Raw genomic sequence first — 57,671 nt, 5'->3', positions numbered from 1 at the left:
TTTTTCTGTGTCTAGGGCTTAAGCATGGGGCGCTTATTCCCGGTTTCTAGGCAAATTTTGCCTGTAAAAACGAGAAATCTTCGTAGAAACCTGGTTTCTGAGGTCAGCGCGCGTCGCGAACTATGTGTATAGAGTGTGTAGGGCTCACCAGTTTTTTTTAATTTATTGAATTATTTTTGTATTGATCGCCCTGTGGAAACTGTGGAAAAAAAAGCTAACTGCTTGCTGGGCCTCACTTATAGGTAATAAATACCTGTGGAAAACTTGTGGAAAAGCTGGTGCGGTCGATCGCCCGCTCATTTTTTTGCAAAAGCTGTTTCCGGCGATCGAGTAAAGTTTTCCACAAACAAAGGGCAACTTTTCCACAGGTTTTTCCACAGGCTAGCTGCTACGCATAGAGATTGTCTGTTATCGGAGAGTTACCCCTTCGATGATTCGGATCTTGAAATCGCTGCATAGAGTCATTGATGTGACAACTAACTGACAACTAACTGACAACTAACTGACAACTAACTGACACCTGACAACTCACTTCTTCTCAAGTTTTGCGGCTGATAACATTAATTCGATCGCTCAACTGACGCAAAGTTTGAGCCAAATTTGGGTCAGTGTTCCGCAACTGAGCAATTTTGTCACAACTGTAAAGCACAGTCGTGTGATCTTTGCCACCGAACACTTCACCAACTTTCGGCAAACTCAAACCAGTATGCTGCCGAATTAAATACATCCCTATTTGACGTGCCAGACTAATTTCTCGTCGGCGGGAAATTCCTTTCAAATCTTCAACAGAAACATCAAAAGCCTCGGCCACAACTGCAATTACTGCATCGGGAGTCGCCTCTACGCTTTCAGTTTGCGGGTTCAAAACCGGGGTGATATTCTCCACGGTCATCGGCAAACCGGTAATTGAAAGATATGCCACCGCCCGAATCAAAGCTCCTTCTAATTCCCGAACGTTGGAAGTGTAACTAGAAGCAATGTATTCAATGACATCTCGCGGCAGCCGCATATTTTCATACTCAGCTTTTTTCTGCAAAATTGCCATCCGAGTTTCCAAGTCTGGCAATTGAATGTCGGCAATTAATCCCATGGAAAATCGGGAACACAAACGCTCTTGCAGGCGGGGGATTTGCTGCGGCGGGCGATCGGAAGCTAAAACTACTTGGTTTCCGGATTCGTGCAAAGTATTAAAAGTGTGAAAAAATTCTTCTTGAGTGTATTCTTTGCCTTCAAGAAATTGGATATCATCTATTAATAAAACATCGGCTGCGCGATAATGATCGCGGAAAGTTTGCATACTGTCTTTGCGAATTGCGGCGATTAAATCGTTAGTAAATTTCTCAGTAGAAACGTAAAAAATCTTGGCGTTGGGGTCAATTTCCAAGCGATAATGACCGATCGCCTGCATCAAATGAGTTTTGCCCAAACCGACGCCACCGCACAAAAATAGGGGATTGAATTCTCGGCCCGGAGACTCGGCTACCGCGAGGGAAGCCGCGTGAGCCATGCGGTTGTTAGAACCGACGACAAAGCGGGAAAATAGGTATTTGGGGTTTAAATTGGCTGGTTTGGGGGGGTGAAGCGAGTGGCTTTCCGGGACATCGGCGATGGGGGAGGGCCAAATCATGGCGGAGTCGTTGCTGCCGCCTGTTTCGTTTCCCCCGGCAATTGTCAAGTAAATGTCTACGGGATAGCCGAGAATTTCTTCGACTGCATCGGCAAGGATTTCTCTGTAATATTTTTGCAACCAATTGCGAGCAAAGGGGTTGGGGGCGCTGACGATCAAACAGTTATTTTCGAGTTGTTCGGCCCTGGCAGTTTTGATCCACGTCTCAAAGCTAGGTCTGCTAAGTTGTACCTGGAGACGTTCAAGTATCTGATTCCACAGACTTTCGAGGGGAATGTCCACTGCTCACCTCTGCCGATCGGCATTCAAGATATTAATTCTACAGTCTAGAGAGTTTAGTCCTCAGATGCTAAAGTTTAAGGGAGTCTGCCGTAGCTTGCGGGGCGGGACGCCATCGCCAAAATTTTTGCGGCTCTGCAGCCCAAACCAGGTATCGCGAAGCTGCTCAGCACATATTTAGATTTGGCAGGAAAGCCTTAAAACATGGCAATGAAGAGTTCTACTGGCAAATTTTGGAAGCAACCGGCAATTTACATATTGCTGCTGGTAACGGGAGCCGGGGCCGCCATGTTGGGCGATCGTCTGACGGTTTCTCAATTTCGTGCAAATTCGGGCGACTCGGGACAAAAAGCGCTGGAACCGAAATTGCAACTGCCTCCTAATACTAAGCAGCAAGCTAGCAAAGTCTTGCCGCCTGTTTCCTTGTCGGGCGATGCGGCTAATGTGAATTTTATTGTGGCTGCGGTGGCAAAAGTTGGCCCGGCTGTGGTTCGGATCGATGCTTCGCGCCGGGTGAAACCGGGAAATAGAGGGCTGTCGCCGGAAGATTTTTTTGGCGCCGATCCGAATTCGGGCGGCCGGGGCGGGATCGAACGGGGTACTGGTTCAGGTTTTGTGATCGGGGCCGACGGCGTGATTCTCACTAACGCTCACGTTGTAGAGGGAGCCGATACGGTAAGTGTAACTCTCAGGGACGGCCGCAGCTATCAGGGGCGGGTGTTGGGGGCGGATAAGGTGACGGATGTGGCTGTGGTGAAGATTGAGGCGAATAATTTGCCTGTGGTGGCGATCGGCAATTCGGATAAGCTATTGTCTGGGGAATGGGCGATCGCGATCGGTAATCCTTTGGGTTTGGACAATTCCGTAACTGCGGGGATTATTAGCGCTACGGGGCGATCGAGCTCTGAAGTGGGCGTACCTGACAAGCGGATCGGTTTTATTCAAACAGACGCTGCAATTAATCCGGGGAATTCCGGCGGCCCGCTGCTGAATGCTTCGGGCCAAGTTATTGGCATGAATACGGCGATTATTCAAGGTGCTCAAGGTTTGGGGTTTGCGATTCCCATTCAGGCGGCCCAACAGGTGGCGAAGGAACTGATTTCGACGGGCAAAGTCGAACACGCTTATTTAGGCATTGAAATGGCGACGCTGACTCCCGATGTTAAGCAGCAAATTAACAGCAATGCTAACAGCAGCCTGCGAGTTGCAGTCGATCGGGGTGTGGCTATTGTTAGTGTAGTTCCTAATTCTCCTGCTGCTGCTGCAGGTTTGCGGGCTGGAGATGTGATTCAAAAAATTAATAATCAGCCGATTATTCAGTCGGAAGCTGTTCAGGAGTTCGTGCAAAATGCTAAGGTTGGCGGTCTGTTGCAAATGGAAATCAACCGCAACGGGCAAATAGTTAGTTTGAGTGTTAAACCGGGGAGTTTACCAGTTCAAAAAGTTCGATAAGTTAAGAAGGAAGAAGGAACAAGCAAGAAGGAATAAGGAAAATTCATTCCCCATTACCCATTGATGTCAACTTAACATCAAACGCAGTCAAAGAATGCGGTTAGACAATTAGGCTCTGATCCCCCCTAACCCTTAAGAAAGGGGAGGACAAGATTCTTCTCAAAGTCCCCCTTCTTAAGGGGGATTTAGGGGGATCAGACCTCAGAGGAAAACGAGATTTTTCAATGCTTTCAGGCTTAACTTAACACCAATTACCAATTAGCAATTACCAATGACTAATTAATATGGCAGAAATCTTGCAAATTTCTCAATTAGGAAATCCTGTACTGCGCCGCCCGTCCCAAGTGGTCGAGAACATTAAGGACGATCGCATTCAACAGTTGATTGACAGCTTAATCTGTACAGTACAGCAGGCAAATGGAGTGGGGATTGCCGCCCCTCAAGCGGCTCAGTCCGATCGCCTGTTCATCGTCGCATCCCGCCCCAACCTGCGGTATCCCCAAGCACCCCACATGGAACCCACAGAGATGATTAATCCCCGGATTGTGGCTGCATCAACAGAGACAGTCAAAGACTGGGAAGGCTGTTTGAGCATTCCGGGGATTCGGGGATTGGTGCCGAGAAGTAGGGCTATTGAGATAGAATACACCAGTAGAGACGGCAAACTCCACCGACAAGAATTGACAGACTTTGTGGCCAGAATTTTTCAACACGAACACGACCATTTAGATGGAATCGTGTTTTTAGACAGAGTGGAAAATACCCACGAACTAATCACAGAGGACGAGTACCAAAAGCAAATTGTCAACTTACTATAACACTTGATATAATTGCTAGTAGTAACACCAGTGATGTTGTGAATAGGAGGGCGAATGTCTATCAATTTGGAAAAAGGCGGGAGAATCAATCTCTCTAAAGAAGCACCGGGGCTAAAAAATGCCGGGATTGGTTTGGGATGGGATACCAATGCTACAGACACAGGCGCAGCATTTGATTTAGATGCTTCCGTGTTTATGTTGGGGGCTAATGCAAAAATTCCCAGCGAAAAATACTTTGTTTTTTACAACAGCAAAGAGTCGCCGGACGGTTCTGTAATACATCTGGGAGATAGCCGAACCGGAGAAGGAGTTGGCGATGATGAAACCGTTACAGTCGATTTAACCAAAGTCGATCCGGCGGTGCAAGAAATTGTGTTTGTGGTAACAATTGACCAAGCAGAATCGAGAAGGCAAAACTTCGGTCAAGTGCGGAATGCTTTTATCAGGATTTACGATACCACTACTAACACAGAAGTCATGAAGTACGACTTGGATGAGGATTTTTCTCGGGAAACTGCGATCGAATTTGGCCGACTTTATAAGAAAGACGGCGAGTGGAGGTTCCAAGCCGTAGGACAAGGGTACAATTCAGGCTTGCAGAGCTTTGTAGATAAGTATGCCTGATCCGAGGGCGATCGCACCTAGCTAAATAAATCGAGGGGAAATTCGGCAGCAGGAATATTTCCCTCGATTTTAAGCAATCAGACTCATGAGGTGAGAAACCAGATGGGAATTCAATTAAAGAAGGGGGAAAGATTAAATCTTTCTAAAACATCTCCAAGTTTAACAAAAGTTGCGATCGCGCTGGGTTGGGAAATAGCAACTAAACTAAATTTATCAGACTCAAACCAGCAAAGCTGCGATATTGATGCCTCGGTTTTTGCATTAGGTTCCGACTGCAAAATTCCCGATGAAAGATACTTTGTATTTTACAATAACTCGCAGTCGCCGGACGGAGCGATCGTCCATTCGGGAGATAATCAAACTGGTCAAACTCAAGGGGATGACGAGACAATTTATGTAGACTTGGAAAAAGTAACGGCTGCTGTTGAGGAAATGGTTTTTGTGGTCACGATTCACGACGCACAAGCTAAATATCAAAATTTCAGCCAAATCAGAAATGCTTTTATCCGATTGTACGATCGCCAAACCGATAGCGAACTAGCGCGGTATGATTTAACAGAAGCTTTTTCTGAAGAAACAGCAGTCGAGTTTGGACGGTTGTATAAAAAAGATGCAGCTTGGAGATTTCAGGCCGTAGGACAAGGATATAAAGCAGGGTTGCAGAGTTTTGTTGACAAATATCATTCTGAGATTCAACAGCCAGAAAAACCAGCAAAACGTACAGTAGAACTGCCTAAATTACCAGTTATTGAAGATAGCAACAAAAGTCAGAAAGCTATAGCATTAGACAAAAAGCTTGAGGAGAAAGCGCCGCACATTTTTAATCTCGCGAAGAAAGCCGATATCTCGCTCAAGAAAGCAAATCTAACAAATCACAATGCTCAAGTAGCGCTTTGCCTCGATATTTCTGCCTCTATGTCTTCCCTATACAGTTCAGGAAAAATTCAGCGTTTGGCAGAGAAGATTTTGGCTTTGGGATGTCGGTTGGATGACAACGGAGCGATCGACATATTTCTGTTTGGAGTCAACTCCCACAATCCCGGTGAAATGTCGATCGACAATTTCTCAAACTTCATCCACCACATACTGCAACAGTATCCTTTAGAAGGAGGTACTTACTACGGTAAAGTGATGAAGGAAATTAGAAAGTTCTATTTTCCTGACGCTCGCGGTAGCAGGCGCTACGCAGCTATGAAAGCCGATCGACCTGTCTACGTGATGTTTGTCACGGATGGACAAACTGCTGACGAATCGGAAAGCAAGCAGCAGCTACAATGGTCCTCCTATGAGCCGATATTTTGGCAGTTTATGGCGATCGGCAAGTCGCAGAAAGATGTCAAAAGTAAGGGAGCTCGCGGGTGGTTAGCAAGAGCCGTAGCGAGCAATTTTAGCTTTTTAGAACAGCTTGACGAAATGGGCGATCGCTACCTAGACAACGCCGATTTCTTCAGTTTAGAAGACCCGGAACATATTGCCGATGAGGAGTTATATGATTTGTTAACCGCCGAATATCCGCATTGGGTAAAATCAGCACGAATCAAAAATCTCTTACCCTAGAAACAGCTTTTGCCAGCCAACAAAATGTTAGCTTAGGGCAATCATTCAACTTCACAATAAACCTTACACAATCACAAAAATATGGCTATCAACTTGACAAAAGGACAATCCATCGTTCTCAGCAAAAGCGAATACGACTTGTCCAGATTGACAATGGCTTTGGGCTGGGATGTTGCACAAGCTAAAAAAAGTATTTTCGGCCGCAGCAGCGGTGCCAATTTTGACTTAGATTCCTACGCTCTTTTATTGGGGGAAAATGGAAAATTAAAGAACTACGAAGAGGATGTAATTTATTACTCTCATTTGGAGTCAAAGGACAAAACAGTTGTTCACTCAGGCGACAATCTCACGGGGGCTGGAGACGGAGACGACGAACAAATATTGGTGAAATTGAACTCTTTGCCAGCACAATATCACAAAATTATTTTGGGCGTAAATATTTACGATGGGAAAAAGAGAAAACAGCATTTTGGCTTGGTAGAAAATGCTTTCGTAAGAGCTGTAGATGCCGCCGGGAAAGAAATAGCTCGCTATCGCTTGTCAAATGACCCATCTTATGAAGGAAAATTAAATATGTTGATGGGAGAAGTTTATCGAGAAGGCGGCGAGTGGAAGTTTAAGGCTTTGGGAAATCCTTTGGCTGAGGATATGAACGGTGTTGTCGGTTCATTTATGCGGTGATATGAAAGATGTTTTTTAACCGCAGATAAACGCCGATGAAATTACATCGGCGTTTATCTGCGTTGCTGATATCTGCGGTAACAAAATCCACTGGAATCAATCTTTAATCGGTCGCATTGTCGGGAACATCACCGCATCTCGGATGCTTTGAGTATTAGTTAAAAGCATCACCAATCTGTCTACACCGATACCCATTCCCGCACAATTAGGCATTCCCAAAGATAGCGCTTGAATAAAGTCTTCATCCATTGGATGCGCTTCGTCATCGCCGGCATTTTTCTGCGCCAACTGTTCCTCAAACCGCTTTCTTTGCTCTTTCGGATCGTTCAATTCTGAGAAGCCGTTCGAGTATTCTGTACCGTTGATAAATAGCTCGAAACGTTCTACAAATCCCGGCTTGCTGCGATGTCCTTTTGCTAAGGGACTGACTTCGACAGGGTAGTCGATGATGAATGTAGGTTGAATTAGTTTGGGAACAACTAACTTGTCAAAAACTGCATACAGCACGTAGCCTAAACTCTGTTGTTCTAACTTAGACAGGTGCAATTCTAGTTTGGTTGCAGAGGCGATCGCACTTTCCAAGTCCAAACTGTCAAAATCCAGCCCAAACTCGTCTCTGACAGCTTCTACCATCGTTTTTACTTGCCAGTGTTTGCCGCTGAAACCGGGATATTTTTCGCTATAGTCGAACTTACGTTCTAAACTAATCGTTTCACCCTGATTTTCAATTTCCTTGACATCCCCAAATACTGCCGCCGCTGCGAAACACATCACGTCTTCGACAACTGTTAAAATGTCGAAAACATCAGCATAAGCTTGGTAAACTTCCAAAGAGGTAAACTCGGGATTGTGGGTGCTGTCAATGCCCTCATTTCTAAATGCTTTTCCTAGTTCAAAAACGCGCTCAAAACCGCCGCAAATAGCTCTTTTTAAGAATAATTCTGGAGCCACTCGCAAATACAAATCCACATCCAAAGCATTGTGGTGAGTGATGAAGGGCTTAGCAGCAGCACCGCCGTAAATAGCTTGCAGTGTTGGCGTTTCTATTTCGTAAAAATTGGCTTTCCAGAGATAGGAACGGATGCTTTGAACGATGCGGCTGCGAAGCATAAAACGGTTGAGCGCATCTTGGTTGCTTGCCAAATCCATTTCGCGGTGACGGCGGCAAACTTCGGGGTCGTTAATTCCGTAATAAGAATCGGGAAATTGAATAGTAGCTTTTGATAAAAGCTTTAATTCCCTCACTAAAATAGAAAGTTCTCCCCTGGGGGTGCGACAGCCGATACCTTCCACGCCGACAAAATCGCCGACATCGAGCAATTTTTTAATTTGTTCAAAGCTCAAACCGACTTCGCCGGTGACGATTGCTTTCTCGATTTTGAGTTGAATTTTGTCTGTGGCGTCTTTTAAATCGATGAAACCAATTTTGCCGCTGTCTCGCTTGGAAATAATGCGGCCTGCTAATCGCAGGGAAATTTCTTCGGGATCGCTTTCTCCGTTGGCGAGTTCTTTTCCCGGCTGACTAAATATTTCGCGAACTTGCTTGGCTGTGTGCGATCGCGCGTAGGATTCACTAGGATACGGTTCTATGCCTTGCGATCGCAGTTCGTCTACTTTTTGACTGCGGACTTCGGCTTCACTGAGAGTCATTAGTTATTGCCTGATTAAAATTACAAATATCTGACATCTTGCCCTATTCTGGCGCTCGTGCGATCGGGCCCGACCGCGTACCCACCCCACAAGAAAATTCACTTTTTGTGGAACAGGCATCTTGGCTGTTCGTGACAAAGCTGCAAGATGTCAGAAACACCAAACTCTATCATAACTGGTCAACATACACCAATTTGTCAGATAATCTAGACACACTGGCGATCAACAGATGCGGAAGGTCAGTAAGGTTTTAATCCTGACGGAAGTCTTCTATCCTCTCCATCCCTCCTACTCCCTCTCCCCAACAGTCAACAGTCAACAGTCAGCAGACAACAATTGTTATCGACTGCACAAAGCGACCGAAACATTAAAAAATTAAGTTGTCTGTCGATCGCAACAGGTGAGATGATATGTAGTGCAGCCTCACGGCAGTTCCACAGAAACTGAACAGCAGAAATGCGAGCGATCGAACTCGACTCATCGCACCTCTGTCAGAATCGACCACACACACTCTCTCTTAACATATAAAAACCAGAATTATGGCTGTTGCAACCCAATCACTCGAAGAACTCTGCATCAACTCTATCCGCTTTTTGGCCATCGATGCGGTAGAAAAAGCAAAATCAGGACACCCGGGACTGCCGATGGGCGCTGCCCCTATGGCCTTCGTGCTGTGGGATCGGTTCATGCGGTTCAACCCCAAAAACCCCAAGTGGTTTAATCGCGATCGCTTCGTCCTCTCCGCCGGACACGGCTGTATGCTACAGTACGCCCTCATGTATTTGACCGGCTACGATAGCGTCACCCTCGACGACATCAAGCAATTTCGCCAGTGGGAGTCCAAAACCCCCGGACACCCCGAAAACTTCATGACCGAAGGCGTAGAAGTTACCACCGGCCCCCTCGGACAAGGAATTGCTAATGCCGTCGGTTTGGCAATGGCAGAAGCTCACCTCGCTGCTAAGTTTAACAAGCCCGACCACACCATTGTTGACCACTACACCTATGTCATCATGGGTGACGGCTGCCACATGGAAGGCGTTTCTGGCGAAGCTTGTTCTTTGGCCGGACACCTCGGACTCGGCAAATTAATTGCCTTGTACGATGACAATCACATTTCTATTGAAGGCGACACCAGCTTGGCCTTTACTGAAGATGTCGGCAAGCGTTTTGAAGCTTACAACTGGCACGTTATTACAGTAGACAATACCGCTCTAGACGACGATACTAACCTAGAAGCAGTTCACAAAGCTATTGAAGAAGCCAAAAAAGTCACGGACAAACCGTCCATGATAAAAGTCCGTACTATCATTGGTTACGGTTCTCCAAACAAGCGCAATTCCTACAGCGCTCACGGTGCTGCTTTGGGTAGCGATGAAGTGCAAGCAACTCGCGATTTCTTGAAGTGGGAACACGCACCGTTTGAGATTCCTGATGATGCTTTGTCACACTTCCGCAAAGCAGTAGATAAAGGCGCTTCTTCCGAGCAAGAATGGCAGAAAGCTTTTGATGCTTATAAAGCAGCATATCCTGCAGAAGCAGCAGAATATGAGCGCACAGTTGCCGGCAAACTTCCTCAAGGTTGGGATAAAGTTTTACCGACATACAAGCCGGAAGATAAGGCAGATTCCACTCGGAATCATTCTGGAAAATGTTTGAATGCTTTGGCAGGTGTCCTACCTGAATTGATCGGCGGTTCGGCTGACTTGGCATCTTCTAACATGACTTTGCTCAAGGGTGAAAAAGACTTCCAAAAAGGTCAGTACGAAGGACGTAACCTGCGCTTTGGTGTGCGGGAACACGGCATGGGTGCGATCGCCAACGGTATGGTTCTGCACGGCGGTTTAATTCCTTACTGCGCCACTTTCTTGGTATTTGCTGACTATATGCGGGGAGCAATTCGCCTCTCTGCACTCTCGGAAGCTGGAGTTATTTATGTAATGACTCACGACTCCGTAGCCTTGGGCGAAGATGGCCCGACTCACCAACCCGTGGAAACCATCGCTTCTCTGCGCGTAATTCCCGACTTGTTGGTAATGCGCCCTGCGGATGGTAACGAAACATCCGGTGCTTACAAAGTGGCAATTGAAAGCCGCACTCGCCCAACTTTAATGGCTCTGTCCCGTCAAAACTTGCCCAATTTGGCCGGAAGCTCGATCGAAGGAACGGCCAAAGGCGCTTACATTTTGTCTGACGACGGCGGCACTCCCGACATCATTTTAATCGGCACCGGCGGCGAAACATACCTCTGCGTGGATGCCGCTGAAAAATTGCGCGCCGCAGGTAATAAAGTGCGCGTAGTTTCGATGCCTTGCTGGGAATTGTTCGACTTACAAGATGCCGCTTACCGTGAATCTGTACTGCCGAAAGCTGTTACTAAGCGGTTGGCCGTTGAAGCAGCTTGTAGCTTCGGCTGGGGACGTTATTTGGGTTCCGAAGGCGACAGCATCAGCATCGACAGATTCGGCGCTTCTGCACCGGGCCCCGTTGCTTTAGAAAAGTTTGGCTACACCGTTGATAATGTGGTAGCTAAGGCTCAGGCGCTGTTGGGTTAATAGCAGCAGCATAATTTTTGGTGGGGCGGGCTTCTGGCTCGCCCCATTTTTTATAGAAGAAGGAAGTTCGGCAACGGATTCTGTAACGGATGTAACAGATATAACGGATGGATGGAAAAAGGCTTTAGTTATTTAGAAGATAAGGAAGAAGGAAGGAAAAGCTAAAATCCTAAAATCTTAAATCGGCATATAGCCATCCTTGCAGGAGTCGTAAATTTTTTACCCCACCCCAACCCTCCCCGAAGCCGCGGGGAGGGAGTAAGAAATTCACAAATCCTTTAGGATTGGTATATAGGGTTTCACTTCGTTGTACCTCACATCTTGCACCATTGTCAGCAACAGGCTTTCCGGCCCGTTCCACAAGAAAATTCTTATCTTGTGGAACAGGCCGGAAAGCCTGTTCATAAAAGGATTATTGAGAATGGTGCAAGATGTGAGTTCTACCCAACCTAGAGCTCGCTACAGCTCGAATCATTGAGAATTGCTATATTAAGACTTACGGAAGAAAAACCAGTTTCTACAAAAATATTGGGTTTGGCAATGAGGCATTTATGAAGAAACCGGGTTTTTAGCCTTCCGTGCCTCCAGAACTTTATATTTCAGAGAGTTAAGATAAGTTATAAGTTATTGCGTTAAATTACTCCTTCCCCATTTCCCATTCCGTTTATGATTTGGAACTTTTTAAATCACCTGTTATTCACGGGAAATTATATTCCTCACGGCTACTGTTACCTTTGGCAGCGAGAGCTAGTAGCACTCCACATAGTGTCAGACTCTATCCTTGCCCTGGCTTACTATTCAATACCCCTCTCGTTAATTTATTATTTTCTCTTTCAGCGAAAAGAGTTGCCCTTTCGCAATATCTTTTGGCTGTTTGCAGCCTTTATTATCTCCTGTGGCACTACTCATATAATGGAAGTTTGGACGCTTTGGCATCCTGTTTATTGGGTTTCTGGCAGTCTGAAAATTATTACCGCTGCGATTTCTGCTTACACCGCTTTTGCATTAATTCCTTTGGTTCCCCAAGCATTAACTCTGCTGAGTCCAACTCAATTAGGGATGATCGATCTAATACTGCAAAAAGAAATAATTGAACGCCGAGAAACGGAAGCTCGCTATCAAACTTTAACTGAAGCTTCGCCGGTAGGAATATTTTATGCAGATGCTGGAGGAGACTGCTTGTATGTCAACGAGCGCTGGTGTCAAATTTCGGGAATAACCTGTGATGAAGCTTTGGGCAAAGGGTGGTTGCAAGGCATTCATCCAGACGACCGCGCTCGGGTTTTTGCTGAATGGTATAGCGCGGCACAGGAGAAATTGCCGTTTAAATCTGAGTACCGCTTTCAAGGCATTAATCACACTCAAATCAGTTGGGTATTCGGTCAATCTGTAGGTCAAATCGGAGAAAATGGGGAGGTTAAAAGTTATGTGTGTAGTATTACTGATATTACAGAACGCAAGCAGGTAGAAGATGAAAATCGACGGCTAAATGAAACTCTGGAGCATCGAGTTGGTGAGCGCACTGCTCAAATCGAAATTTCTAACCATAAATTGCAAAAAGAAATAGCTTATCGCGAAAAAATTGCGCTCACCTTGTTGGAATTGACGCAACTGCAAAATGCAATTCTTAATAGCGCTAACTACACAATTATTTCTACAGATCCCGACGGTACCATTAAAACATTTAATCGGGCTGCAGAGCAACTTTTAGGTTATTCGCTAGAAGAAGTGGTGGGGCAAGTCACGCTAGCAAGAATTCATGATCCTCTGGAGGTCGCTCAAAGAGCTGAAGTTCTTTCTCAAGAATTGGGAGTGAAAATAGAGCCGGGAGTTCAAGTATTTTTTTCCTTGCCGTGCCGGGAAATCGCTGACGAAAATGAATGGACTTACATTCGCAAAGATGGTTCGCGGTTTCCGGTACTGCTGTCGGTGACTGCCTTATTTGATAGTAACGGAAATATTAACGGTTTTTTGGCTATCGGTCAGGATATTAGCGATCGCAAACAAGCTGAAAAAGAGCTGCGTGACGTAACCAGTGCCATGCAAAATGCGGTCGAAGGCATTTCACGGCTGGATATTGAGGGGCGCTACGTGAAGGTTAACCGAGCTTACGCTCATAAATGCGGTTACGAACCGGAACAAATGCTTGGCATGGAATGGCAGCTCACCGTACATCCGGGCGATGTTGAGATGATGCTCTCAGCTTATCAGGAAATGCTAATTTCTGGCAAAGTAGAAGTCGAAGCTAGAGGTGTCCGGAAAAATGGCTCGTTTTTTTACAAGCAATTAACGATGGTAAAAGCTTGCGACGCACAAGGGATATTTAACGGTCACCACTGTTTTATGAAAGATATCACCGAGCGGAAACTAACTGAAAGAGCGTTGCAGGAAAGTGAATTCAAGTACAGGCAAATAGTTGAATTAGCAGAAGAAGGTATTTGGGTAATTGATAGCAATGCCCTCACGACTTACGTGAACCACGCAATGGCACGAATGCTCGGCTATAGTGAATTAGAAATGTTCGGGCGGCCGCTTTGGGATTTCATGGAGGAACACGAAAAACCACAAGCTCTCGATAATGTCGAGCGGCGCAAGCAAGGTATTGGTGAACAACACGAATTTAAATTCAAAACCAAGGACGGCAAAGATATTTGGACTGATATGTCTACCAGTCCAGTCATGGACTCCCAGGGTAATCTGCTGTCTTGTTGCGCCTTGGTTTACAACATTACAAGCCGCAAAGAAGCAGAGCAGCAACTGCTGCAACTGACAGAAGAATTGAAGCGTTCCAACGAGGAATTAGAACAATTTGCTTATGTGGCTTCCCACGATTTACAAGAACCGCTCCGAGCCGTTACCAGTTACACTCAATTGCTGGCCCAGCGCTATCAAGGAAATTTGGACGATCGCGCAGATAAGTATATTAATTATATTGTCGATGGCGCCACCAGAATGCAGCAGTTAATTAACGATTTGTTAGCCTATTCGCGCCTGGGAACGAGGGGTCACGAGTTTGAGCCGGCGGACTGCAAGGCTGCTGTGCAACAAAGTTTGTGTAATTTGCAAATTGCGATCGCGGAAAAGAAAGCTGTCATCAGTTGGGATCAGATGCCAACCGTGATGGCGGATGAATTTCAACTCGTGCAATTATTCCAAAATTTGATCGCCAACAGCATCAAATTTTGCCGCCAAGATATCCCGTTAATTCATATCGCTGCCTGCAGGCAAGAGAGCGAATGGGTGTTCAGCGTCCGCGATAACGGCATTGGCATCGCTCCGGAGTATGCCGATCGCATTTTCATCATTTTTCAACGCCTGCACTCGCGCCGCCAATATTGCGGCACAGGCATAGGTTTGGCAATGTGCAAGCGAATTGTGGAACGCCACGGCGGGCGCATCTGGGTGGAATCTCAGGAGGGAAAAGGAGCGACTTTTTACTTCACTATTCCTATAATTAGTACCTGAAGCCTCAAAATTCAATTTTTTTTATAATCAATAAGGATACCCCGGTTATGAGCCATCGAAGCAGTGTTAGACCCATAGAGATTCTGCTGATTGAAGATTCTCCCAGCGATGCCGATTTGGCAATAGAAGCTCTTGGCCAGGGTAAAATATTGAATAACTTGCATTTTGTAGAAGATGGAGTCGAAGCAATAAAGTTTTTGCGAAGAAAAGAACCCTATCTCAGGGTACCTCGTCCAGACTTAATTTTGCTTGATTTGAATTTGCCCAAAAAAAGTGGAGTAGAAGTGCTAACAGAAATTAAGACAGACCAAAGTTTAAAACTAATTCCAGTAGTGATTCTCAGCACTTCAGCCGCCCAAGAGGACATTATCAAGTCCTACTCGCTGCACGCCAACTGTTACATTACCAAGCCAGTAGATTTCGTACAATTTACTAAAGTAATCAGGTTAATTGAGGAATTCTGGCTGGCAGTCGTCCAACTTCCTTTAAATTAAACGAACAGATACTTTGCTGATTAGCGATATAAAATTTTTTAAACGTCTTGACATTCTGCGGGTGGAAAATTCGCCCAGCGATGCTGATACCATTTAAGAAAAAAATCAACTGTAGCCCTGCCATCTAAACCCCCATAGTCATCACTCATTTCCCTATCTAAAATCCTTCGACGCTCGCGATCGCGCCCCGTCTAAAATCTCAACTCTCAAATGGTATGACTGAATACGGTTCACTTAAGACATATCCCCCCTAACCCCTCTTAAAAAGGGAGGGACAAGAATGCCCTCAAAATCCCCCTTCTTAAGGGGGATTTAGGGGGATATCCGGGGTATAAATAGTGTTAACTGAACCGTATTGTGGTATGACTTGGCTTGAGAAAGTCTGGCGTCAAGCAAATTTTTTAACAAGTTGCACAATACGGGAAGATGGGGTATCAGGAATGAATTTTTTGAAGCAAAAATGTTTGTATGTGGACGTACCCCCTCCCGATTTAATTCTGCTGGACTTGAATTTGCCTAAAATAAGTGGTTTAGAATTGTTGGCAGAAATTAACTCAGCACCCAAGTTAAAAATGATTCCGGTGGTAATTATGACAACCTCAGCAGCCGATGAAGAGATTCTCAACTCTTATGCCCTGTCGGCCCGGTGCTACATCACTAAGCTTATCAATTTTAGTCAAGTCGCTAAGCTGGTGAAATGGATTGAGGATTGGTGGCTGGTGCTGGTGACAGTTCCCAAATAATAATTTTCAAGTTGAAAATGGCAAGGGAAAGCAAAAAAGTTTAACCTGAGATGGGTAGAGAGAAAATTTTACAGTCAAAAACGTCTAAGCTATGTGGATTAAGATTCTGTTAGTAGAAGACAATCCTGCTGATGCTGATTTGCTTGCAGAACTGTTAGAAGTATCTGTGGGCGTCCAGTGGGAACTGGTGTCTGTTGAGTTCCTGCATGAGGCGATCGCACAACTGTGTAAACAACCCTTTGATGTAGTTTTGCTCGACCTTTCTTTGCCGGACAGCCGCGGTTTGGAAACCCTAACTCGCCTGCGAGAAGTTGCCCCGGATACGGCAATGGTGGTAATGACAGGCTTGGACGATGAGGCGATCGCCCTTGAATCAGTTCGCTTGGGAGCTCAAGACTATATTGTTAAAGGTCAAATTACTACTCAATTATTAGTGCGGACGATCCGCTACGCGATCGAACGATCTCAAACATTTCAAATGCTGCGAGAAAGCGAGCGGCGTTTTCGGGCGATTTTTGACTCTTCGTTTCAGCTAACCAAGCTGCTGACTCCCGAAGGAATCGTGCTGGAAGTGAACGAGACAGCCCTGGATTTTGCCGGATTGCGATCGGAGGATATTGTGGGTCGGCCGATTTGGGAAATGGCGATTTGGGCCCAGTCGCCACAGGTTTCCGAACAGTTGCAATGCGCGATCGGCTCATCAAGTCGCGGCGAGTTTTTCCGCAGCGAAATCGACTTGTTAGGCAAAAGTGGCCAAATTGTGACAGTTGATTTCTCACTGAAACCTGTTAAAAATGAGACTGGACAAGTTTTGCTACTGATTGCTGAAGCCCGTGACATTAGCGATCGTAAACGAGCAGAAGCGGAAATTCTCAAATCCCTCGCACGAGAAAAGGAACTTTCAGAACTGCGAGCTAAATTTGTCACAATGGTTTCCCACGAGTTCCGCACCCCATTGACAACCATCCAATTTTCCGCTGGATTGCTGCAAGATTACAGTTCTCAGTGGCCCCAAGATAAAAAATCTACTCATTTTGTGCGGATTCAATTAGCAATTAAACGCATGACAGAGTTATTAGAAGATATCCTCGTAATTGGCAAAATCGAAGCCAATACCTTGCAGTTTCAACCGGTTTCCTTAAACCTCGAAAAATTTTGCCGTCAACTGGTAGAAGAGCAGCAGCTCAACGACAGCAACCAACACCCGATCGCCTTTCAATATGAAGGCGGCAACTGCGAGGCTCAAATGGATGAAAAACTGCTGCAGCAAATCTTGGGAAATGTCCTCTCAAATGCCATCAAATATTCCCCCGCCGGCAGTAAAGTTTCCTTGCACCTCAACTGTCAAAACAAAGAAGCTGTTTTCCAAGTTCAAGACCAGGGCATCGGCATTCCCCAAGCCGATCGAGAGCGGATATTAGAAACTTTTTACCGAGCTACAAATGTCGGCACTATTTCGGGAACAGGTCTAGGTCTAGCAATTGTGAAGAGGGCGGTGGAACTTCACGGTGGGCAACTCGCGATCGACAGTCAAGAAGGAAAAGGCACAACTTTCACTATTACCTTGCCTCTAATTTGCCCTCCCAGTCAATAACAACTGAATTATCAACTATACATCTCCGCTACTTAACGATTAATTAAGCGCCTAAGAAACAAACTTATCAAGTGTCTGAACCCAGAATTTTTCAACAAACTACTAACTAAAAGGAGCAATAATCGTGGTCAAGATTTTGGTAATGGAAGACGAAGAAGCGATTAGAGAGAATATTTTAGAGTTGCTGGAAGCCGAGAATTTTGAAGGAATTGGAGCGATTAACGGCAAAGTCGGTATCAAATTGGCGATCGAACAAATCCCGGATTTAATTTTGTGCGACATGATGATGCCGGAAGTGGACGGTCACGGCGTCCTCACAGCTTTACGCTCCGAACCCTTGACTGCCACAATTCCGTTTATTTTTCTCACAGCCAAAGCCGATAAAAGTGACATTCGCACGGGCATGGAACTGGGAGCAGACGATTACATTACTAAGCCGTGTACGCCGCAAGAACTGCTAAAAGCCATTGCTATTAGACTTGAAAAACAAAAAACAATTAGCCGACAATCTCAAAAGACGCTAGACGAATTACGCACTAATATTAGTATGTCGCTGCCCCACGAATTGCGAACTCCTTTGAATGCAATTCTGGGTTTTTCGGAGCTGATTCTGTCAGAATATAATGTCTTAGAGGAATCAGATATTTTAGAGATGATCGGTCAAATTCAAACTTCCGGTCATCGCTTGTATCGACTGATTCAGAACTTTTTGCTGTATGCAGAACTGGAGATAGCAGCCACAAATCCCGAACTGCTAAAGGAGATGCGAAACAGCGAATTTAGCTGTGTAAAATCTTTGCTGAGTCAAAAAGCGCGGCAGCAAGCAAAACACGCGAATAGAACCGACGATTTACAATTAAACTTGCACGATTCGTCGGTAGCTATTGATTCTGTGAGACTCGCAAAAATTGTTGAGGAACTATTGGATAATGCCTTCAAATTTTCTTTAGAAGGAACGCCAGTTTTTTTAAGCACTTTGGTCGAAAATCAGACTTTTATTCTGTCTGTCAAAGACCAAGGCCGTGGCATGACTGCCGATCAGATTGCACAGCTAGAAGCTTACAGGCAGTTCGATCGCAAACTTTACCAACAACCAGGTTTGGGATTGGGCTTGGCTATCGTTCAACGCCTTGCAGAATTGCACGGAGGAGAATTTAAAATACAAAGTTGGCCGCAGCAAGAAACAATAGTTTGCGTTTTCCTGCCTGTCTAAACAATGATTATACCAGTTTCAAAAAAGAAGACAACTGTAGGCAAATTCTAAATCCTTATGGAATAAGTCATTCCCAATTCTCAAATCTAAACTCTAAAATTGTATTATGCAGGAGCGATCGCTCCTTTTAGACACCGCTGCATATAAATCTGAGCTACCTTATCATTAGGGTTGATTTCCAAGCAGGCCGAAAACAATCTTATAGCTTCGCCACACTTGTCACTATTGTAGAGTACCAAAGCTTGCTCAAAGATTGTCTTTGTCTCTAACTTTTTCTGTCGTAACTCTGGCGGGTCGGCCGCAAATACTTCATAAAGTGTTACCATTCGCGATTTGCCTTTAACTGTTACGCGATCGATCAACCTCAAATCATAAATATCGTTCAACTGTATAAAAGTATTGTGAGTAATTAACATCGAAACTTCATACTCTTTCGTCAACGTTTCCACGCGGGAGGCTAAGTTTACCGCGTCGCTAATCACCGTGCTGTCCATCCGACTTTGACCACCCACCGTGCCTAACATCAAAGAACCCGTATTGATTCCAATGCCAATTTGTAGCGGCGGGCCATCGGGTCGATTGTGACTACTATTATACTCATTAAGCTCTTCTAGCATTGCAATCCCAGCTTTCACAGCATCGTCCGCACTGCCATCAAACAGCGCCATAATCGCATCACCAATGTATTTATCAATAAAACCTAAATTGTCAGTAATTGCTGGTTCCATGCGCGACAAATAACCATTAAGAAATTGAAAATTTTCTGCGGGATTCATCCTTTCAGAAAGAGATGTGAAATCGCGGATATCTGAAAACAGCACCGACATTTTTTTTTGTACCTGATCGCCTAATTTGACTTCCAGAATACTTTCATATCCGAGAAAGTGGAGAAACTCGTGCGGCACAAACCGTCCGTAAGCATCTGTTAATTTTTCTTCCGCTGCTAAAGCTTTTTGTAACTCGTCTGTGAACTTGCGGCGATCTGTTTCTACCTCTTGACGTTCCGTGATGTCTTGAAAAGCTGCGATCGCGTAAACTATGTTTTTCCGTTCGTCGTAGATTGGAGTCGCCCAAAGCTCGATCGGCACAATCCGATCCGACCCATGAACTTCTAGATCGTCCATACGGACAAATTCTCCCCGCAACGCCCGAACAATGGGTTGGTTATCCCTGGGATACAATTGATTAGTTCCAGCATCGTAAAAATTATAAGCTTCAGGAAATTGGTCAGTACCCCCATCAAAAATTAAACCTTGGGCTAGTATCCTTTCGCCCCAAGAATTCATGTAAAAAGGTTTACCTTTACCATCGACAACAAATATTCCCACTGGCATCGCTTCCAGGAATTGAGTCAATCGACTTTCGTTTTCTGACAGTGCCTCATTTAACTTTTCTTCGGCTGCCAAAGCTTTTTCTAAATCATTAGTAAACCTGATTCGTTCTACTTCCACCTGTCTTTGTAAACTAATATCCTTAGCAAAACCCTGATAGTAAAGCACTTCACCGTTAGCATCATAAACTGTGCGCGCATACTCAGAAATCCAGATAATGCTGCCATCTCGACAGTAAACCTGAGACTCAAACTCACACAGAGTACCGTGCTGTTTCATCAGCGCCAGAAACTCTTGACGGCGGTTCGCTTCCACGTACAATTGCTGCTGAATATCATTAATACTTTCTATCAATTCTGACGCGGAATCGTAGCCGTAAATTTCCGCCAGAGCAGGATTCGCACTAATAAAATGTCCGTCCGGCGTCGTCTGAAAAATACCTTCTAGAGCATTTTCAAATATCCCGCGATACTTCTCTTCAGCTTGAATTAGCGCCGCTTCAGCTTCCTTGCGTTCACTTATGTCACTAAAAGCAATAATCGCATAGGAAATATCGCCTGTAGAATCATAAATTGGAGTTGCCCAACTCTCTACAGGAATAATCTTACTAGCTGTACGAATTTCTACACCCTCAGTTCGCACATTTTCGCCCCGAAGCGCCCGCATAATTGGCAATTCTTCCACGGGGCATCTCTGATTAGTCCCGGTTTTATAGAATTGATAAATTGCTGCTTTTTGCTCTGAATTAATATGCGGCACAGTGCCTTTGCCAAATACATTTCGCGCCTTCTGGTTAGCGTAGAAAGATTGCCCGTTTGCATCAAGTACACACACGCCCAATGGCATAGCTTCTAGATATTGCGTCAAGCGACTTTCGTTTTCATGGAGTTTGGCAATCAGCATTGCCTGCTTGCGGTTTAATTTTACCAACTCCTGATTCATTTCCTGAAGTTCTCTTTGTTTTTCAGCTAATTGTTTATCTTGAAAATATCTATATATTGCCTCAGTGACAGTTAATTTTAAGTCATCACATTGCCAAGGTTTAGGTATGTATCGGTACAATTTAGCATAGTTAATAGCATTGGCTACCGCCTCCAAATCTGCCTGCCCCGTCAGCATGATCTTGAGACTGTTTGGCGAGATAGCATGAACGCTCCTTAATAGTTCGTCTCCTTTCATATTAGGCATGATATGATCCGAAATAACTAAAGGAACTTCATACTGTTCTGCTAAAAGTTCGGACAGCAACTCTAAAGCTTCTTCGCCACTTTGGGCCGTTTCAATTAAATATTTATCTTCAAAGGCTTTTAGCAGGTCTATTTCCAGACTATCGAGTATAGTCTGCTCATCATCGACACAAATAATGACTGGTTTTTTCATAAATTTGCTAGACCCGACTTAATCGCTTCAATTAATTCTTGATTTCGCCAAGGTTTTTCTATAAAAGCATGAAGATTTGCTTGAGTTTTTGTGCGTTCGATTGCTTCTTTGTCTGCCTGACCAGTAAGCATCACTGTCACAATTTGCGGATATTTTTGATGAATTTTAATTAGCAATTCATCTCCTTTCATTCCGGGCATCAACCAATCAGAGACAATTACTAAAATGTTAACCTCAGCTTCACATAGCTCTTCAATAATTTCCAGGGCTTCGGCAGCGCTTTCAGCAAACTCGCAAAGATATTTACCGTTAAATGCCTGTTGCAGTTCTATTTCCAGACTTTCCAGCACTCCTACTTCATCGTCAACACACAAAATTGCTGGTTTAGACATCGCTAGTTTCCTTCTTTAGTTTGGGAGGGTGAACCCCGATGGGTAAGCACACCGTTTTTCAAATTCTACATTCTGCGCCGGTAGACTGCAAATTTTAGCCCCCGACTTCAGTCTGCGACGCTTTACCTACTCAGTTAAATTAATCGGCAAATAAACTGTAAATGCTGTATTACCGGGTGCCGACTCGACATCAATTTTACCCTGATGTTTTTCAATTATTTTTTTGACAATATCCAATCCCAACCCGCTGCCTTCTCCCGCAGGTTTAGTAGTAAAAAAAGGCTCAAAAATTTTCGGAATAATCTCCGGTTGCATCCCCTTACCGCTGTCAGTAATTTTTACCAAGACGCTGGTATCTTGTTGTACCGCGTCAATTGTTAAAGTTCCTTGATTGTCCATCGCTTGTAAGGCATTGTGAATTAAATTTGTCCAAACTTGATTGAGTTCGTCGGGATAACACAGTACCACAGGCAATTGATCTTGATAATTTCTGACGACTTCCACACCCTGCTTGATTTGGTTTTGATAAAGAGTTAATACAGTTTCAATTCCCTCCGTAATCTTCACCTGTATTTTTCCCCCATTTACATCGTAACGCGCATAATTTTTCAGGGCAAAGACGACTTTTGCAGCGCGTTCAGTAGCGGTAGCGATGGTTCGGGCGCTTCTGTGAATGCTAGCAAAGTCGTAGGCTGTTTTTATAATATTTTCGCTGTCCGCGTCTTTGAGCAACGGCAAGAATTCTTGCAGATTTCCATGGAATCCAATGTTGACGAAAATGCTAGCAAGGCTATCAGCATTGTCAATCCCTTCCGACTCTAACTGCTGCTTCACGTCTTTTTTCAATCCCCGTTTTTCTCGCGTAGATAAAGAGTAAGTTTGTTGGCTAGAAATGTACATCAAACTTACGAAATCCTGCTGGCGTTCGGTTGACAGTTCTTTGAAAAAAACTGGCAAACTTTTGAGATTGTTATCCAAAAAGCTGGTAATATTTCCGATAGATGATCGAATCGCCCCCAGCGGGGTATTAATTTCGTGAGCAATGCCCGCAATCAATTGCCCTAATGCGGCCATTTTTTCCGATTGCACTAATTGATTCTGAGTTGCTTGCAGTTGCTCTAAAGTTACTGTCAGTTCATCGTTTTTATGTTGCAGCTTTTTTCGCAAGTGGCACATTGCTAAATGGGTTTCTACCCTCACTAGAACCTCTTCCATCTGAAAGGGTTTGGTAATATAATCTACCCCGCCCACAGCAAAGGCTTTGACCTTATCAAGTACGTCATTAATCGCGCTAATAAAAATCACCGGGATGTCGCAAGTTCGTTCATCAGCTTTGATTCTTTCGCAAACTTCATATCCATTCATTTCGGGCATCATAATATCCAGCAAAATCAAATCTGGAGGCATACCTTTTGCCGCAGAAAGCGCTAACTCACCGCTAGGTACGGGGCGGACTTTATAGCCCTTGCCATTCAAAATTCCGGCTAGCAGCCGCAAATTAGCTGGGGTGTCATCAACTACTAAAATGTTACCGCGCTCTGTGCTAAGAATGTCGTTATTCATGTGATATTGCTTGAGATATTAACTTTAAAACTTTGTCGTACTCAAAATTTTCTATACAAGTTGCGATCGCACCTGCAGTTACTGCATCCTTTAATCGAATTTGCTCTATCAAGGTATCAATTAAATCCATATCTGCATTCAGTATCGCTAGCTTTAAATCAGCTACCAGCGATTCAGGCAATTTCACGAAATCAGTCGCAGTCATTGCGCGATCGCCCTCTTTGATTGCCAATAAATTAGCTTGCCCCCGATCTTCATAAATATAGCGCACTCCGATATGTTTGTGCATAGCATCAAAAATATCGGCTTCCCGGAAAGGCTTCCTCATAAAAGCATCGCAGCCCGCCGATAAAATAACTGCCCGTTCTTCCTCCAAAACGCTCGCTGTCAGCGCAATAATCGCAGTAGCTTGACCTTTAATAGTACCTTTAATGTATTGCGTAGCTTCGTAGCCGTCCATCACAGGCATTCTCATGTCCATCCAAATTAGATGCGGTTCCCAACTATCCCACATCTCAATAGCTTCTTGACCGTTAGTAGCTTCTTTTAGTTCAAAACCCAGAGGACAAAGGATTTTAATTAACAGTTGGCGGTTGAGCGGTTTATCGTCTACTATCAAAATTCGATAGGTGTGTTGGTTGGGTTCCAGCGCAATAACATTCCGGCTCGGTTTTTGGATTTCAATATCAGCCGCATCGACCGCAATAACTTGAATGTCAAACTTAAAATTAGTTCCCTTGCCAACAGCAGAACAGACGCTCATTTCGCCGCCCATTAATTCCACAAATTTGCGACTGATTGGCAATCCCAAGCCGGTACCTTCTTGCGAATCTTTGCCTGTCTTGGTTTGCATGAAAGGTTCAAAAAGATCGTCTAATTCATTGGTAGCAATACCGGGGCCAGTATCCTCGACTTCAAAATGAAGGAAGAAGGAAGAGGTAGAAGCTGAATCGTCATTTTGCGTTACAATAATCTGGTTGTTCGACTGACTGACTTGAGATATTTTAAAACCATTAATTGCTGGATTTTCTGTATTGGGTGATACTTCGGAGTGCTCAAAATTTCCCCCTTCGGTTTGCTGATTTCTACCTAATGACTGCTTGCTAGCTCTGACCGCTACACTGCCATTATCGGTAAACTTAAGAGAGTTATTGAGCAGATTAATTAAGATTTGTCGCAACTTTAACTCGTCAGTTTCTATGTATTGTGGCACATCGGGACTGCGTTCAAAAACCAACTGCAAGTGCTTGTCATCGGCTTTGAGTTGAAACATATCTTCCAAGTCATTGAGCAGGCGATAGAGATCTATTTTATGGGGATTGAGGGTGGTGCGCCCCGATTCAATTTTAGATAAATCCAGCACGTTATTAATCAGGGTAAGGAGGTGTTCTCCGCTGCTCCTAATTATGCTAATATTTTCTTGATGTTCGGGCGATAGAGTTTGGCTGCGAGTCATCAGTTGGGAAAAGCCGAGAATTGCATTGAGAGGCGATCGCAATTCGTGGCTCATATTAGCAAGAAAAGTGCTTTTAGCTTGATTCGCTACTTCAGCTTTGTCTTTAGCTACAGCCAATTCTGCCGTCCGCTCTTGCACTCGCTGTTCTAAAGTTTCAAAAGATTGTTGCAGTTGTTGAGCCATGCTGTTAAATGACTTGGCTAATTCCCCCAATTCGTCAGAACGTTCGCTTTGTACTGTTTTCTCCCATTCACCTTTAGCAATATTTTTTGCTGCTGTATTTAAGCTTAAAATAGGGTTTGTTACCCACCGAGAAGTCAGAATGCCGATCGCCACAGCTAGTCCTAAAGCTGCGAAACAAAGCAAAACCGCTGTGCGGGTATTGGCATCGATTTCTTTGGTGAAATCTGCTTCTGGAACAACTACGACAATCAGCCAGTCTAAACCTTTGCCGTCTTGAAACGGCAGGACTTTTAAAAATTGTCGCTTGTCATTTATTTCAAAGCTCAATAACTCGGATTTTTTAATTTGGTCTAATTTTTTAAAGTTTGCCGTCAAATATTTAGCTGTCGAGCGAGTAAAAGGGTTGCTGCTTTCTTCTACTTTAAATAATTGTCTTTCATTACCTTTAGTGCGAAACGGTTTTTCTGTTGTGGAAGTTGCTAATAAAGTACCCTGGCGATCTATAATAAATGTTTGACCGGATTTGCCAACTTTGAGACTGTTAAGAAATCTCCCAAGATGGTCGAGACGCAAGGCAGTAAATAAGACTCCTTCTAGCTGATTTTTGTCGCTGTATACGGGTTGGAGAGCGCTGATAATTAAGGTCGGCTCTAGTAAGGAAACAAAAACCGAACTCCAAGTAGGTTTGCCGACTTTTACGGCTTTTTGGTACGCAGGATGTTGCCGATTATCATAGTTTTTGGCAATGGTAGTAACTGTAGTGAGATCGCCTCGCTCGTTCGTATTATAAGAATTAAAATTTAACCCAGTAGATGTTTCTATCACATTAATCAGTCGGGAGCCGTTAGACAGTTGTTCACCGGCTCTATAATCTCCCTTATTGTTGCCAACGGAGGTAAAATTGATATATGGATATAATTGTACTTGCCGCCAAAGATATTTCTCCCAAGCTGATAAATTTCCCATCTTTAACAAGCCGAGCTTGACAGCATCCTGCTTGGTTTGATTGATTTGATGGGGAGTTGTCAGGTAAACTTGCAGGTTTTGCTCGACACGCAAACTCACCTCGCTCATTAACTGACTGGCAAGGTTATTAACTGCTTTTTGTCCGTTTCTAAAAGACAGATATCCTACAAGTCCCACGGCTCCCACGATTTGCAGTACAAATGGAACTATGAGAACAGTTCGCAGCGGGAATTTGTCTAACATTTTAGAAACCATAAGATTGAGAGGTTTGGTGAACTTAGTCTAGAACCGTATTTGTACCACCGGTCTTAATAGCAGCACCTTTATTTACTGCCGCTTAGCTAGGGGCAATTGATGCGGGCTATTTTAGCTGTGGTAGATGCTCGACCCCGATCTAATGTGAACCTAATGTTTACTCGATTAAAGTCTCTTATTTTACCCATTGTCGTATTATTGTTACCATTTAGGTAAAAGTTGCAGTTTCTGGCTTTGAGAACAACCTGATATTTGCTCGCGCGGCCGAGTGAAACCCGCACATATCAAGGACTTTGGAGACTGATCGAGAAATTTGCGATCGGCACTCGCCATTTTCTGCAAGACGTGTTATACTCAAAAAAGTCGAGGGCACGTAGCTCAGTGGATAGAGCATCAGGTTCCGGTCCTGAGGGTCGGGGGTTCAAATCCCTCCGTGCTCATTTAAATTTATAGAATGACTGACTTTGAGAAACCGGGGACAAATTTTTGTCCTCGGTTTCAATTATTGTGATTTAAGCGCCAGTGTCAAAAATCGACTCGCCACTGTAGCAGGTCGCGGACTGATTGCGCCCCTGTTCCTTGGCACGGTATAGTGAACGATCGGCGATCGCAATCAAGTCAGCCGATGATAGTTCCGAAATCGGAATCAAGTTAGCGATACCCATACTAATAGTAACTACATCGCTCACATCAGAGGTTTTGTGAGGAATATGTAAAGCTTTAATAGCAGCGTGAATCCGTTGTGCCACCGAACTCGCTCCTTCAAGATCAGTATTAGGCAAAATAATGGCAAATTCTTCTCCGCCGTAACGCGCCACCAAATCCGCCGGACGGTACACAACCTCTTGCACAGTCTGAGCAAGTTTGAACAGACAATCATCCCCCATTTGATGACCGTAGCAATCATTATAACGTTTGAAATAATCCACATCAAACAACAAAAGAGAAATAGGTTTTTGTTCCCGGTATAGCCGCTGCCATTCATGCTCTAAGCGGTCATTAAAACAGCGGCGATTAGCAATTTGAGTCAACCCATCAATATTTACCACTTGTTCTAAGAGGTGAGTAGCGCGGGCTAGTTCTTCGTTAGAGAGTGCCAGTTGTTGATTAATTTCTCTCATGCGCGCTTGGGCCTGCTGCCTTTCTGCCAATTCCTTCTGCAACTTCTGAAAAATATCCGCTTGTTTAATGGCGATCGCTAACTGATTAGCAATCTGTTTAACAAGGTCAATCTCAAATTCTTCCCATTGCCGAGGAGCAGAACATTGATGAATAAATAACAACCCCCACAGCTCTTGTCCATTGAGCAACGGCGCAACTAAATTAGCCCGAACCGGAAATTGTTTCCAAAGAGCGCGGTAACAGTGTTGAAGGTCAATCTTATTGATCTCTTCTACTACCTGCATTCTCCCTTCTTGATATGAATCTGGATCTTGTTCACTACCACACGGGTCGTTAAATTGATTTCTGCTTACCAATTTACATCCTTCGCCTACGGATTCTGAAACAAACTCACCATATCCAAAATTACTGTCAGGATAGAACTTAAATATGCCGACGCGCTCGGCATCAAGAAACAGGCGAATCTCCTGGGAAGCAATCTCAAAAATTGTGGACAAATCAAGAGATTGACGGATGTGTTGAGTAATTTCTTGAAGTAATATTGCCTTGTCGTACTGTTGCCGCAGGGCGATTTCCGCTTGCTTTTGGGCGAGAATCGCTGCCTCTGCAGCTTTTTTTGCTTTAATAATTTCACCTTCGTACAGGATACGCTGGCGGATACAGAGCAAGATGCAATCGTTGACGAAGCTTCCTCCCTTATCCCGACGCACAGCGTTGATCAGCATAGGTATATCATTACCCTGCTTTGACCTTAATGAGAAGTAAATTTCCTCTACTTTACCGTCAAGTTTCAACAGGGGGAAGAAATGGGTTTGAAAAAAAATCCGGCTGGCCATTGGCAGAATAAAGTCCATTTTCCGTTCCCGCAGTTCATCGGTTTCGTATCCGAGTAATTGCAGTAATGTGGCGTTGACCATTAGGATCGTACCATTGTCAGCAAACGAGAGGAATCCACAGGGTGACGTGTTGAGTAGCTCGTCTATCTGGTAGGTCATGTTTGCCATACAAATCAGGTAGTATGAGGTACACTCAAATACTCCTTAATCATCTCGATCGTCTCTTGTGGATGACTCAGGTGCGGGCAATGTCCCGTAGCTTTCATCAGCCCTAGCGTACTTTTAGGCAGGTGGCGGTGGAGATAATGCCCTACCTCGGTGGGAGCTACCATGTCCTCACTACATTGCAATATCAGTGCAGGTACTGAGGCATTCGGTAAATCACTGCGATTGTCAGAGTAAAAAGTCACCTCGGCAAAGCGACTTGCAACCACCGGATCGGTGGAACAAAAACTTGCCTCAAGTTCCTGACTTAACTCAGGACTCTCGTGATTCTGCATCACCATTGGCGCCATAAAGCTTGCCCAACCAATGTAATTTTTCTCCATGATATCGAGGAGATCCTCAATATCTTTGCGCTCAAACCCTCCGTAATAATTTGGTAAATCATTTATGTAGCAGGGTGAAGGCGCTACGAAAATCAGGCGATTAAAGTAATGAGGAGCTTGAATTGAGGACAGAAGACCTATCATACTGCTGACAGAATGACCGACAAAAATCACATCAGTCAAGGCCAATTCTTCACAGATATCGAGGACATCCTGAACATAGCCATTGAGGTCGCTGTACCGTTCATAACTGTAGGCACTAATATCAGACTGTCCCGAACCTACATAATCAAATAGGATGATTTTGTAGTCCTTCTCGAAAGCCTGTGTTACGAAACGCCACATATTTTGATCGCACCCAAATCCATGAGCAAAGATCATCGTCTGGGTGCCTTGTCCAAACACTTTTATATTATTCCGCCGTAAAATTTTTTGAGTCATTTGATCGACACGAGCATTAAATTGATTATAAGACTTTTGCGCGCTTTTATGAGGATTGCTCATCCCAAAGAGTGGTAGACAACAATTCAGGATGTCGGATTAATTGAGTGGCAACCTCAGCAATGACCGACTGCCTCAACATATAACTCTGCCCGATTTCCTAGGCGCTCGCTTGTAACTATTCCCATTTCGCTGGGGTTTCCTTTTCTTGGGCAATTGTGCTTAGATTTAAGCCATGTGGGATTACAAGTATGGGTTGGGCAATTCCGCGATCGCTCGGCTCGCTGGCTAAATCGCACACAAATAAGCGAGCAATTTTGAGCGACTTCACCAGAAAATTTTTCAGGTTGTTAAAAGCAGCATACCCAGTCGCAAAATCATCGACAAAAATCCCAATGCCAGGCTTCGATCATGGGCTAAAAAGATTGTAGGTAATGTCAACATTAAGCATCTTTACAGTTTCCGTAATCTGTAGCTATAGATATTTTGGCTTCATCTCGGTTCGCTCAAGGATGCGATCGCTCTTAGCGATTAAAGTCGGTTGGCTGAGTTGACGTGCCGACAGATTCACCACGATATTAGGCAGAATTAGTCCTGCGGCTAGCCACTGCTGATATTGCCAGCAAGCTGGCTCTAAAATCCATTTGCTCCATGCCAAAATCAATCCAGTTTTTTCGGTGATGAGAATACATCTATGGCGATGAATCCAACCTAGTTCAGGAGAATGCTCTCCTAGTATAACTTTAACACCAGCAAGGCTACCTGTGGGTCAATCGAGCTGAGGTTGATCATACAGCAAGTATTGGCTTTCCAAGCACAATTCAAGAGATTTGCGATCGCCAAGGTATTGGATTCGGGCGAAGGTATTGTTGCTGTGTAAAAACTATAGGTAGTTTGCCCGATTCCTTAACGTAATATAGGAAAATATCTGCATTTTTGAGCTAGCTATCGAAATTCATTTCATCTTGTGAAGCTAGAGAGAGGCTAATACTGGTGATGAGGTGTAAATAATGATTTTTGAGAATAAAATTATTATTAAGATTTTTGTATAATAATTTCCCAGAGTTCCGCTAATCTAGGGGTAGTACAGATAGGCACGACGCGGGGCTAAGCTGCTAGGCCAGCAAGATTTTCTGTTATGTTCGAGAATCGGATAGAGAGAGGATTTTATGATTTTTGAGATTTCATTGAAATATATAGCAGTTCTCATAAAGATGAGGTAGAGATCCCTCAATCCCACAATCCCCCAATCTAAAATCTCAAATCTCAACTTGTACTTCACCTTTTTGATAAAGGGTATACAATTTAGAGTGACAACACCTTACCTCTAGATTTTTACCAAAACCTATTTAGTGGGATTGCTATAGCAGAAGGCGCTGATACAAAAGGCAATAAAAGCTTTTATTTCAGCAATTAAGAACCTCCAAAACATTGTCGCGGTTGCTATAAATGTTCACAAACTCCTAAACTTAAAAAAGTTGGGTTTCCTAGCTCAACCCAACCTACTTTTAACAACGATGAATTACTGCTAACTCTCAAATATCCTCATCGTCTTGACCTTGCACACCCTGGAGAATCCGCGATAGCTCACTCTTCTCATTAATCGTAATCCGAGTCGGAGAACCGCTGATAATGCGTTCGTAACCACGGAACGAATCTTTAATTTGTGGGCCTCTTTCAGTAATTGTGTATTCCCGAATTCCTTTGTCGTGCCATGAACCGCGCATCTTAAACACATTAATTGCCCGCGACATTTCTCCTCGAATCTCTACATACTGGAGCATAATAATCGTGTCAGTAATCGTAGAAATATGTGAGTCCGTAATCGAATTAGAACCCATAAACTGGTCGCTGGTATTCGTAAAAAAGCCGGTTATTTCTTCCTGCTTCGCAAAACCTGTCACTCCGATCACAAATTGCCTGAAAGCATTATTGCTGACACCCCTAGCTAAGGCAGACAGCGAGTCTATAGCAATTCGAGAAGGTTTGAACTCCGCAATTTCTGATTTAATAGTCTGCAAGTGGTCTTCCAAACCGGCAGATTCCGGGTAAGTACACAGCAGCTTCAGCAGTCCTTTCTCTTCCATTTCCTCAAAATCAATCCCCCAAGAATAAGCATTGCGGAACAACTGAGCCCGCGACTCTTCATAGGCAAACAGCAGCGCCCGATTACCGTTCATACAAGCATTCTGCAAGAACTTGCTCACCAACAGCGTTTTGCCGGTTCCCGTTGCACCCGTAGCCAAAATAATCGAGTCTTTGAAGAAACCGCCACCGCACATCTCGTCGAGAGTTTTGTCACCGGAAGAAACCCGCACGTTGGAAGACTTTTGAGTTAATCGCATCGCCCCCAATGGGAAAATATTAATTCCGTCATTAGTCATAGTAAAAGGATATTCGCCCTTCATGTGAGTTGTACCCCGCAACTTCAAAATTTCGATGGTGCGGCGGCGGCGTTCTCCTTCCAATACGTTGCGAACAATCACCACATTATCCGACACAAACTCTTCCACTCCAAACCGTGCCACCGGGCCGTATTCTTCCACCCGTTCCGTAGTCATAACTGTAGTTGCTCCTACTTGTTTGAGGCGCGCAACTAAGCGAAAAATTTCTCGGCGCACCACCGATGCAGCATCGTACTGCTGAAATACGGCAGTAACAGAATCTATAGAAACCCGCTTGGCTTTGTACTTGCGAATGGCGTACTGAATTCGCTCGATTAAGGCTGATAAATCAAAATTTCCTACGATATCTTGACCTTCTGGGTCGGGGGAAGCGTCCAAAATAAATAGCTTGCCTTCCTCGATTAACTGTGCCAGATCCCAACCGAAACTGCAAGCATTTTTAATAATATCTGTCGGAGATTCTTCAAAAGTTACGAAAACTCCTGCTTCGTCAAAATGGGTAATTCCATTATAGAGAAATTGTACGGCAAATAAAGTTTTTCCCGTTCCTGATGTGCCGCTGACTAGGGTGGTTCTGCCGAGCGGCATTCCGCCGTGACTGATGTCATCGAAACCCTCAATCATCGTGCGAATTTTTTCAACTCCTGCCGTTACCAATCCTTCTCGTTTAACCGTTTGACTAATTTCATTCATGTCGATTTTTGTCAACTCTCAGTATTCTTTAGTTGTCACTCATTAACCGCCGATCATGAGTCTTTGTACCCAGCTTTTAGTTTGGGCTCTTGCTCAATAACTAATGACTGCTGACTGCTGACTAATGACCCCGCCCAAAAACCGATACCGTGCCACGTACTCCTGTCGTGGAAAGATAAAAATTTTAGACTTTTGTTCAACCTCCCAGATTCATCTGTTGAGTAAATCTAAAATCTAAAATCGTTCGACTGAGCGCGACTCGACGCTTCGACGCTCGCGCTCGCCGAACGTTTCACGCCAAACCGAAGTCTTAAATCTAAAATCGACTGACTCTCACCTGATTATCTTATGAATTCAGGTCTTCTTCGCGAAGTTCTTCATAGAGCAAATCTAATCCTATCAGAACTTTCTCACGATCGGACAAATCGCCAATAATTTTTCGCACCGGCGGCGGCAGGATTTTGGCAAGCGTCGGGGTTGCCAATATTTTGTCCTCTTCTGCTAGCTGAGGATTTTTAAGAACATCTATGACTTTCAGCGCGTAGACGCCTTGAAATTCTTGTTCTAGGATGTCCTTTAGGGTTTTCAAAGCTCGCACGGAGTTGGGAGTATTCCCCGCAACGTATAGCTTCAGAACGTAGGTTTTCTTCAGAGGACTCATGAACTTTTTTAAATGTTGAGTATTAGTTGCCAGATGTTAGTTGTAGTTGTTATTTGTCTTAAATCCGCTGTTCTTTGTTATTTTATAATAATTTCAGCCTCGCGCTCGCGCGGCCGTTTGTCGGCTCCTTTCTTTTTGGTTAGATTCTACCTTCTACCTTTTCTTTCTTAAATTATGCCGAATCCCTTCTACATTCTACCTTGAGAGGTTTCTTTGGGAATCGATCGCCGATACATCTCGCACATATGAGCGATCGCGTCAATCAGAGTCAAGCGGTAATCGAGCAATATTTCCTCGCTGCGCCCTTCTATTTTTAGCTGTTTAGCAAACTCGTCCATCAATTCCATGTGAATTTCTACAATTTGAGTCACGGGAACATCAGCAAAAAAAGCCAAATTCACAAATTCATCTATTTGATTGTTGACGGCAGTATCTTGAGAAAAATAATTCAAAACGATGTCGCGATAACTTGACTTGAGTTGCTCCAAAAACTTTTGTTTCTCAGAGCCAGACAGATTTCTCAAAAAAATCTGGGAATTTCTTTTATAATACACACCTAAGTATCCTAATCGCTCCCGTAATTTTTCCGCCAGCCGCCGCTGCTGTCGGCTGAGCAAACTTTGAGCAGTCAATTGGGCTGTCGCATCTACCGTTACGGATTGGTAATTGACAGGAACCGGAGTTGAAAGTTTCAGAAATTGTGCGATCGCCCGATCGATACCGGCAGCTATTTCGCTCGATCGAGCGATTGCCAGTTGCACCTCAGCAGGGTGATAAAAAAAAGTACAGCTTTCGTCTTGACTGTTGTTGGCGGTACTAGCTGCGGCCTCAAAACCATCTGAATATGGTGCTTCCGGCTTGCCATTTACCTGCGCGTCAGGCGAAAAAATCACAGCAGGCAAAAAGAGCGATCGTTCTTGCACCTTGCCCAGAAGCGATCGCAGATCCCCATCCACCTCCAAAACCAAACAATCAAGGTGATAATTGTGCTTAAGGAACCCCAAAAGCTCCACTGCCGACTTAATGTGCGTTAAAGCATAGCGTTCGTCTCTCAAAAGCTCGATCGCGGAGGCTGCGATTTCCTCAGAGCGGATAAAAATACCGATAGACAGTTGGGGAAGCAAAGCTGTAGGTGCACCACCTAAGTTGCCCGAAAGTGCTGGATCGCTCAGAGTTGATATCTCCTTTACAAAAAACTTAACATTTTAACAATCATCTCAACATTTATTTTAACCAATCTTAACTGCAAAATAAGCGATGTGCTTACAGCACAGGAATAATCAAAGTGTACTCCTTGGTTTTTGTGTCAAGCACCCTGAGCTTGATTTCTGCAATTAAGCTTAAGCCTTAAAATAATTGCTAGTCGCCTCAAATCAGGCGTAGGCATCGAACTCCCCTGTCTCGGTGCCGATCCCCGGCTTAATAGCGAACTGATATAAAACAAATAAGATATAGAAATCCGCAGCTACATTGGGTATCAAAAATATTACTGCTATCTATAGCAGACTCTCAGTTTTGTTATGTCAACCACCAGCCCCAGTCTCAAAAATTTTATCGAGCCAGTGCCGCTGTGCCTCCAAACGGCTGCGCTAGAATCGCTGCTGTCAATTTTCATATCCTGCAACTGCGATCGAGTCGCAGTAGTCAACGAACAGCTACAGCCGGTGGGATTAGTTTACCTCCGCAGCCTTTGGGCCCGCGCGGCAGATCGCACAAACGACGGGCAGCAACCTTTGTCAGAAAGCCCGATCGCGATCGAACCAGTCAGGGCATTACCCGCCGCTATGAGCGTCAGCGAATTCTGGCAGTACCTGCAAACAGAGGAACAGAACACCCCAGCCCGGCAAAACCGCCAAACCGCCGGCATTTCATCAAACCACCCGATCGCCCTCACAGATGCCAGTGGTCAATTTTTAGGAATGCTAGACAGCCTGAGCCTGCTGCAATTCGCCGCACTCAACAGCAGCTCGCTGTGCAGCCTCACAGAGTCGGCAACAGCCGTCAAAGAAATCGAATTAAGGCCGGTTTCCGAAGCCATCGCCACGGCCCTAGACGCTCAAGTGCGCTTTCTAGAAGCAGGATTGAAACCTTCGGAAAACCTAAACTCTCTAGTCCAACTGTTGGAAAAACTGCCCCTGCCCCTGAGACTGCAAACCCCCACCGCACAAATAGTCAGCCAAAACGCAGCGTGGCGGATTTTGCTGGGAGCAGGTCCAGAACCAGTTCCAGAACCAGCAGCAAATTTGGGTAAACACTCGCCCCGCAAACCAAGCCATTTAACAAGCGAATACAAGAGCGTGCAGTTAGAGGGCATCACCACAGACAGCAGGAGCCTAGTAGGAGCAAGTAGATCGGGCGATTCCCTACGGGATAGCTTCGCCGCGCGTGATTCAACAGCAGCCACCAGTTGCCCGCTCCCCCTGTACGCTGCAGCCTCCCCTTCAACATTAACCGCTCCAGCTTGGTGTCCGATGGCCGGCAAACCAGACACCTACATTTGCGAGTGCCCCGTACAAAAAGGTCAAGAACGGATCTGGCAATTTGTCAAACAACCGCTCTCAGACCAGCTAATTTTAGTAATGGGACAAGATGTCACGGAAGAACATTTAGTCGCCAAAGAACTAGCAGCGAAAAACGCAGATTTAATCCACCTCAACCGACTCAAAGACGAATTTTTATCCTGCATCAGCCACGAACTAAAAACCCCACTCACCGCCGTCCTCGGTTTGTCCAGCCTCCTCAAAGATAAATTGATCGGAGAACTCAACGATCGCCAAACACGCTACGCCAAACTAATCCATAAAAGCGGGCGGCATTTGATGACAATAGTTAACGATATATTAGACTTGACCCGGATGGAAACCGGGCAGCTAGAACTAATTCCCGAACCGGTCGAAATAGCATCAACCTGCCAAAGAGCCTTTGAACAAGCAAAACAACTGCAACAGCAAGAAGAAAAAAACCCTCCCGCCCCGAGCAAAACGGACGGTACAGCAAACGCAGAACCCTCCGCCCAAATAGAATTTACACTCGAAATAGAACCAGGACTGAGCCACTTAATTGCCGACGAACTGCGGCTGCGGCAAATGCTGGTCAACCTCCTTTCCAATGCCCTAAAATTCACCGAAATCGGCGGCAAAATCGGATTGAAAGTAAATGTTTGGGAAGGCTGGATCGCATTCACTGTTTGGGACACTGGCATCGGCATCCCCGCCGACAAACAGCACCTGATCTTTCAGAAATTCCAACAGTTAGAAAGCCCCCTCACCAGGCGTTTTCAAGGAACCGGGCTGGGACTGGTACTGACTCAACGCCTAGCTAGGCTCCACGGCGGAGACGTTTCGTTTATTTCCTCAGAAAACCAAGGCTCTCAATTTACCCTGCTGCTGCCGCCAAATCCTCCGGGAAACAGCAGCGAAGAATTCCCAGCACCTACAGCCACCGAGGAAGAATTATTAAAACCAAAATATCAGACTCCGATCGCCAATTCTCGCTCTCGTTTAGTATTAATAGTCGAAGCAGTTCCCAAATATATCGAAGATTTAACCAACGTCATATCGGGTTTGGGCTACCAAGTAATAGTCGCCCGTTCCGGCACCGAAGCGCTGGAAAAAGCCCGCAGGTTCAGTCCCGAAGCGATTTTCCTCAACCCCCTGCTGCCGCTGCTGTCCGGTTGGGACGTGCTGACGCTGCTCAAGAGCGATCCAGATACCCGATCGATTCCGGCGATCATCACGGCCACCAGAGGCGAAAAAGAACGGGCCAGTGTCAACAGAGCCGAAGGCTTTTTGAGCTTGCCAGTGGAAGAACCCGCTTTGCGGCGGCTGCTGGCAGACTTGATCGGTCACAGTAATGCTAGTACCGGCAAAGTGAGGAGTTCTTTAACCGTGTTGTGGCTCAGCCCGCAAAACAGTTCCTCTCAAGGTTCCGCTTTACTGCTCAACCCCACCTACTGTCAGGTTTTAGAAGCAGACGACCTCGACCAAGCAGAACTCGTAGCCCGAATTTGGCGACCTGACGCGATCGTCTTGGACAGTACGAGTCAACTGCAAAACCCCTTAGCTTTTATCGAACAGTTAAGTCGGTCTCGAAATTTGGGTTCTCTCCCCTTGGTGACTTTAGACCCCGCAACTACGCAACTGGCAAATCAAGTCAAAAAATTGTCGGTATTTCCCTGTTTGGCTACCCGCAGTCCCGACGACAGTGAAACTTCAGGTACCGGGTTGGTGGCAAGTGCTTTGTGGCAAGTGATTCAAGTCGCTGCTGGCATGAGTTGGAAGCCCAGTATTTTATTGGCCGACATTTCGACTTTACCCGATTTGCACCGCACTGCTGGGGGGAACCCGACGGGAGAATTGGAACATTGCGATCGATCGACAAATGCCGAGATTCCCCTCCCCAATTCCCAGTTTTCTACTCCCAACTTTCAAGCTTTGATTCAGTACGTCCACACCGCAGGATTTCGAGGGTCGATCGCTCCCTGCTGGACAGAAGTTTTGCAGCAGTTACAATATCAAAGCGTTGACTTAGTTTTGCTGTGCTTGCGAGATGCCCCCTCAGAATCTCCCGCTATGTTGCAGGCGCTATCGAACTTGCGCCAAATGGCAGTAAAACTGCCAATTTTAGTCTGGGATTATCGCTCTGCTGTAAATTCGGAATCCGAGGCGATCGACTTTCTACTGCAAGAAGTATCTGCCAAAATTTTGCCTTCTTCCTTGTCGGCAGCACAATTATTAGACAAAATTCAACAGACTTTATTAACTCACTCAAGTTCCTGAAAATGAAGAATTTACCAGTTTGTAGTGAGGAATTCACTCCTCTGTAAACCTGTAAAGACCAACTATTATTTGTGAGTTAAAACAGAGTTTGGGTATTATTTAACGGAACACCGCGAAGCGTTATTTATTAACTCATTCAAGTTTATAATAACTCATAATTTTGCCTATTTGTAGTGAGGTTCTCAGTCGTTTCTAAAACAGTGAAGAAAAACGGCGCTCCTGAGTGTAAACATAATTTGAGAAGTATTTAAAGGAAAACCCCGAAGTGTGGCGAGTCAAGAAGCAATATCAAAACTCAAAAATATGAGTTATTATAGGCGATCGAGAAACCCTTATATTTTTTTCTGGGGCTGTACAGTGCCTAATCGCATTCCTTTAATATCTTTGGTGCTCGCACTCGGTTTGTGGACAATGCCCAAGCCAGTTGTCGCACAGGCACTCCTGCCTTACACGCTGCAAATCGACTCTGCCCAACTCGAACAAACGGCCTTGAGCCTTGCAGAAGAAGCCGTCCAGCTAGCCAGACTCCAGCAGTACCAACTAGCCGTACCTAGAGCCGAACTCGCTACACAGTTAGCGCCCAAAAATGCTCAAAGTTGGACTTTGTTAGGCAGCTTGTACCTTCAAGTCGAGCAGTTTGACAAAGGCATTGAAGCTTTAGGGCAAGCTCAATCTCTGTCGCCAGAAAATCCATCAATTAAATTTGTCTTGGGAGAAGCTCACTTTCGGAAAGCGAACTACGAGAAAGCAGTCGAATATTTGCAAGCAGGGTTGAAACTAAAACCAGACACTCCGGGTGCATTATTTGATTTAGGCAATGCTTTTTATAAGCTGAAGCGGTTTGATCAGGCGATCGCCCAATACGAAAAAGCCTTTGCTTTAGAAAAAAACCTGTGGCCGGCTATTAACAATATCGGATTAGTCAAATACGAAATGGGAGATGTTGATAGCGCCATCAAACGCTGGCAAGAAGTGATCGTGATCGACAACAAAGCAGCAGAATCAATGCTAGCTCTAGCAGTAGCATTGTACACCAAAGGTGACAAAGCAAAAGGCTTGGCGATGGGAGAAGCAGCTCTGAAACTTGACAAACGCTATGCTACCGTAGAATATCTCAAAGAAAACCTCTGGGGCGATCGTTTAATTGCAGATACCCAAAAGTTGCTAGCCACTCCTGAAATGAAAGCAGCACTGGATAAAATTCAAGACGCCCCACCCCCTGCCCAAATGTCGCCTTAATTGTAGTTAAGTTGGTAGTGAGGACTTCAGTCCTCAAAGCCTTTTTTAACTGATAACCAACTATTTTATTGAGGACTAAGACCAAAAAATAGTTGAATGCGCTATGGGTAGGGGTAAGGTGCGCGCACAGCGCACCCTACAGATAGAGTTGGTGGGTAAGTTCTATTATGGCCACGAAGCAGTCGCTGTCTTCAATTCTCCAATCTAAAATCTAAAATCTAAAATCGCATGACCCCCCTAAGCTGGACAGAATTAGAAGCCCTCACAGACTTTGAAGTCGATCACGTCAACGGGCCAACCAACGCTCAATCCCGCTTGCGCCTCTTTGGTAAAACCGAATCCGATGTGCGAGTCACCCTGTACCGCGATAACCATGCTTGGTGTCCCTACTGCCAAAAAATCTGGCTGTGGCTGGAAGAAAAACAAATCCCCTACCGTATTGACAAAGTTACAATGTTCTGCTATGGGGAAAAGGAAAGCTGGTACAAGCGTAAGGTGCCATCGGGAATGCTACCGGCGATCGAACTAGACGGCCGCATCATCACCGAAAGCGATGATATCTTAATCGCCCTGGAACGAGTCTATGGCCCCTTGGGTTTGGGCATGGAAAACCCCGCAGTAATACCCATGCGGCGGTTAGAGCGACTGCTATTTAGAGCCTGGTGCTCTTGGCTGTGCTACCCAGCAAGTTCAGCCAGAGTAGAACAGCACAACCGCGACCAATTTATCAGCGTCGTCGCCCAGGTAGAAAAGGCTCTGGCTAGCACTCCGGGGCCTTATTTCCTCGATGAATTTGGCACTGCGGATGTGATCTTTACGCCCTACGTCGAACGGATGAATGCCAGTCTTTACTACTACAAAGGCTACTCGATGCGGGAAGAAAACCCGCGCTTTGCTGACTGGTTTGCTGCGATGGAAACCCGCCCTACCTATCGCGGCACTCAGAGCGATTTTCACACTCACGTCCACGATTTACCGCCTCAGATGGGCGGCTGTTATGAAAACGGCGAACCTCAGATGCTAGTCAATAAAGCCCGCGTGGATAATGGGCCTTGGGCTGGACTGCCGGATGTGATGTATCCAGAACCGGAAACCTCCCGCGCTGAAGCACTTCATCGCGTCATTAAGCACTACCGCAACATCGTTCGAGTCAATCCTGCTGATGACAAGTTATTCGATGAGGCTTTGCGTTGTGCTTTAACTTTGATGATGACTGGCGAAGTTTGTACGCCGCCGACGGGTTCTGATGGGGCTTTGCGGTATTTGCGCGATCGGGTGAATGTGCCCCGCGATATGTCCATCTACGCGGCCAAGCGGCTGAGGGAAGCGTTGGAGGAAACGGCGGCTTTGGTGGGTGATGGCCAAGGTTCTCCGATTCTGCTGAAGCATCGGCGAGATCAAGATCCGGCTAATTTTGTGTAGGGGGCGATCGGAATCAGACGGAATGGGCGTTGCTGCTGCTCTACTTCATAAGTTTGCTATGTGCTCGATCGTTGTGCTACCATTGGTAGTATTAAAAGTGGCATAAATAATATGAAAGTATCTATCTCTTTGCCAGATGAGCTAGTGCGTTACATTGACGAGCGTGTAGAAAATCGCAGTCGGCTAGTTGAGCTTTTATTGCAAGCGTGGCGTAAACAACAAGAACAGCAGGCAATGGTAGAAGCCTGTTTATTGCTCGATGAATTGAGTGATGAATTAACCGATGAGGATGAAGCATGGCAGCAAGCAGCGATTACCGACTGGGAAGCATCTGGCTCGTGAATTTCGATCCCTCAGTCGGTACAGAAATCCGCAAGACTCGACCAGCCGTAATTATTTCAGGAACTGCTTTTAATCAACGCAGTAAAGTCACAGTTCTGCCCATCACTTCTGCTGTTCCAAACGAGCATTTACGACCCATTGTTTTGCCCGTAATTCCTTCGACTCTCAATGGTCTGAGTACCGAAAGTTTTATCGTGTGCGTCGATCCGATGACGTTTGATAAACGCAGACTTGTGCGCTGTCTTGGGCAATTGGAGTTGCAACAAATACCAGAAATTCAACGGATTTTGGCTCGATATTTAGAACTTGAAAAGTAGGGAAATGCAAAAGCTGGCGGGGTGACAAATATAGCATCGAGTGGCGCAGGATTTCTGGGTTGTTGAAAATTTTTCCTACATTGCCGCCTCTGGCATCAGTGTAAGCGGGATCGAAAACGGGAATTTTGAGTTCTTCTTCGGTGGCAATTGTGGAGGTCATGAGTTAATTTATCCTAATATTTGAATTTTTATAGTACAATAGTCCGGACAGTTTTCAATCACTAACGGCAGAATGCGGGTTTCAGCCTTCTCAGTGAGGTCAAATGCTAACGGTAGAATGAGGGTTTCAGCCTCTGTCTCAAAAACTGTCCGGAGTATTGATAGTAGAAATTGTTGAAAAGGTTGGTAAGGTATGGCGGGACTATCTAAGCGTTAATTGTTCGTCATATTGCTTATACCAATATTCAACGATATACAAAGATGCTCTGATTAACATATCCCAATTCTTATCGTCGAGATTAATAGACTGATTTGCTGGTCTAAAATGAACTATAGAATTCCGAATTTTATAAACTAAATCTCCACAGTCAGCTGCTTCTGTCCCATCAATAAAACTTTTAATTTCTTTCAATAAACGACAAGCTTCTTCCGGCGAATCTTTAATTAGTTTATTAACTGCATCGATTTCTTTGGGTTTCCACTGCGTGTGGTTTTCAAGATCAGCCGAAAACTTTAAAAGTGAATCTTCTATCTTCAAGTTCTTGTGAAAATCTGCCCAGAATGCTATAGAAAACAGCCTTTCTATACATCTATAAATATCAAGGAATGAATATTTCCAAGAGACCGAAACTAAACTAAATAATAAATTTTCATAAGGTATGCTCTCTGAACCTTCAAAAAAAACATTTTCAAATTTATCAAGGGTTTCACGAGAAAAATTCAAGGCAATTAGTTGGCTATTCTTTAAAGCGTAGAAACCTGATATTCTTATTAAATCTAGATCATTTTTTTCAATAAAAGCAGAATCTTCTGGAATTCGATAGACAGAAAATGGTTCAAAAACATTGCTTATTAAAGAATAATCTTCATATTTAATTATTGAGTTTATAGGGTCATCATATAAAATTTTATCGGCAATATCATAAGGTTTGGCTTCATGGCTAAGAGGAATTTTAAGTTCAAATAGTAATGCTGTAACTATGCCCGCATTCAGTTCTACAAATTCAATAACTTCATCGCTATCAATAGTTTGTTTACTCTGCCAACCGACGGCAACAAAGTATTTATGGCTCTTAAATTCAAATGAGGCTGTTTGGAAATTGGGTAAAATTAACTGCTTGTTTATAATTTTGAGTTCTTGCAACCATTCTTTATCTTTAGTATTTGTCTTAATACATCGTTTATTATTAGAAACAGGCACATCAGCTTCACTTGATTGGACAAACTCAGCTAATATTTTAAATATATATTCATTAGCCTCGATCATGTTTCTAGACATAAGCTTTTCAGTAAGATCTCCAACATGGAGTCATATTGTCAACATTAAAATTTTCCTCAATTAAGGTCTTAAAAGCTTGCAGAAAGAATTCTCTTTCATTAGACTTAGCTGGTTTTTTACCAATCAATTCATTTAAAGTTGGAAAATCTAGAAAATCTTTTATTTCGTTACTCTTTAGACTAGATATACGTTCTAACATTTTATCGGCATCATTTTTAATTTGATTCCATTTTTCATTCTGTTTTTCTGAGCTATACTTCGAGCCAGCTCTACCCAGTACATACAAACCTATTGCTGTTACAAAACCAACACAAGCTGGTAGACTTTTTCTGAATAAATTACCGTCTTTAAAATATTCTTCTGAATTCTCATCTTTATATTTGGCTATAGCTCGATCAAATTCACCCAAATAATTTATTACTTCATAAAATATATTTATAAAATTTTCATTTGCTGCTGATTCTATAAAGTCTTGTCGCATAAATTCATCTGCTAACCTCTCCTGTAAGTCAATTTTTTCTTTTCTTGCCCCAAAAACCAAAAATAATTCTATAATGTTATCAGCCTGAAATTGTCCAGGTGATGAACTTCGCCTCTCGTGATTTATTTCCAAAATCTCGACGCCAGTAGATTTTTGTTTTAATTCTTTAATAATCGACCTAAAAACTATTTCAATCTGTCTCCTTATATTCCAAGGAACTTGGCCAGTATTTAAAACTAACATCCGGTAGGTAAGACTATTTACTTGAGAGGCAATCCAATATTCTATCCGAATTTTGTGTTTACTAATATCTTTCTTCTTTTGTGCTTCATGTAGAGCTGTAGTTCTTTGCATTCCGTCGATAATAGAGATGCTATCACTATCAATTCCTTCCATCAAGTCTAAAAATGAATCTCTGTCTTTTAATGTCTCCAGTTTGTCAAAAGTAACTTGCGACACGATTACTCCTAAGACTATGGGTGGAATTAGTGCGCCTGCTTCTATATCTTGAACCATTCTCTCCCTAATCCGAATAGCTGTTGTTGTTTTTAATGTATCTCTTTGTCCTTCTAAACCTCCTCTATTTTTAAATGTCCTACTTACCATGTTGAGATAATCTTCAACACTTAGCTGTACCATAAAAGAGTAGCAGTTTACCTTTTCATCTTTTAAAATATCGATATCTCTTGTCATAAGAATTTATTTTTTTATTTCAATACTTTTTATAAATTAGCCCCAGACAGCCTTAGATTTAATGCTATCTAACATTAGAGTAAAGCTTTTAGGCAGCCTGCTCCTGCAAATATAATATTACCCCATAATCTACCAGAATTCTGCAGAGGCAAAAATGCTTAAGGGAGGTAGCCCTTGTCCTGCCATTTGGATTGCTTCTGGTATGATGGCGCTGACTGTATTCCCTGCCTGTGATGGAAAATTTTCCCTTGGCCCATCAATTAGAGTGGGGCAAAGGATCGATGGTAGACTCAAACTTTAGATTTCAAACCCCCCACACCGACTGTTGGGTAATATAAACCGATCGCGCCGTCCCACTCTCCAAATCAAAAATTGATATTTTCGCTCTGCACCTTCAGCACTGCCATCTCAGCACAAGATAGGTTGTTTGTCAACTCTTCTGGTAAAGGGGGAGCAAAAGAGGAGGTTTCACCGATCGCACTACTAGATCGATTCATGAAAAAAGTTAGCCTTCAGATTTGATATTACTCCCAGTAATTTTCCCAATCATCCTTAAAAGCTTGCTGCAATCTCTGCATATACGCATCAGTCTTAATCTTCACCATCCACAGATTATTAGAATTGCCGCCTCCCTTGCAAACAACACCTTCATCCACACCGTATTTCCCCTTGCGAATATCGTCCATAAACTTGCCCGTCAGTTTGCCGCGATAAATCACTCGCGCAATATTTAATTTACCAAAATCCTGAATAAACCGATCGGGAACAACCATACCGCCCTCAGTTTCCACATCAAAAAGCACCAGTTGTTTGCGATCGTCCTTTTTGTGCTTTCCCGCAAACGAGTTAGCACCAAAAAACTCTGTAAACACAGTAATTTCAGGGCAGTGATACAGTTCGTTTTCTCGAAATATAGACTCTAAGGGACTAGCAAAATCTCTTTTAAATATTTCCGGTGCTTCTTCTAAACCTGGATGTGCAGCATTAAATTCTGCAATTCCCATCTCATCCAAATCAAATCTACTGCGGCGCGTACCAAAAGCATACCAACCAAGTTCAACTTCCCAAACCCAATGCAAATTAGTGCCATCGTACTTCTCAAAAGCTACACATTGTTCGTGAGGGCAATTTTTACTATCTGGAATTTTGGGATAGGCAAGAAGCATAAGTCGTGCGTTAGCGAAGCCCTCGAAGAGGAGCGCTCCGCAAGGAAAGAGACTATTCTCAGTTTATGCCATAACCGACGAAAGCATTTGCCACAAAAGGATCGCGGTTTTTACCATACCGAAATCCAGGAGGATTGCTATATATATCAAGGCGTAAAAAGTTAAGCTTTTAAACTTAACTTTTTACTTACTGATATTCAACAACTAGCCTCTACGAACACACCGCTGCGAGCAAACTCCTCTTCTTCAGGACTAAAGACAGGAGCTTGATCCACAAGGTCAGGGTCAAAGTAATATGTCTCTTGTAGGAATTGTCCCGTGACGATCGCCTCGTCCAACTCCTGGATGTAATCTTGAGCAACTAAGCATACCTCCTTGATTCCTTCCTCATCCCTCTTATCCAACAGCTTATGCAATATTGCTCTCACCCCTGTCAGTCGTGCTGCGGGCTTGAGGATACCGTAGAGGCGGTACATCCGATCGGTGGCAATGCTGATTTGTTTGAGGGCCTTGGCTCGTGCTAGCTCAGAGTCAATGCTGGGCCAATAACGGGTAGTGTACAATGCTTCCTCATCCTTTTGATACCACTCTTCCGATCGCGCAATTGATGAGGACACAGTGTTGTGCAACTTCCAGAAGAACAAGCGCAGAGAAGAGCCATCTACTACAGTGGACAGCTTTGCCTCCATTGATACCTCAAAGCTATTGAGACGCGGGTCGCGCCCAAGCACCAGGTACTCCAGAGGGTACATTTCCACCTCTTTATTCTGCACGACGTAGGCGTTGAGGTGGTGGCGGCAGTACGGGCAGGGATACATAGTGGCAAACAGCATGAAGAATTCCTTGAAAATTGCCACCAGAGTTTTTTGCTGTTCGGGAGTCTTGGTAGAGACGATTTCAGCCGTAGTGTGGAAGAAACGCCACACCGCAGGGCCAATATAGTAAGGATAGCTGAGGCGCATTTGTGAATTCTTTACTTCAGTGCGATCGATATAAACATCGATAAACGCCACATATTGCGAGAGTTCGCCAGACTCGCGCCCACACTCTAAGCTTTCGCGCCGTTTCTGTATCCCATTGAGGTAGTAGTGCGTCAAGCGCCATGCTTGTTGAAGCATCAGTTGCTGTTTTGGAGCGCATTTGGCAAAGTTTTCTGCAACATCCGCCCCATAGCGCCCAAATTCCCCGGACGTTTTAGTCGCTTCGTACCACTCGTTTAAAGCTGCTTCATCAGGCACCGTGTTGAAGGGGATATCTGCTGTGGTAAAGACGCTGAAGGCAGCCAGCAACTTCGGCATAAAGTCTTCATACCAATATGCTACTGGCATCATCGCCCCATCAATTTCCTCTGATGCCTCCGAGAGGATGACGCGGTTCCACTTCTTCAGATACTCCTTATGATCTCCCTCGGATTTGGGTGGTGGCGGTGCCATGTTCTCACTGAGCTCCTGGTTTCGCAGTCGGTTGAGTTCGTTGATTGCAAGCACACCCTCCGCGATGTCACGCAAGTTGAGACTATCCTTTTTGATGGTGATTGCCAACTCGACTGCCGCCCCAAACTTCTCCTTGGCCGTGGCCGACTTACCCCGCGCCTCCAACATGGCTTTTTCTTCCGCCAACATTTCAGGAGTTTTTTCTATGGTTTGCCAATTCTTGATGCGATGCTCTAGTCGGCCATATTCATCTTCGAGCGATTTAACTACTGCATCCAGTAGAGGGTTGCACGCCGACTCTACTACACCCAATCCTTTATAAAGCGCGATCGCACTCCTGACAAATCGCACAAAATCAACGATTCTGTATGGCAAGTTTCTCACGCGCAGGTGAGTCTCGTGGTTGGCGGAAAAACTCTCACGGAAGCTGCGGTAGGCTGCTCCCTGGATCAGACGAAACAAACCAATCTGCATCTCCAAGCGGGATGTACCGCGCTTCTTCTCAGCTTGTGGGTGTTGGGCGAGTAGTTCTTTTAGCCGCGCTATTTCTCGATTGCAACCGGTGGGTGGTTCTTGTAGATATTCTAGATTAGGTTCAATAGTGGCAGAAGCTGCCTCGTTGACAGGAGTGGCTATACTTTCGAGCGCAGCGGCTGTACTATCTGAAATCTCGGTTGTTTGTGTACTGACAACCGGAATCGGCGAGTCTCGATCTGCTGTTGTGATCTCTGGCTCATCGGGTATTAGTGTGCAGAATTCCTCAAAGTCAATTAAGGCATTGCCGTCATGGTCTGCCTCTTCGATGATCTCATCGAGCTCTGGCTCTGTCAGCCCGAATTCGCTCATCACATCCTGCATCTCGTTTTTAGTGATTTGACCGCTACCGTTTTCATCAAATACACTAAATGACTTTTTGAGACGACTCTGGCGATCGCCTTGCTGGGACATCATCAGGATTTTGAATTCCTCAAAATCGATACTGCCAGACTTGTCTAAGTCCACTTCCTCGATCATTTCGCGCAGCTCGGTTTCGTTAGCACTCTGTCCTAGCGATCGCATCACTTGACCGAGTTCTTCTGATGAAATAGCACCGCTCCCGTCCGCGTCAAATACTTGGAACGCTTCCCATAACTTTGCCTCCTCTTCTTCAGTCATGGCTTTTTTTTCAAGCTCCACAGATGTCATACTAAATTCTCCCTTATTTTTTTATTTTATGTCTATTAATTATGCCTAATATAAGTAGGTAAGCGCAAAAAAACAATAATATTTTGTAGGGATTGTCGGGGATGGTTTAGCCTAGAATCATCTATACTAAGAGAGATGTTATTAGTGCAAAAGCTGGTATACCCTATAATGTTTATTTAAACCAACTTATTTTAATTCCTGATGGCTTAGGCAACTGTTACACACGATACTATAACTCTGCATAGTTGCCAGCGTCATCGCAATGCTTGGGGGTTTTAGTTGGTGAATTAAATAGTTAGAAAGCAATCCGTATTTAAGTGAATCAAGAGTTTTTATTGTTGAGATGGACAGTTGACTATGAATCGATAAACAGAGAATTGCGCTGATATATCTAAAATACATATAGTTGCCACTTGACTCAAATTTGTAATTCCCATGAAGCGCGGATTTGAGCTGAAGCGGTTAGAGTGCGATCTAGACTGAAGGGCGAGATCCTTTTACATAAGCATTTGAGTTAAAAGTAGATGCAATATTGGGTCATAGTTGACTGAATTTAAATCATCTATGATAGCAATCCTATTTCATTTGTGAACAATTTTTATGCCCAGCACGCGATCGAGTCGAGGAGGGGGTTTTAACGATTTCCCCCCTTCCCCTTCTAGTTAAAAATCTCTCAGTTGAGCAGTTTGAACCGGAACTTCTTTAATCTGGACACCGCGGCGCACCTTCAGTTCCAGAATTTGACCTATTTTGCTGTTTTCCACCAAATTTTGCAACTGTTCGGGCTCAGTCACTCCCTCACCGTCAATTTGAACGATGACATCCCCCTTCCTAACCCCTGCTGCCTCAGCAGGCGTATTTGGCACAACTCGCATCACTAACACCCCTTTCACTTCCGGCACAATCAAAGGAGCATTGGGGTCAGAATTATTCTCTCTGGCCATTTCAGGAGTCAAAGCAATCATCTGAATCCCCAAAAACGGATGGCTGACTTGTTCTCCCTTGGCTAACTGCGCGTAGATAGCCTTGGCTTTGTCGATCGGAATCGCAAACCCAATACCCATTGCGTCGGCTCGAATCGCCGTGTTGATGCCAATCACTTCTCCTCTGCTGTTTAACAGCGGGCCACCGGAATTGCCGGGATTGATGGCGGCGTCGGTTTGAATGAAATCGAGCCGCTTGTCCGGAATGCCGACGGCTGCACTGGATCGTTTGAGGGTGCTGATAATGCCCAAGGTGACGGTGTTGTCAAATCCCAGGGGGTTGCCCACGGCGATCGCCCAATCTCCCACTTTCACCGCGTCAGAATCTCCTAGGGTTGCCACGGGCAAGTTAACTTCCTTGGTATTAATTTTGACAACTGCCAAATCTGTTACTTCGTCAGTACCTTGCACTTCTCCTGGAAATGTCCTGCCGTCGTTTAAGGTGACAGTCACTCGATCGGCTTTGTCAACTACGTGAGCATTGGTTAAAACAATCCCGCTTTTGTCAATGATGAAGCCGGAACCTTGACCGCGTAAGCGTTCTTGTCTGGGGGTCATGCTGCGTAAATCTTCTCCCAAAAATCTGCGGAAGAAGGGGTCTTCCATTAAGGGGTCGAGGTTGCGACTGACAGTGCGCTCGGTATCAATGCGGACAACTGCCGGCCCGACTCGATCGACAGCCGCCGTCACAAAACTGCCGGTATCCCCTGGCAGTTCCCCGCCCCGCAGCGCTAACAGTTGCGGATTCGGGGGGGTGGCGGGGGAACTCTGGAACTGTAATTTGGGCGGATTTGTGCCATCAGCGGCGGCAGCGGGTGCAGCATTGATACCCAGCGCACTCAGGGCGATCGTCATTCCTAAAATTAGGGCGAACCAACGAGCACCGGTTCGAGGTGCGGGGCGAAAAAACTTAAATAGTCGCATAGCGTCAATCTTTGTTAGTCTGGGTTAGTCTGGTAAACGTGTGCGATCCTGCGGACTCAATAATCTGCCACTATGAAGATCCTAAATATATTTTGACAGTTACAATACATGAGTCACGAACCCGCACCAACTCAACATATTCTGAATTCTAACTTTTAAAATTTCCCTCGTAACCCCAATGATTATATCTGATACTTCTACTGACAAATCCTTGCCCTCAAATTCCCACCACCATCACGACGATAAATCAGTTCATCCTCACCTTCACGATGAAGAATCGATGCGGCGGCTGGTAAATCGCTTGTCTAGGATTGAGGGACACGTCCGCGGCATTAAAACAATGGTGCAAGAAAACCGTCCCTGTCCCGAAGTTCTCGTGCAAGTTGCTGCGGTTCGAGGCGCGCTCGATCGCGTGGCGAGAATCATTCTTGACGAACATTTAACGGAGTGCATTGCCCGAGCCGCCAAAGAAGGTAATATCGATACGGAAATCGAAGAGTTGAAAGCGGCTTTGGATCGGTTTTTGCCCTAGCCGCTGCCAATTTTTACCTCCATATAACAAAACCTGCCAATTAGACAAAACTTGCAAGTTATGATTTATGGCTAATTTTTTAAGCATCTTTCACAAACAGGGGAAAAGCATCATATCAAATCCGTTAGCATCGGAATAGTAAATTCGAGTTGACGGTTAACAGTCAACAGTCAACCGTCAACAGTCAACATCATTCCCGTGTAACCGGAAATGATATCACATCTTCTCCCCTTCACCCCCATTGCCACAACATATAATTTATATGCTCCGCACTTTATGAGAGCGAGTTTTGTTAAAAAAGAATTAGTCAGGTTTGTCGTGATGACGCAACTCCTCAAAATCTTCAAAGGCTGACTGCAAACAATTAGATAATCGGTGATTAATCCGACATGGTATGAACTGTCTAGACTTTCGTCAGCTTGGCTTTTAGGTGGTATCTGACTGTTGCGTAAACCGCTTTATAGGAAGCCTCAATGCTGTATTCCTGCTGCAACCACTCTTGAATTTCTCCATAGCTTTTAAAGCCTTTCTGAGGGTCGCTGAGGCGCATTGCCAAACTAGCGCGGGCCAGATGAGAAATGGCCGGCTTACGGCCGCCGCTGTGCTTTGTTTCGAGGAGTCCTTCGAGTCCGTCAGAGCGGTACTTTCTCAGCCACCGCTGCACTGTAATTCGATTGACCCCGATTGTCATTGCCAATTCTTTAACTGTCTTAACGTGACAAATTTTGAAGAGGTAAAGTGCTTGAATTTTTTGAAAGCCGCTTGCTGTTTTTTGTTCAGTTAACAGGTTTTTTAGCTCTTCACTTGTCTCTGTGATGCTAAGTTTACATACTCCAGCCATATCAATTACCTCACGATTCGCGTTCTACAATACCTTTGTTTGACAAAGGAGCAAAAGCTGCTCCTATCCTAAATGCTGACCTTTTGTTTGCCCTGAAGCAATACAAAAGCGTTCGTTCTCATTAAACTTTTTCCTTCCTGGAGGCACTCAGACGCTCAGAAACCGGATTATTTTAACCTGAAGCAAGGTTGCAACGATTTGTTTTGGTAAAAAACCCGGTTTCGGGGTCAGTTTTGTATTAGATGGACAAGCGTCATTGCTAATACTGATAGCGGTTAACCGCTCGACTGTAACATTAGCGGCAATAGGTGGCTCTTAAGGAATACCATTTATTCTCTTCTTGTTAAACATCTATCATGGTTTTCCTGGTATTTATTGGTATTTTTTGCGAACGTATGGGCGATTTTTAGTCATTAGGTGCTAGCAAACAAGCGAATGTCTGTACACCAGCGATCGCATTTTTATACAGAGATTCCCCTACTCCCCGAAGTGCATTTTTGGCTTTCGCTGTGCGAAAAATCCTTAGATATCAGCACTCTCATCGCTCATAGCGGGTAGCGCCGAGTGACGTTGTAACCGACTTTCACAGCAAGCGGGCAAGTCTCTGTGAAACTACGGGCTTTATCGCCAATTGAGTAAAACACGACGAAGGTGGCATTGTCAATTTCTCAGTATTACAGTATAAGTATCGGCTATTTTTGCCCGCCTGCGGTGATCGAAAGGGGGACTTCTATGTGATCCTACTAACATCAAAGTGTGATTTAGGTCACATATTTACTCGGTAAGCTCAACTAGGCACAAAAAGTTATGGGTTCGATCAGAGTTTCCACGTAGAATCTTTGGGATTTAGTTACGAAGTTCGATCGAACTTGTTGTTAAAATTTTTAAATATTAATTATTCAGCCAAGGGAAAACTTAATGCAGCTTTGTCCTTCACCCTCACCGAACCATCTAATTTATACTCAAACCTTGCAGGATTGAGGCAAGTTTCAGGCTGGGTGTGAATATTTCAGAATCTAAAATTGCAGAACATCCGGTGCAACCAGCTTGCTGACAGTATTCTTCATTTAAAAGGTGTAGAGAAGCCACAATGAACGTTGACGAACTGCTCAAGCTATACGCAATAGGAGAAAGAAATTTTAGCGGGGTCTACCTGCACGAGGTCTACCTCTATGAAGCAGAATTGATTGGAGCCAATCTGTATGAAGCCGACCTGATTGGAGCCAATCTCAGCAAAGCGAAACTCAACAGAGTCAACTTTGGCAAAGCCAATTTGTGCAAGATTAATTTGAGCAAAGCAGACTTAGGTGGAGCCGACCTGACAGAAGCACTTTTAGTTGAAGCTAACCTGCATCGAGCTGAGTTGATGGGAGCGAACCTCAGCAAAGCAGACTTGAGCGGAGCTTCCCTGATCCAAGCAACTTTAATTGGAGCCAACATATCTCGGGCCACACTCAGCCGTGCAGACTTGCACGGAGTAAATCTTTACGGAGTAAACTTGCGTAGGGCGGTGCTCACAGAATGCGATTTAATTGGCGCAAACTTGACCAAAGTAGACCTTAGCGGAGCCGACTTAATGGGGGCGAGTCTAATTAGGGCAGACTTGACTGAAGCGATTTTAAGTGCGTCAGACTTAAGCGGAGCAAACCTGTTGGGAGCAAACCTTACAAAAGTTAACCTGAGCGGAGTATATCTTAAGGGTACAACGATGCCCGACGGCACAATTCACGACTAATTTATTTGTTAATTTTTATGGTTGCCGAGAACAGCGGCTAAAGGGTAATGAGGTTTTCATTACCCTAATTTATTGGCAGCGAAATCTTTATTTGACACTCAGGTAAGGCCGATAACTTCAATGTAGGGTGCTGATGGCGCCGAGAACTCCTACATACGGCAAGTCAAAAGATTTGTTGGGTGAACTTGTGTTATGGTGATTTTCAATTGCTTGGATAAAAGCTATTTTAGATTTAATATTTTGGATTTTGGACGGTCAAAATGAAACTTAGAATCCTCGCTGCTGCAACGCTGCTGAGCGCGATCGCCCCGATCGCTCCTGCACCCGCCGAGAACATCCAACACACGCAACAATTACTAGCCACCCGACAGTGCCCCAACTGCGACCTCAGTAGTGCGGGCTTGGTTTTAGCCAATTTAACCGGAGCCAACCTCAAAGGTGCGGACTTGAGGTTGGCTAACCTCAGCCGAGCCAACCTCACCGGGGCTGACCTCAGCGGTGCCAACCTCAGCGGCACCAGCCTGTTTGGCGTCAACCTGACGGGGGCTAACCTCAGCGGTGCAAACCTCAGCGGTGCTGATTTGAGAAGTGCCTATCTCAGCGACGCCAATTTGCTCAACGCCAATTTAACTAACGCGCAACTGCTCGGAGTTAGAGGAATGCCAACCAATATCGGCACCGCTGAAGACTTCTACCGGTTGGGAGTGCTGGAAGCTCAAGCAGGAAACTACAGAAACGCCATTGATTATTACAATCAAGCCCTGAATCTGAAATCGGATTTAGCAGCCGTTTATTTTGCGCGCAGTATGTCTCGCGCTGACTTGGGAGACTTCAGCGGTGCGACTCAAGACGCGGCCAGAGCAAACCAACTCTTTGCAGCTCAAGGAAATCCCCAAGGTCAGGATTTGTCAAAGCAGTTAGCCGAAGCCATTGTTGCACGTCAAAAGCCTACGGAGCCCCGCACTTCCAGCCGCGGCGACTTTATGAGTCTTCTGGGATCGATCGGTTCTGTGCTGGTGAAGCTAATCTTGCCTTGACAATTGCCTAATTCAGCGGAATCTCGATCCAGAACTCTGTACCATGACCGGGTACAGAAACACACTTAAGTACGCCTTGGTGTTTCTCAACTACAATTTGGTAACTGATAGACAGTCCTAAACCCGTGCCCCGACCTACGGGTTTAGTAGTAAAAAACGGATTAAATATGTGAGAGATTAACTCTTTGGGGATGCCGTGACCATTGTCTGCAATGCAAATTCCTACCGTTTTTTCATCGATTAATTCAGTGCGAATCCGAATGCAAGGGGATGGGAAATCAGGAATCAAACACTCAGTGGTGGCATTTATATCTCCTGACTCGATAGGCAGTATTTGGGAGCTTAAATGCGTTGTCGCTGCACTGGCAGCTTTAAAGGGAAGATTCATAACTTGCTCTTTTTTCCCCATTTCTAGGGCGTCAAGGGCATTACCGATCAGATTCATAAATACTTGATTGAGCGAGCTGGCATAGCATTCTACTAAGGGCAAATTGCCGTATTCTTTAATGATTTCTACGGTGTTGTGATCGGAATTGGCTTTGATCCGGTGCTGCAAAATCAACAGGGTACTGTCGATGCCATCGTGAATGTCAACGGCTTTTTTCTCGGCTTGATCGGTTCTGGAAAAATTACGCAACGATACAACTAACTGGCGGATGCGCTCAACTCCGACTGTCATGGAACCCAAAATTTTTGGCAAATCTTCGGCAAGAAATTCGATGTCGATTGCTTCGGAACACTCGCTAATTTGTGGGTTGGGATTGGAGTAGTGCTGGCGGTAGAGTTCCACCAAGCAGAGTAAATCTTTGGTGTATTCGCTGGCGTGGGACAGATTGCCGTAGATAAAGTTAACGGGGTTATTGATTTCGTGGGCGACTCCGGCCAGAAGTTGTCCGAGACTGGACATTTTTTCGGTTTGAATCAGTTGGGCTTGGGTATTGTGCAGTTCTGTGAGAGTTTTAGCTAGCTGTTCGGCTTTTAATCGATCGGCAGTTGCGGCATTGAGACTTTCTTGATAAAGTTCTGCTTGGTGAATGGCGATCGCAGCTTGAGCAGCTAAATGTTGCAGTAGTTCCTGTTCTGTCGTTTGCCAAACTCTCGGCCCGGAACACTCATGAGCAATCAGCAACCCCCACAATTGGGAATCTTTGCCTCTCATGGGTATAATTAAACTTCCTCTCACCTGTAACTCTTCCAAAAATTCGCGGTGACAGGGTGTTAAATCCTCAGTATAAATATCATTAATTGCTCGCACCCGTCCGGCTCGATAAAAGCAGTCTGAGCCTTCGGGAAAGCATCCTTGTGGAGATGTGATACCTAAAATTGACCGCCACTGGCCGCAAACAGCTTCGACAACTACCTCGCCCTGTTTGTCGGCAGCAAATTGATAGATTACCGTGCGATCGGTATCCAACAAAACTCTGACTTCTCGCACAATAGTTTGCAGTATGATTTTTAAATCTAAGGTGCTGCGAATCTGGTCTCTAACTCGCGTCAATACTTTGGCAAAGTCCAAGGATTGTTGCAATTGGGCGGTGCGTTCTTGAACTTGGCGCTCCAAGTTGGCATTCAGGGTTTGCACTTCTTTATAAAGAACGTACTGCCCAATTGCCGAACAAAATTGACTGCCTATAGCTAAAGCTTGCTCAACTTCCTCGTACTTCCACTCGGGCGACTGACCTTTTTTGATTTCTCGCCAGAGTTCAAAGGATTGTCTGGGAAGGGTTTGTGCAGCGCTGCTGTCAAAACGCCCCGCCCACATTTTTTCGGTATCTATTGCATTGCGAAAAATGGTCAAACAGCCGACTACTTGTTGTTTGTAGTGGAGGGGAATTACCAGCATACCCCTAATTTGAGTAGATTGGAAAGCGGGAACTAGAACTCTAAATAGAGGTTCTTTGTATAAGTCGGTAATTATCAAAACTGGGAATTGAGAATTAGTAAAAATTGGAAATTTGGGATGTTCTTCGGTATTGTTGAATCCTTTGGTTAGCCATTCCTGCCAGAGGGGATGAGCTTCGATCGCCTTAACTTTTTCCCAGTTGGGAAGTGTCGGTTGTTCTCCTGTGGTGAATAGTTCAAAGGTAGCATCACTGTGGGCTGGGGCAATTGGCAATCCTCCTTCAATCTTGGGAGCAGAAAACTTTTCACCGTTGATTTTCGGCTGGTTGAGATAGAGTCTGCCACCGCTGCCGCCCAAAGCGGTGACGGTGGCTTCTAAACCTTGCTGCAGTTGAATGTTGACGTGACCGTACAACAGGGCTGCTATGCGGCTCACGGTAGCTTCGCGGGCGGCTTGAGAGCGGGTTTGCTGGAGGAGGAGCGCGTGGGCTATCGCGCTAGACAATTGATCTGATACGAGCTGAACTACTTCTAAATCTGCTGGTGAAATATTGAGGGGCGCAGAGTGGTGAGACACTAAAAGTCCCCACAGTTCGATGTGAATTTTTTGATTATTTCCTGGCTCGTATCGAGTCAGACACGTGGCCGCCTCGCAGATATCTGTTTTGCTGTTTTCCGACGCGATCCTGCGGTGCAAAATCGGCACGACTAAGGAAGATTGCACTCCCATTGCCATCAGGTAAGCGGTGTGGCAAGGATCGAGCGCTCGGTAGTGCATCTCTTCCTTTACTAAAGGTTGACCGGTGTCTGCCGCATCGAGGGGACTCAGGACGATCGTCCCTGAGTTAACATCTATTATTGTCCGCTGGCGCAAAGTGACATACATCTCCCTGGCGCTCGCGGGAATGTCGTCTGCTGGAAAGTGCAGTCCTTTCAAGGAAGGGAGATGGTTGTGATTAATTGACTCAGCAACAACTTCTCCACTGCCGTCACCACTAAACCTGTAAATCATAATGCGATCTGTTTTCAAAAAAGACCGCACTTCTGCTACCGTACTGGTTAAAATATCTTCTAATTCTAGAGATTGGCGGATACGTTCTGTGATCCGCCGTATCAAAACTTCTCTGTCTAGTTTATAATTTAATTCTTGCGTATTTTCTCTGAGTTGCATAAATCTCCTTTTGTACTTATACAATAATAAGAAGTTTTGATGGGCTGTTGGAACCTTCAAAACTCAAATACATTACCCGGAATTTTTGACTAAACCGATCTGTACAATTAATCGATCGCGCACTTGTGAGAGACGACGGTGTATCGCCTCGGGTGGGCTGGGGTAAGTAAAATCTGAGAGCGCGCCAGTTTAATCCTTGCCTTCAACAGGCAGAGCGACTTAAGCCAATAATAATTATTATTTTAATGCTCTTATAAATTTCTCGCAATCTTAAACTCTCACTATGAGAATTCTTCATTGTTAGGATAACTTGACATTTGTTGTATAACTTCATATAATGAATGATAATTAACGCAAGAATTTGAGTTTCTATCAGCCCGCAAGGCGCTGACTAATTTCTTGGCGCACGCTCATCAGAATTTTACCCAAATGATTTTGGCCGGTGCGCTCGCAGCCACACCCCCAGTAGTAATCCGTTGGCGAATCCTCGACAATGACTCGATCCCCTGTGGCAAGGAGAATCGCTTGAATGTCTGTATGAGCGAGAAACTTAGTTAAAACTGCTTCGCGCATAATGGGAATTTTCACCGCTTCCCAATCAGCGCGAATCCGGTGGTTGGGATCGCGACCTAATTTTGCGGCTTCCTGGGGAGTTGCTACGGCTTGAATCGCAGCCACTAATTTTTTATCCGTGCTGACAAATTTTTGGGCTTGATAGTAATGTTCCACAGTCAACCAATCTTGACCGTGCAGACTAATGTCGTGTAGTGAAAAATTAGAAAAGCAGCCGTAAGGCTCCTCTACTTTATAAAAATAAATTATCATAGCAGAAGGAAGAAGAAAGTTCGGCAACGGATTGTGTAACGGATTTCAGGAAGAGAGAAGTTCGGCAACGGATTGTGTAACGGATTTCAGTGCACTGCACATCGGTTGGCCTTGTCGCCTACCGAAGAACATCGGTTGACTGGCGTTTTAGCGTCTTGATTTGAAACCCACATTTGCCAAAGTCATTTTCCTTGCTTGAAGTTTGACAAATCCAAACTTGAAATAGCCTTAGCGGGTGACAACGTACCTATAATGCTTGCTGCATAAAGGATAGAGCCAAGAAGCCGCGCTGAAAATAGAGAC

At 44.8% G+C, this 57,671-nt stretch carries 44 protein-coding genes and 1 tRNA gene; 21 read left to right on the top strand and 24 right to left on the bottom strand.

Annotated features, from left to right (window positions below):
- Window positions 1-162: 162 nt before the first annotated feature.
- A complete protein-coding gene (locus QUA40_RS05425; RefSeq protein ID WP_333122507.1) occupies window positions 163-366 on the bottom strand; it encodes a hypothetical protein in 204 nt (67 codons plus the stop codon).
- 172 nt (window positions 367-538) lie between these two features.
- Complete coding sequence (gene dnaA, locus QUA40_RS05420) at window positions 539-1,909, bottom strand: chromosomal replication initiator protein DnaA (RefSeq protein WP_333122504.1); 1,371 nt, start codon at window positions 1,907-1,909, stop codon at window positions 539-541.
- 207 nt (window positions 1,910-2,116) lie between these two features.
- On the opposite strand from dnaA, the gene QUA40_RS05415 reads away from it, so the two are divergent.
- The 5 genes from QUA40_RS05415 (at window position 2,117) to QUA40_RS05395 (ending at window position 7,038) form a co-directional block, all read left to right on the top strand.
- Complete coding sequence (locus QUA40_RS05415) at window positions 2,117-3,358, top strand: HhoA/HhoB/HtrA family serine endopeptidase (RefSeq protein WP_333122501.1); 1,242 nt, start codon at window positions 2,117-2,119, stop codon at window positions 3,356-3,358.
- Window positions 3,359-3,642: 284 nt separating this feature from the next.
- The gene (gene def, locus QUA40_RS05410; protein ID WP_333122498.1) at window positions 3,643-4,176 is read left to right on the top strand and encodes a peptide deformylase; all 534 of its coding nucleotides are present in this window, start codon (window positions 3,643-3,645) and stop codon (window positions 4,174-4,176) included.
- Between the two features lie 54 nt (window positions 4,177-4,230).
- A complete protein-coding gene (locus QUA40_RS05405) occupies window positions 4,231-4,800 on the top strand; it encodes a TerD family protein (RefSeq protein ID WP_333122495.1) in 570 nt (189 codons plus the stop codon).
- A gap of 102 nt (window positions 4,801-4,902) precedes the next feature.
- Window positions 4,903-6,357: a TerD family protein gene (locus QUA40_RS05400; RefSeq protein WP_333122493.1), complete on the top strand. Its 1,455-nt coding sequence runs from the start codon at window positions 4,903-4,905 to the stop codon at window positions 6,355-6,357.
- A gap of 81 nt (window positions 6,358-6,438) precedes the next feature.
- Window positions 6,439-7,038 (top strand): TerD family protein, encoded by a 600-nt coding sequence (locus tag QUA40_RS05395; protein WP_333122490.1) that lies wholly within the window; start codon window positions 6,439-6,441, stop codon window positions 7,036-7,038.
- A 96-nt stretch (window positions 7,039-7,134) separates the two neighbouring features.
- On the opposite strand, the gene lysS is transcribed toward QUA40_RS05395, so the two are convergent.
- Both lysS and QUA40_RS05385 read right to left on the bottom strand, forming a co-directional pair.
- Window positions 7,135-8,688 (bottom strand): lysine--tRNA ligase, encoded by a 1,554-nt coding sequence (gene lysS / locus QUA40_RS05390; RefSeq protein ID WP_333122488.1) that lies wholly within the window; start codon window positions 8,686-8,688, stop codon window positions 7,135-7,137.
- A 367-nt stretch (window positions 8,689-9,055) separates the two neighbouring features.
- On the bottom strand, window positions 9,056-9,193 hold the full coding sequence (locus tag QUA40_RS05385; RefSeq protein ID WP_333110366.1) for a hypothetical protein: 138 nt from the start codon (window positions 9,191-9,193) through the stop codon (window positions 9,056-9,058).
- A gap of 34 nt (window positions 9,194-9,227) precedes the next feature.
- On the opposite strand from QUA40_RS05385, the gene tkt reads away from it, so the two are divergent.
- From tkt to QUA40_RS05355, 6 genes are all read left to right on the top strand, one after another.
- On the top strand, window positions 9,228-11,243 hold the full coding sequence (tkt, locus tag QUA40_RS05380; protein ID WP_333122487.1) for a transketolase: 2,016 nt from the start codon (window positions 9,228-9,230) through the stop codon (window positions 11,241-11,243).
- A 666-nt stretch (window positions 11,244-11,909) separates the two neighbouring features.
- Entirely contained in the window at window positions 11,910-14,708 is a 2,799-nt protein-coding gene (locus QUA40_RS05375; RefSeq protein WP_333122485.1) for a PAS domain S-box protein, read from the top strand.
- A gap of 47 nt (window positions 14,709-14,755) precedes the next feature.
- Complete coding sequence (locus QUA40_RS05370; RefSeq protein WP_333122483.1) at window positions 14,756-15,202, top strand: response regulator; 447 nt, start codon at window positions 14,756-14,758, stop codon at window positions 15,200-15,202.
- 440 nt (window positions 15,203-15,642) lie between these two features.
- Window positions 15,643-15,945 (top strand): response regulator, encoded by a 303-nt coding sequence (locus QUA40_RS05365; RefSeq protein WP_333122481.1) that lies wholly within the window; start codon window positions 15,643-15,645, stop codon window positions 15,943-15,945.
- A 91-nt stretch (window positions 15,946-16,036) separates the two neighbouring features.
- Window positions 16,037-17,539 carry an ATP-binding protein gene (locus QUA40_RS05360; RefSeq protein WP_333122478.1) on the top strand — a complete coding sequence of 501 codons (1,503 nt, stop codon included), beginning with the start codon at window positions 16,037-16,039 and terminating at the stop codon, window positions 17,537-17,539.
- A 124-nt stretch (window positions 17,540-17,663) separates the two neighbouring features.
- Window positions 17,664-18,752, top strand: coding sequence for a response regulator (locus QUA40_RS05355; protein ID WP_333122475.1), 1,089 nt, complete (start codon window positions 17,664-17,666; stop codon window positions 18,750-18,752).
- 104 nt (window positions 18,753-18,856) lie between these two features.
- Here the strand turns inward: QUA40_RS05355 and QUA40_RS05350 are convergent, their stop codons facing one another.
- The 4 genes from QUA40_RS05350 to QUA40_RS05335 all read right to left on the bottom strand — a co-directional run bounded on the left by QUA40_RS05350 (window position 18,857) and on the right by QUA40_RS05335 (window position 26,278).
- Window positions 18,857-21,463, bottom strand: coding sequence for a PAS domain S-box protein (locus QUA40_RS05350; RefSeq protein ID WP_333122472.1), 2,607 nt, complete (start codon window positions 21,461-21,463; stop codon window positions 18,857-18,859).
- Window positions 21,460-21,855 (bottom strand): response regulator, encoded by a 396-nt coding sequence (locus tag QUA40_RS05345; protein WP_333122470.1) that lies wholly within the window; start codon window positions 21,853-21,855, stop codon window positions 21,460-21,462. The genes QUA40_RS05350 and QUA40_RS05345 overlap by 4 nt, the downstream gene beginning before the upstream one ends.
- A 126-nt stretch (window positions 21,856-21,981) precedes the next feature.
- Window positions 21,982-23,418 (bottom strand): response regulator, encoded by a 1,437-nt coding sequence (locus QUA40_RS05340; protein WP_333122469.1) that lies wholly within the window; start codon window positions 23,416-23,418, stop codon window positions 21,982-21,984.
- The gene (locus tag QUA40_RS05335; RefSeq protein WP_333122466.1) at window positions 23,411-26,278 is read right to left on the bottom strand and encodes an ATP-binding protein; all 2,868 of its coding nucleotides are present in this window, start codon (window positions 26,276-26,278) and stop codon (window positions 23,411-23,413) included. Before QUA40_RS05335 ends, QUA40_RS05340 begins: the two co-directional genes overlap by 8 nt.
- A gap of 367 nt (window positions 26,279-26,645) precedes the next feature.
- On the opposite strand from QUA40_RS05335, the gene QUA40_RS05330 reads away from it, so the two are divergent.
- A tRNA-Arg gene (locus QUA40_RS05330) sits at window positions 26,646-26,718 on the top strand.
- Between the two features lie 72 nt (window positions 26,719-26,790).
- On the opposite strand, the gene QUA40_RS05325 is transcribed toward QUA40_RS05330, so the two are convergent.
- From QUA40_RS05325 to QUA40_RS05295, 7 genes are all read right to left on the bottom strand, one after another.
- Entirely contained in the window at window positions 26,791-28,317 is a 1,527-nt protein-coding gene (locus QUA40_RS05325; RefSeq protein ID WP_333122463.1) for a diguanylate cyclase domain-containing protein, read from the bottom strand.
- Between the two features lie 92 nt (window positions 28,318-28,409).
- Window positions 28,410-29,288 (bottom strand): alpha/beta hydrolase, encoded by an 879-nt coding sequence (locus QUA40_RS05320; RefSeq protein WP_333122461.1) that lies wholly within the window; start codon window positions 29,286-29,288, stop codon window positions 28,410-28,412.
- A gap of 115 nt (window positions 29,289-29,403) precedes the next feature.
- Entirely contained in the window at window positions 29,404-29,616 is a 213-nt protein-coding gene (locus QUA40_RS05315; RefSeq protein WP_333122547.1) for an EAL domain-containing protein, read from the bottom strand.
- Between the two features lie 84 nt (window positions 29,617-29,700).
- Complete coding sequence (locus tag QUA40_RS05310) at window positions 29,701-29,883, bottom strand: hypothetical protein (protein ID WP_333122458.1); 183 nt, start codon at window positions 29,881-29,883, stop codon at window positions 29,701-29,703.
- An 877-nt stretch (window positions 29,884-30,760) separates the two neighbouring features.
- Window positions 30,761-32,323 (bottom strand): circadian clock protein KaiC, encoded by a 1,563-nt coding sequence (gene kaiC, locus QUA40_RS05305; protein ID WP_333122455.1) that lies wholly within the window; start codon window positions 32,321-32,323, stop codon window positions 30,761-30,763.
- A gap of 346 nt (window positions 32,324-32,669) precedes the next feature.
- On the bottom strand, window positions 32,670-32,984 hold the full coding sequence (gene kaiB, locus QUA40_RS05300; protein ID WP_006632119.1) for a circadian clock protein KaiB: 315 nt from the start codon (window positions 32,982-32,984) through the stop codon (window positions 32,670-32,672).
- A 188-nt stretch (window positions 32,985-33,172) separates the two neighbouring features.
- Complete coding sequence (locus QUA40_RS05295) at window positions 33,173-34,108, bottom strand: circadian clock protein KaiA (RefSeq protein ID WP_333122452.1); 936 nt, start codon at window positions 34,106-34,108, stop codon at window positions 33,173-33,175.
- A gap of 396 nt (window positions 34,109-34,504) precedes the next feature.
- Here QUA40_RS05295 and QUA40_RS05290 point away from each other — a divergent pair, with 396 nt between their 5' ends.
- The 5 genes from QUA40_RS05290 to QUA40_RS05270 all read left to right on the top strand — a co-directional run bounded on the left by QUA40_RS05290 (window position 34,505) and on the right by QUA40_RS05270 (window position 41,082).
- Window positions 34,505-37,762 carry an ATP-binding protein gene (locus QUA40_RS05290; RefSeq protein WP_333122449.1) on the top strand — a complete coding sequence of 1,086 codons (3,258 nt, stop codon included), beginning with the start codon at window positions 34,505-34,507 and terminating at the stop codon, window positions 37,760-37,762.
- Between the two features lie 357 nt (window positions 37,763-38,119).
- Window positions 38,120-39,001 (top strand): tetratricopeptide repeat protein, encoded by an 882-nt coding sequence (locus QUA40_RS05285; protein ID WP_445301125.1) that lies wholly within the window; start codon window positions 38,120-38,122, stop codon window positions 38,999-39,001.
- 228 nt (window positions 39,002-39,229) lie between these two features.
- Window positions 39,230-40,423: a glutathione S-transferase family protein gene (locus tag QUA40_RS05280; protein WP_333122443.1), complete on the top strand. Its 1,194-nt coding sequence runs from the start codon at window positions 39,230-39,232 to the stop codon at window positions 40,421-40,423.
- Between the two features lie 111 nt (window positions 40,424-40,534).
- Window positions 40,535-40,765, top strand: a complete 231-nt coding sequence (locus tag QUA40_RS05275; RefSeq protein ID WP_332956246.1) for a ribbon-helix-helix domain-containing protein — start codon at window positions 40,535-40,537, stop codon at window positions 40,763-40,765.
- Window positions 40,720-41,082 carry a type II toxin-antitoxin system PemK/MazF family toxin gene (locus QUA40_RS05270; RefSeq protein WP_333122441.1) on the top strand — a complete coding sequence of 121 codons (363 nt, stop codon included), beginning with the start codon at window positions 40,720-40,722 and terminating at the stop codon, window positions 41,080-41,082. The genes QUA40_RS05275 and QUA40_RS05270 overlap by 46 nt, the downstream gene beginning before the upstream one ends.
- 361 nt (window positions 41,083-41,443) lie before the next feature.
- On the opposite strand, the gene QUA40_RS05265 is transcribed toward QUA40_RS05270, so the two are convergent.
- The 6 genes from QUA40_RS05265 to QUA40_RS05240 all read right to left on the bottom strand — a co-directional run bounded on the left by QUA40_RS05265 (window position 41,444) and on the right by QUA40_RS05240 (window position 49,385).
- Complete coding sequence (locus QUA40_RS05265; protein WP_333122439.1) at window positions 41,444-42,520, bottom strand: hypothetical protein; 1,077 nt, start codon at window positions 42,518-42,520, stop codon at window positions 41,444-41,446.
- 7 nt (window positions 42,521-42,527) lie between these two features.
- The gene (locus tag QUA40_RS05260) at window positions 42,528-43,694 is read right to left on the bottom strand and encodes a hypothetical protein (RefSeq protein ID WP_333122436.1); all 1,167 of its coding nucleotides are present in this window, start codon (window positions 43,692-43,694) and stop codon (window positions 42,528-42,530) included.
- A gap of 365 nt (window positions 43,695-44,059) precedes the next feature.
- Window positions 44,060-44,191, bottom strand: coding sequence for a hypothetical protein (locus tag QUA40_RS05255; protein WP_333122433.1), 132 nt, complete (start codon window positions 44,189-44,191; stop codon window positions 44,060-44,062).
- 27 nt (window positions 44,192-44,218) lie between these two features.
- Complete coding sequence (locus tag QUA40_RS05250; protein ID WP_333122430.1) at window positions 44,219-44,860, bottom strand: RNA ligase family protein; 642 nt, start codon at window positions 44,858-44,860, stop codon at window positions 44,219-44,221.
- A 197-nt stretch (window positions 44,861-45,057) separates the two neighbouring features.
- Window positions 45,058-47,478: an EF-hand domain-containing protein gene (locus QUA40_RS05245; RefSeq protein ID WP_333122428.1), complete on the bottom strand. Its 2,421-nt coding sequence runs from the start codon at window positions 47,476-47,478 to the stop codon at window positions 45,058-45,060.
- A gap of 662 nt (window positions 47,479-48,140) precedes the next feature.
- The gene (locus QUA40_RS05240; protein WP_333122426.1) at window positions 48,141-49,385 is read right to left on the bottom strand and encodes an HhoA/HhoB/HtrA family serine endopeptidase; all 1,245 of its coding nucleotides are present in this window, start codon (window positions 49,383-49,385) and stop codon (window positions 48,141-48,143) included.
- A 178-nt stretch (window positions 49,386-49,563) separates the two neighbouring features.
- Here QUA40_RS05240 and QUA40_RS05235 point away from each other — a divergent pair, with 178 nt between their 5' ends.
- On the top strand, window positions 49,564-49,917 hold the full coding sequence (locus QUA40_RS05235) for a metal-sensitive transcriptional regulator (protein ID WP_333122424.1): 354 nt from the start codon (window positions 49,564-49,566) through the stop codon (window positions 49,915-49,917).
- A gap of 403 nt (window positions 49,918-50,320) precedes the next feature.
- On the opposite strand, the gene QUA40_RS05230 is transcribed toward QUA40_RS05235, so the two are convergent.
- Window positions 50,321-50,758 (bottom strand): helix-turn-helix domain-containing protein, encoded by a 438-nt coding sequence (locus QUA40_RS05230; protein ID WP_333122421.1) that lies wholly within the window; start codon window positions 50,756-50,758, stop codon window positions 50,321-50,323.
- Window positions 50,759-51,193: 435 nt separating this feature from the next.
- Here QUA40_RS05230 and QUA40_RS05225 point away from each other — a divergent pair, with 435 nt between their 5' ends.
- From QUA40_RS05225 to QUA40_RS05215, 3 genes are all read left to right on the top strand, one after another.
- Entirely contained in the window at window positions 51,194-51,316 is a 123-nt protein-coding gene (locus QUA40_RS05225) for a hypothetical protein (protein ID WP_333122419.1), read from the top strand.
- A 532-nt stretch (window positions 51,317-51,848) separates the two neighbouring features.
- Window positions 51,849-52,493 (top strand): pentapeptide repeat-containing protein, encoded by a 645-nt coding sequence (locus QUA40_RS05220; protein ID WP_333122416.1) that lies wholly within the window; start codon window positions 51,849-51,851, stop codon window positions 52,491-52,493.
- 260 nt (window positions 52,494-52,753) lie between these two features.
- Complete coding sequence (locus QUA40_RS05215; protein ID WP_333122413.1) at window positions 52,754-53,530, top strand: pentapeptide repeat-containing protein; 777 nt, start codon at window positions 52,754-52,756, stop codon at window positions 53,528-53,530.
- A 7-nt stretch (window positions 53,531-53,537) separates the two neighbouring features.
- Here QUA40_RS05215 and QUA40_RS05210 read toward each other — a convergent pair whose 3' ends face one another.
- Window positions 53,538-56,543 carry a GAF domain-containing protein gene (locus QUA40_RS05210; protein ID WP_333122410.1) on the bottom strand — a complete coding sequence of 1,002 codons (3,006 nt, stop codon included), beginning with the start codon at window positions 56,541-56,543 and terminating at the stop codon, window positions 53,538-53,540.
- A gap of 372 nt (window positions 56,544-56,915) precedes the next feature.
- Entirely contained in the window at window positions 56,916-57,368 is a 453-nt protein-coding gene (locus tag QUA40_RS05205; protein ID WP_333122408.1) for an NADAR family protein, read from the bottom strand.
- Window positions 57,369-57,671: the final 303 nt, after the last annotated feature.

It is taken from the genome of Microcoleus sp. Pol11C3 (assembly GCF_036701485.1).
Classification (GTDB): domain Bacteria; phylum Cyanobacteriota; class Cyanobacteriia; order Cyanobacteriales; family Microcoleaceae; genus Microcoleus.
This window is presented reverse-complemented; position numbering and strand designations above follow the sequence as displayed.

What these genes read in the sequence shown, in the direction of transcription:
- QUA40_RS05415 (WP_333122501.1), top strand. Translation starts at nt 2,117, where the DNA reads ATGAAGAGTTCTACTGGCAAATTTTGGAAGCAACCGGCAATTTACATA.
- def (WP_333122498.1), top strand. Translation starts at nt 3,643, where the DNA reads ATGGCAGAAATCTTGCAAATTTCTCAATTAGGAAATCCTGTACTGCGC.
- QUA40_RS05405 (WP_333122495.1), top strand. Translation starts at nt 4,231, where the DNA reads ATGTCTATCAATTTGGAAAAAGGCGGGAGAATCAATCTCTCTAAAGAA.
- QUA40_RS05400 (WP_333122493.1), top strand. Translation starts at nt 4,903, where the DNA reads ATGGGAATTCAATTAAAGAAGGGGGAAAGATTAAATCTTTCTAAAACA.
- QUA40_RS05395 (WP_333122490.1), top strand. Translation starts at nt 6,439, where the DNA reads ATGGCTATCAACTTGACAAAAGGACAATCCATCGTTCTCAGCAAAAGC.
- lysS (WP_333122488.1), bottom strand. Translation starts at nt 8,688, where the DNA reads ATGACTCTCAGTGAAGCCGAAGTCCGCAGTCAAAAAGTAGACGAACTG.
- tkt (WP_333122487.1), top strand. Translation starts at nt 9,228, where the DNA reads ATGGCTGTTGCAACCCAATCACTCGAAGAACTCTGCATCAACTCTATC.
- QUA40_RS05375 (WP_333122485.1), top strand. Translation starts at nt 11,910, where the DNA reads ATGATTTGGAACTTTTTAAATCACCTGTTATTCACGGGAAATTATATT.
- QUA40_RS05370 (WP_333122483.1), top strand. Translation starts at nt 14,756, where the DNA reads ATGAGCCATCGAAGCAGTGTTAGACCCATAGAGATTCTGCTGATTGAA.
- QUA40_RS05365 (WP_333122481.1), top strand. Translation starts at nt 15,643, where the DNA reads ATGAATTTTTTGAAGCAAAAATGTTTGTATGTGGACGTACCCCCTCCC.
- QUA40_RS05360 (WP_333122478.1), top strand. Translation starts at nt 16,037, where the DNA reads ATGTGGATTAAGATTCTGTTAGTAGAAGACAATCCTGCTGATGCTGAT.
- QUA40_RS05350 (WP_333122472.1), bottom strand. Translation starts at nt 21,463, where the DNA reads ATGAAAAAACCAGTCATTATTTGTGTCGATGATGAGCAGACTATACTC.
- QUA40_RS05345 (WP_333122470.1), bottom strand. Translation starts at nt 21,855, where the DNA reads ATGTCTAAACCAGCAATTTTGTGTGTTGACGATGAAGTAGGAGTGCTG.
- QUA40_RS05340 (WP_333122469.1), bottom strand. Translation starts at nt 23,418, where the DNA reads ATGAATAACGACATTCTTAGCACAGAGCGCGGTAACATTTTAGTAGTT.
- QUA40_RS05335 (WP_333122466.1), bottom strand. Translation starts at nt 26,278, where the DNA reads ATGGTTTCTAAAATGTTAGACAAATTCCCGCTGCGAACTGTTCTCATA.
- QUA40_RS05325 (WP_333122463.1), bottom strand. Translation starts at nt 28,317, where the DNA reads ATGGTCAACGCCACATTACTGCAATTACTCGGATACGAAACCGATGAA.
- QUA40_RS05320 (WP_333122461.1), bottom strand. Translation starts at nt 29,288, where the DNA reads ATGAGCAATCCTCATAAAAGCGCGCAAAAGTCTTATAATCAATTTAAT.
- kaiC (WP_333122455.1), bottom strand. Translation starts at nt 32,323, where the DNA reads ATGAATGAAATTAGTCAAACGGTTAAACGAGAAGGATTGGTAACGGCA.
- kaiB (WP_006632119.1), bottom strand. Translation starts at nt 32,984, where the DNA reads ATGAGTCCTCTGAAGAAAACCTACGTTCTGAAGCTATACGTTGCGGGG.
- QUA40_RS05290 (WP_333122449.1), top strand. Translation starts at nt 34,505, where the DNA reads ATGTCAACCACCAGCCCCAGTCTCAAAAATTTTATCGAGCCAGTGCCG.
- QUA40_RS05280 (WP_333122443.1), top strand. Translation starts at nt 39,230, where the DNA reads ATGACCCCCCTAAGCTGGACAGAATTAGAAGCCCTCACAGACTTTGAA.
- QUA40_RS05275 (WP_332956246.1), top strand. Translation starts at nt 40,535, where the DNA reads ATGAAAGTATCTATCTCTTTGCCAGATGAGCTAGTGCGTTACATTGAC.
- QUA40_RS05270 (WP_333122441.1), top strand. Translation starts at nt 40,720, where the DNA reads ATGGCAGCAAGCAGCGATTACCGACTGGGAAGCATCTGGCTCGTGAAT.
- QUA40_RS05265 (WP_333122439.1), bottom strand. Translation starts at nt 42,520, where the DNA reads ATGTCTAGAAACATGATCGAGGCTAATGAATATATATTTAAAATATTA.
- QUA40_RS05260 (WP_333122436.1), bottom strand. Translation starts at nt 43,694, where the DNA reads ATGACAAGAGATATCGATATTTTAAAAGATGAAAAGGTAAACTGCTAC.
- QUA40_RS05255 (WP_333122433.1), bottom strand. Translation starts at nt 44,191, where the DNA reads ATGAATCGATCTAGTAGTGCGATCGGTGAAACCTCCTCTTTTGCTCCC.
- QUA40_RS05250 (WP_333122430.1), bottom strand. Translation starts at nt 44,860, where the DNA reads ATGCTTCTTGCCTATCCCAAAATTCCAGATAGTAAAAATTGCCCTCAC.
- QUA40_RS05245 (WP_333122428.1), bottom strand. Translation starts at nt 47,478, where the DNA reads ATGACATCTGTGGAGCTTGAAAAAAAAGCCATGACTGAAGAAGAGGAG.
- QUA40_RS05240 (WP_333122426.1), bottom strand. Translation starts at nt 49,385, where the DNA reads ATGCGACTATTTAAGTTTTTTCGCCCCGCACCTCGAACCGGTGCTCGT.
- QUA40_RS05235 (WP_333122424.1), top strand. Translation starts at nt 49,564, where the DNA reads ATGATTATATCTGATACTTCTACTGACAAATCCTTGCCCTCAAATTCC.
- QUA40_RS05230 (WP_333122421.1), bottom strand. Translation starts at nt 50,758, where the DNA reads ATGGCTGGAGTATGTAAACTTAGCATCACAGAGACAAGTGAAGAGCTA.
- QUA40_RS05225 (WP_333122419.1), top strand. Translation starts at nt 51,194, where the DNA reads ATGTCTGTACACCAGCGATCGCATTTTTATACAGAGATTCCCCTACTC.
- QUA40_RS05220 (WP_333122416.1), top strand. Translation starts at nt 51,849, where the DNA reads ATGAACGTTGACGAACTGCTCAAGCTATACGCAATAGGAGAAAGAAAT.
- QUA40_RS05215 (WP_333122413.1), top strand. Translation starts at nt 52,754, where the DNA reads ATGAAACTTAGAATCCTCGCTGCTGCAACGCTGCTGAGCGCGATCGCC.
- QUA40_RS05210 (WP_333122410.1), bottom strand. Translation starts at nt 56,543, where the DNA reads ATGCAACTCAGAGAAAATACGCAAGAATTAAATTATAAACTAGACAGA.
- QUA40_RS05205 (WP_333122408.1), bottom strand. Translation starts at nt 57,368, where the DNA reads ATGATAATTTATTTTTATAAAGTAGAGGAGCCTTACGGCTGCTTTTCT.